Genomic DNA, 56,353 nt, shown 5'->3' with positions numbered 1-56,353 from the left:
CGATGCCGGCGGCGAAGGCCTCGGCGTCATCCTCAGGGTAGTAGCCGATCCGCTCGCCGGCGTCGGGCGAGAACCACGCGCGCGCGTTGCGCGACACGCCCCAGACGATGTGCGCCCCGGGCTCCTCCAGCGCGGCGACCGCCGCGATGAGCCGCGCCAGGTCGGGGAAGGAGAGCCAGGTGGAGAGCGACCGGCGACCCGTGGGGCGCTCGAGGAGGGTGCCGATCCGCGCGCTCACGACGCTCATCCCGTGGCGGTCGGCGTACACGGATCCGAGCGCCTCCATGGCCGCCTTGGTCACGCCGTAGAGGCTGTCCGGGCGGGGCGCGAGATCGGCGACGGGCTCCGTCGGCACCGGGTGGAAGCCGACGGCGTGCGTGGAGCTCGCGAGGAGCACGCGGCGGACGCCCTCCGCGCGCGCGGCCTCGAGCACGGTCCGCGTGCCGTCGACGTTCGCCGTGAGGACGTCGTCCCACGGCCGCTCGCGGCTGATGCCCCCGAGGTGCACCACGAGGTCGGCCCCGCGGACGGCCTCGCGCATCGCGCCGAGGTCGCGCACCGAGGCGGTGACGGCGCGCTCGCCGTCGACCGGGTCGGGATCCACCAGGTCGAGGAGCACGAGCTCGTGGCCCGCCGCCCGCAGCAGGGGCCGGACGCCGCGCCCGGCCATGCCGGCGGCCCCCGTCATCACGATGCGCGTCGGGTTCGTCATGCGTTCTCCCCAGGTTGATGTCCGTGGCGCTCGACGTCGCCCTCGTGTGCATTACGGTAGCAGCGCATTCACACTGAAGTAATGCATTTACACATGCAAATGGAGATTCGATGATGATGACCCCACTCGGGCGGAGGGCGATCGCCCTCGCGTCCGTCGCCGCGCTCGCGGGCACCCTGAGCGCCTGCTCCGCGTCGGACGGCGGCGGATCCACCTCCGCGGACGACCGCTCCCTGGAGGTGTGGACGCGCAGCACGCCGGACGACGCCGCGTCGTACCAGTTCGTGTTCGACGCCTTCACCGCGAAGACGGGCATCAAGATCGACTACAAGCCGATCCCCGAGTTCGACACGCAGCTGCAGGCGCGCGCCCAGCAGCGGAGCCTCCCCGACGTGATGGTCACCGACGCGGGCAACCTCGGCACCTACGAGTCGCAGGGCTTCCTCCGCCCCGTCGACCGCGACGCCGTGGCCGGCGGCGACCAGATCTCCGACGCGAGCTGGCAGAGCACCCGGGGCATCGACGGCGACTACTACGGCATCCCGTGGTCGCGCCAGGCGAACATCACCTTCATCCGCAAGGACTGGCTGGCGAAGGTCGGCATGGCGCCGCCGAAGACCTGGGACGAGCTCACCGCCGTCGCGAAGGCGTTCGCCGAGGACGACCCGGACGGCGACGGCAAGGCCGACACCTACGGCATGGTCGTGCCGGGCAGCGCCGAGAACGGCTACATCGCGCGCTGGGCCGCGTCCTACATCTGGCAGGCGGGCGGCGACATCCTCAAGGCCGGGGGCGACGGCACCTACACCGCCGACTTCGACAACCCGGGCACCGCGACGGCCGTGAAGTGGATCCGCGACCAGTTCTGCACGCCCGGCGTCGTCGTGCCCGGCTCGGTCAACCTCACGACCGCCAACACGCCGTTCTTCGCGCAGGGCACGGCCGGCATCTACCAGACGGGCCCCTACAACCTGAGCTCGTTCGACGCGGCGGTCGGCGCGGAGAACGTCGAGGTCATCCCGACCCCGGCGGGCCCGGGCGGCGGCACGGACTCGTTCGCGGAGGGCGAGGACATCTACTTCGGCGCGTCCTCGAAGAAGCAGGACCTGCAGGAGCAGCTGGCCGAGTTCATGATCACGCCCGAGGCGCAGGAGCTCGCCATGCAGGTGAAGACGAACGCGCAGGGCGTGCTGGCGCAGCCGGTGGTGCGGATCCCCGTGAACACCTCGGTCGACATCGGCCAGGTCAAGGCCGACCCGCGCTGGGACACCGCGAAGGAGGTCTACGAGGACCACGGCCGGTCGTTCCCGTGGGCCATCGACTTCACGCCGTACCGCCAGATCGTCGCGGACGGCCTGAACGGCGTCATCGCGGACTGCTCGAGCGACATCCCCGGGGCGCTCTCCGACATCCAGTCCCAGCTCTCCGACGAGCTCGACGAGCAGGGGGTCCAGGGATGAGCATCGGCGCCCCCGCACCGCTCCTGGTCGATCCCGAGCGCCGCGCGCCGGCGGCCCCGAGCCCCGTGCAGCCGCGCGGCCGGTTCCCCTTCCGCACGCGCTCCCTCATCCCCTGGGCCTTCCTCGTCCCCGGCCTCGTGCTCGGCGCGCTCTTCAAGTTCATCCCGATGCTCGAGGGCTTCCGGATGAGCTTCGTGAAGGTCCAGCCGTTCCTCGGCGACAAGTTCCTCGGGCTCGACAACTACGTCCACGTGCTCCGCGACCGGCGGTTCACCGAGGCGCTCGGGCACACCGTGCTGCTCGGCATCGGGCAGACCGTCGGCGCGCTCATCATCGGCATGGCGCTCGCCCTGCTGCTCGAGGGCACGTCGCGCCGGCTGTGGTTCGTGCGCACGGCCGTGTTCCTGCCCGTCGTCACCGCGGTGGCGGTCATCGGCGAGATCTGGCGGATCCTCTACTTCCCCACCGAGACCGGGTTCCTCAACTCGCTGCTCGGCATGGTGGGCATCCCGCCGCAGGGCTTCATCAGCGACCAGTCGACGGCCCTCGGGTACGTGATGCTCGTCGGCGTCTGGACGGGCGCGCCCTACAACATGGTCATCATCCTCGCGGGCCTCACCGGCATCGACCGCACGCTCTACGAGGCCGCCGCGGTCGACGGCGTGACCCTGCGGCAGCGCTTCCGGTACATCGTGATGCCGGCGCTGCGCCCCGCCGTCAGCGTGGTGCTGACGCTCGCGGCGATCCGCAGCCTCCGCACCTTCACCGAGGTGTACGTGCTCACGGGCGGCGGGCCAGCGGGATCCACCGAGGTCTGGATGACCCGGGTGTTCTCGCTCGGCTTCAAGGCCAACGACCTGGGCGTCGCATCGGCGGCCTCCGTGCTGCTGCTGCTCGCGACGCTCGGCCTCACCCTCGGCGTCCGCGCCCTGTCATCGCGCAAGGAGAAGGCCAGATGAGCATCCTCGACCGCCCCACGGGCGCCGCGCGCCGCGGCAACGACGGCCAGTTCGACAGCGCGCTGGGCTGGAAGCCCGGCCTCCGCCCGTCCAACGTGATCCGCTTCGCGCTCTGCGCCGTCGCGTTCGTGGTGTTCGCCGCGCCGTTCGTGATCATCGTGTCCGGCGCCTTCGACGCCTTCACGTCCTCGACGAGCATCCACCTTTTCCCGCAGCAGCTGTCGCTGGAGTCGTTCCGGGTCGCGTTCGACTCGGGCGTGCTCGGCTACCTCCGCAACTCGCTCGTGATCGCGGGCGGCGGGCTCCTGCTGCAGGTGAGCGTCGCGATCCTCACGTCGTACGCGCTCGCCCGGCACCGGTTCCGCGGCCAGTCGTTCGTGCTGCTGCTGTTCCTGCTCACGATGATGCTGCCGGAGGAGGTCATCGCGATCCCGCTGTCGCAGGTCATCGGGAACGTCGGCGGCACGGGCCTCGACCTCCGCGGCACGCCGTTCGGCGTGATCCTGCCGGTGGCGGTGTGGGGCTTCTCGATCCTCGTCATGACGGAGTTCATGAAGGACATCCCGCTCGAGATCGAGGAGGCCGCGCGCCTCGACGGCTGCGGCGAGCTGCGGATGCTGTGGACCGTGATCCTGCCGCTGTGCAAGCCCGTGCTGGGGGTCGTCACGATCTTCGGGTTCATGATGATCTGGGACCAGTACCTGCTCCCCCTCATCGCCGCGAACGACCCGAGCGACTACACGCTCACGGTCGCGCTCGGCGTCCTCCGCACCGACCCCACGGTCGGCTCGGGCGTCCTGCTCGCCGGGGCGCTGCTCGCGCTCCTGCCGAGCCTCGTCATCTACCTGCTCATGCAGCGCTCGCTCATCCGGGGGATCACCTCGGGCGCGACGAAGGGATAGCACCATGATCATCCACGACCTCGTCGTCACCCCCATCGCCTTCCGCGATCCGCCCCTGCTCAACGCCGACGGCGTGCACGAGCCGCTCGCGCTCCGCACGATCGTCGAGCTCGTCGTCGACGGCGGGATCGTCGGCCTCGGCGAGGGGCAGGGGGGCGCGGTCGTCGCGGCGCGCGTCGCCTCCGTGCGCGACGCCGTCGTCGGCCTCCGCGTGACCGACCTGCACGGCATCGAGCGCGCGGTGGACGCCGCGCTCGGCGGGGACGCCGGGCCGCTCAGCCGGCAGGAGCGCCGCGTCGTGTTCTCGATGATCGACGTCGCCGCGCACGACGCGTGGGGCCGGATCACCGGGCTCCCCGTGAGCGAGCTGCTCGGCGGGCGCGTGCGCGACCGGGTCCCCTACAGCGCGTACCTCTTCTACAAGTGGGCCGCGCACCCGGGCCAGGCGCCCGACGCGTTCGGGGAGGCGCTGGATCCGGCGGGCATCGTCGCGCAGGCCCGCCTCCTCATCGACCGCTACGGCTTCGGCTCCATCAAGCTCAAGGGCGGCGTCTTCCCGCCCGACGAGGAGGTCGCCGCGATCCGCGCGCTCGCCGAGGCGTTCCCGACGCACCCGCTGCGGATCGACCCGAACGGCGCGTGGACGCACGAGACGGCGGTGCGCGTCGCGGCCGAGCTCGACGGCGTGCTCGAGTACCTCGAGGATCCGGTGCTCGGCATCGACGGCATGGCGCGCGTCGCCGCCGAGGTGCCGCAGCCGCTCGCCACGAACATGTGCGTGGTGACCTTCGAGCAGGTCCGCGAGGCGTTCCAGGAGGACGCCGTGCAGATCGTGCTCTCCGACCACCACTACTGGGGCGGCCTCGCGCACACCCGGGAGCTCGCGGCCATCTGCCGCACCTTCGGCGTCGGGCTCTCCATGCACTCCAACTCGCACCTCGGGATCTCGCTCGCGGCCATGACGCACGTCGCCGCCGCCAGCCCCGAGCTCGCGTACGCCTGCGACACGCACTACCCGTGGAACCGCGGCGACGACGTGATCGTGCCCGGCGCGCTCGAGATCGTCGGCGGAGCCGTCGCCGTGCCCACCGCCCCCGGCCTCGGCGTCGAGCTCGACCACGACGCCCTCGACCGCCAGCACCGCGTGTTCGTGGAGTCGGGGCGCACTGCGCGCGACGACTCCGGGTACATGCAGAGCATCCAGCCCGCCTACGACCCCACCCTCCCGAGGTTCTGATGACGACGACCGACACCGCCGCCCACCCCGCCGCCGCCCCCGCACCCGCGACGGCCGGCCTCCTGCCGCCCTTCGAGGGCGTGCTCTTCTTCCCCGTCACGCCGTTCGACGCCGCCGACCGCGTCGACGTCGACGTGCTCGCCGCGCACGTGTCCCAGGGCCTCGACCAGGGCGCGGGCGCCGCGTTCGTCGCCTGCGGCACGGGCGAGTTCCACGCGCTCGACATCGACGAGTACGCCCAGGCCGTGCGCGCCGGCGTCGCCGCCGCGGGCGGCCGCCACCTCGTCATCGCGGGGGTCGGCGGGCCCCTCGGGCACGCGCGCCGCTGCGCGCAGCTGGCCACCGAGCTCGGCGCCGACGGGATCCTCGTGCTGCCGCCCTACCTCGTCGCCGGTCCCCAGGAGGGCCTCGCCGCCTACGTCGAGGCCGTCGCCCGCGCGACCCCGCTGCCGCTCATCGCGTACCACCGCGGCCAGGCGCAGTTCACGGAGTCCACGGTCGAGCGGCTGCTCGCGCTGCCGACGCTGGCCGGGATCAAGGACGGCGCGGGCGACGTGGCCCTGTTCCAGCGCTTCGTGCTCGCCGCCCGCCGCGCCGGGCGCGAGGACGTGCAGTTCTTCAACGGGCTGCTCACGGCCGAGTCGAGCCAGGCCGCGTACCGGGCCATCGGCGTGCCGCTGTACTCCTCGGCCGTGTTCGCGATGGCGCCCCGCATCGCGAGCGCGTTCCACGCGGCGTACCGCGCCGACGACCTCGAGCGACAGAGGTTCCTCCTCGACGAGTTCTTCACGCCGCTCGTGCGCCTGCGCGACGAGACGCCCGGGTTCGCGGTGTCGCTCATCAAGGCGGGGCTCCGGCTGCGCGGCGTGCCCGTGGGATCCGTGCGGGCGCCGCTCGTGGATCCGTCGCCGCGGCAGCTGGCCGAGCTCGAGCGGATCCTCGCCCATGGGGAGGACGTGGTCGCCTGAGCGGTCAGGCCCCGTCGGCCAGCTGGGCCCGCAGCGCGTCGGCCGTCGTCACCGGGAGGCGGCAGACGAAGTCGGCGCACAGGTACGCGGTGGCGGTGGATCCGGCCGTGCGGTCCGCGAGCAGCTCGAAGCCCGCGTCGGCCCAGGCGCGCGCGGCCGACTCCGTGACCACCAGCGACACGTGCGGCGGGCGGATCAGCGCGTGCGCGATCGCGGCGATCGGATCCTCGGCGCTCGCTCCCCCGTCCGGCAGCACCACCACGAGCTGGCGCCCCGCGGCCTCGAGCGCCGCCGCCTGCTCGAGCGCGCCGCCGAACGCGATGGGCCGGGTCGCGCCGCCCGCCGCGACCGTCGCCAGCGCGGCGCGGGCCGCCCGCTCGTAGCGCGGATCCGCCGTCAGCCGCCCGAGCACGCGCGCGGCCGACGACGCGGCGGTGAGGCCCGACGGGTACGCGCCCTCGGAGGGGTCGGACGCGAGGTCGAGGCCGAAGCCGGCGAGCACGGGATCCGCGCCCGTCGGCACCCGGAACCCTGCGGAGCCCGCCTCCGATTCGGCGTCGGCCGCCGCGATCAGCGCGTCCACGACGTCCCGCGCCCGCTCCGCGTACGCGACCTCGCCCGTCGCCAGCCCGAGCGCGAGGAGCCCGTCGGCGAGCATCCCGTGGTCCTCGAGCGTGGCGACCGCGGGCGAGGTCCGGCCGTCGATCGAGGCCCGCACGAGCGACCCGTCGGCGCGCACGTGCTCCGCGAGCAGCATGTCCGCGGCGGCGCAGGCCGCGGCGATCCACGCGGGCCGGTCGAACGCGCGGCCCGCCCGGGCGAGCGCGCCGATGGCGAGCCCGTTCCAGCCGGTGAGCACCTTGCCGTCGACCGCCGGCGGCTCCTCGGCGGCGCGCCCGGCGGCGTCGAGCGCGTAGTAGCCGCCCTCGACGCGGCGTCCGCCGACCGTGCTCTCCGAGTCCTGGGCCGACGCGAACCCGCCCGACGCGCGCCGCAGCGTGGTCGTGAGGAACGCGACGATCCCGCCAGCGACCTCCTCGTCCCCGGCCCGCGCGTACGCGTCGAGGAGCAGCGCGTTGTCGTAGAGCATCCGCTCGTAGTGCGGCTCCGACCAGTCGCGGCGCGTCGAGTAGCGGAAGAAGCCGCCCTCGACCGGGTCGCGCAGGTCGGACCCGGCCATCGCGTCGAGCGTGCGGCGCACGAGCGCGCCGGTCGCCGCCGCGCGCTCGGGCGCGAGCGCGCCCGAGGTCGCGAGCGTGTCGAGCAGCAGCAGCACGGGCGCGACGGGGAACTTGGGCGCGGACCCGAAGCCGCCGTGCTCGGGATCCTCGAACCCGGCGAGCTCGGCGGCGACCCGGTCGAGGGCCGGGGCGTCGGGCAGCGGCGAGGCGACGGATCCGCGCGCGGACGCCTCGCGGATCGCGGCGCTGAGCTGCCCCGCGCCCTGCTCGACCTGGTCGCGCCGGGTGGTCCACGCGTCGGCGACGGCGTCGAGCACCTGCCGGAACGACGGGTACCCGGCGCGCGGCTCGGGCGGCGAGTACGTGCCCGCATGGAAGGTGCGGCCCTCGGGCGTCGTGAAGACGTTGAGCGGCCAGCCGAGCTGGTCCGTGAACGCGCCCGCCGCCGTGATGAGCGCCGCGTCGACCTCCGGGTGCTCCTCGCGGTCGACCTTGATCGCGACGAACCCGGCGTTGAGACGCGAGGCGAGCGCCGGATCCGAGAACGTCTCGCGCGCCATGACGTGGCACCAATGGCAGGTCGAGTAGCCGACCGAGACGAGCACCGGCACGTCGCGGCGGCGGGCCTCCGCGAACGCCTCCTCGCCCCACGGCCGCCAGTCGACCGGGTTGTCCGCGTGGCTCTGGAGGTACGGGCTGACGGCGTCGGCGAGGCGGTTGGGCATGCGTCCACGCTACGCGCGGGGCGGCGAGGGGCCCGGCGTCAGATCCAGTCGCGCTTGCGGAAGATGCCGTACAGCACGCCGCTCACGCCGAGCATGAGCACCAGGGAGAAGGGGTAGCCCCAGTCCCAGTGCAGCTCCGGCATGATGTCGAAGTTCATGCCGTAGACGCTCGAGACGAGCGTGGGCGCGAACAGGATGGCCGCCCAGCCGGAGATCTTGCGGGTCTCCACGCTCTGCCGGTTGCTCGACTCGCTGAGCTCCCGCATCTCCTCGTTCTGGCGCTGGCCGACGAGCGTCGAGTTCACGGTGAGGATGTCGCGCAGCAGCACGCGGAACTCCTCCACGCGCTCGTTCACGACGATGACGTGGTCGGCCACGTCGCGGAGCGCCTGCTGGAGGTCGTCGCTCACCTCGTACTTGCCGGATCCCGCCTGCAGCTGCTGGAGCATGCCGCCGAGCGGGCGCACCGCGCGCTGGAAGTCGATGACCTCGCGGGAGAGCTCGTAGATGCGGCGGGACACGGCCGGGTCCCCGTCGAACACCTGGTCCTCGATCTCGTCGATGTCGTTGGCGAGGCCCGTGACGACGGGCGCGTACCCGTCGACTACGGCGTCGAGGATCGCGTACAGCACCGACTGCGGCCCGTGCGAGAGGAGCTCCGGCCGCTCCTGCATGCGCGTGCGGATGGCGGAGAGGTCGGGCGACTCGGCGTGCCGGACGGTGATGACGAAGTTGCGGCCGAGGAACACGTGCAGCTCGCCGAACTCCACCTCCTCGCGGTCGTCCACGTAGCGGGCGGCGCGCAGCACCGTGAAGAGGGTGGAGCTGTAGCGCTCGGTCTTGGGGCGCTGGTGGGCCTGGACCGCGTCCTCCACCGCGAGCTCGTGGAGGTCGAACTCCTCGGCGAGCGCCTGCAGCTCCTCGACCGTGGGGCGGTAGAGCCCGATCCACGCCATGGCCTCGGGGCGCTCGTCGAGCTCGCGGAAGGTGTCCGCCAGGGTCGCGGGGCTCGCGACGCGGCAGCCGTCGACGTACACGCCGTTGTCGACGAGGCTCGGGCGGCGCGCGCCCGCCGGGTCCGCCGGATCCTCCCGTTCGGCCCGCGCCCGCGCCGCGCCGCCCGCATGCCCGCCGCCGAGGGGCGCGACGCCCCGGGAGACCACGGACTTGAGGCGCGTGCGGATGCGGTGCTGGGACATGACGGACACGGTACCCGCCCCGGATGACGCGTCCGCGCCGCTGGGGAGCGGCCCGCTCAGACCACCCGGTCGGGGTGGCTGCCGACGCGTCCCGCGGCCTCGAGCGCGGTGATCCCGGCCATCTCCTCGTCGGTCAGCGCGAAGTCGAAGACGTCGGCGTTCTCGACCAGCCGCTCGCGGCGCGTGGTCTTCGGGAAGACGACCGTGCCGCGCTGCACGTGCCAGCGCAGCACCACCTGCGCGTCCGTCTTCCCGTGGGCCCGGGCGGCGTCGCGCACGACGGGGGCGTCGGCGACGGCGCCGCGCGCGAGCGGGCTCCACGCCTGCACCGTGATCCCGTGCGCGGCGAGATGGTCCGTGGTCTCGCGCTGCTGGTGCCGCGGGTGCAGCTCGATCTGGTCCACCGCGGGCGCGGGGAGCCCGGCCGCGTCCAGCGCCTCGAGGTGCGGCACGAGGAAGTTGGAGACGCCGATGGAGCGAGTCAGCCCCTCGTCCCGGGCAGCGGCGAGCGCCTCCCAGGTCTCGACGTAGAGGCCGCGCTCGGCCGCCGGCCAGTGGATGAGGATCAGGTCGACCGCGTCGAGGCCCAGCCGCTCGAGGCTCCGGCGCATCGCGTCGCGCGCCCGGTCCCTGCCGTGGTCGTCGTTCCAGACCTTGGTGGTGACGAACAGCTCGTCGCGCGGGATGCCGGAGTCGCGGATCGCCCGCCCGACGCCCTCCTCGTTGCCGTACATGGCCGCGGTGTCGATGTGCCGGTAGCCGACCTCGAGCGCCTCGGCGACGATCCGCTCGGCGTCGGCGTCCGCCACCTTGTAGGTGCCGACGCCGAACTGCGGGATGGGGACCCCGTCGCCCATCGCGACCGACGGGATGGGGGTGCGGAGGGCGCCGCTCACGCCCCGAACCGCTCGACGAGCGTCCGCTTGAGGATCTTCCCGCTCGGCCCGAGCGGGAGCGCCTCGACCACCTCTACCCGGCGCGGGTACTTGTAGGACGCGATCCGCTCCTTCATGTAGGCGACGACCTCCGCCGCATCGACGTCGTGGTCCGCCTTCGCCACGATCGCGGCGACGATCTCCTGCCCGTGCTCCTCGTGCGGCACGCCGAACACGGCGCACTGCGCGACGGCCTCGTGCCGCGCCAGGACCTCCTCGACCTCGCGCGGGTACACGTTGTAGCCGTTGCGCAGGATCATGTCCTTCGTCCGGTCCACCACGCGGATGTAGCCCTCGTCGTCGATGGTGCCGAGGTCGCCGGTGCGGAACCAGCCGTCGACGATCGCGCGCGCGGTGTCCTCGGGGCGGTGCAGGTAGCCGTTCATGAGGTTGTGGCCGCGGATCACGATCTCGCCGAGCACGCCGCGCTCCAGCAGCTCGACGCGGTCCTCGTGCTCGGGGTCGGCGATCTCGATCTGCACGCCCCAGATCGGCTTCCCCACCGTGCCGGGCCGCGCCGGGACGCCCACGTGGTTGAACGACGCGACGGGCGAGGTCTCCGTGAGGCCGTAGCCCTCGTGGATCTCCGCGGCGAACGCCTCGCGGAAGGCCTCGATCACGGCCACCGGGAGCGCCGCGCCGCCCGAGACCGCGTAGCGCAGGGCCGGGCGCGCGGGGTTCCGGGCGGCGGCCGCGAGCAGCGCGAAGTACATGGTCGGCACGCCCATGAAGACCTGGGTGTCGTGCTCGACCATGAGCGCGAGCGCGGTGTCGCCGTCGAAGCGCGGCACCATCACGATCGTGGCGCCGGCCCGGAACGACGCGTTCATGGTGCAGGTCTGGCCGAAGGTGTGGAACAGGGGCAGGCAGCCGAGGATCCGGTCGCCCGCGCGCAGGTCGAACGTGTCGAGGAGGACCACGTCGACCTGCATCACGAGGGCGAGGTGGCTGCCCTCGGCCCCCTTCGGCTGGCCCGTGGTGCCGGAGGTGTAGAGGATCGTCGCGGTGTCGGACGGCCGGCGCGGCACGTAGGTGCGGATGGGCGTCGCGGCCCGCGCGAGCTCCTCCAGCCGGTCGGGCCCGCCCTCGGCGGATGCCGGCACGAGCACGCTGAGCACGGGCACCTCGGCGAGCGCCGCGCCCTTCGCGCCCTGCTCGAGCAGCGGGCCCGCGCAGACCAGCAGCGCGGATCCCGAGTCGCGCAGCACGTACGCGATCTCCTCGGCCTTCAGCAGCGCGTGCACGGGCACGACCACGCCGCCGAGCGCGAGCACCGCGTAGTAGACGCGGGGGAAGTCGGCCACGTTCGGGATGAGCATCGCGACGCGCGTGCCCTCCCCCACGCCCTGCCCGGCGAGCGCACCGGCGTAGGCGCGCGTCTCGTCCCAGAGCTCGCGGTAGGTGGTGGAGACGTCGCCCACCACCACGGCGACGCGGTCGGCGTGCCGCTCGGCGGACTCGGCGAGGATCGCGGCGACCGAGACGGTGGAGAACCCGCCGTGGGGCTGCTCGTGCTCGGGCTGGAGGGGCGTGTCGGAGGTCATGGGCGGATCCCGTCGGTCGTCGTCGACTCGGGAGGCGGTGCCGCCCGCGCGCCGGTGTGGCCGGCGCCTTCTCTCGACGATAGCCACCGGCACCCGCCCCGGGGGTGCCCGACGGCCCGCGGATAGACTGACACCAGCATGGAATTCAGCATCGCGTACCCGCCCGAGCTCCCCGTCAGCCGGATGCGGGACGAGATCGCCGACGCCATCCGCGACAACCAGGTCGTCATCGTCGCGGGTGCCACCGGCTCCGGCAAGACCACGCAGCTGCCGAAGATCTGCCTCGAGCTCGGCCGCGAGAGCATCGGCCACACGCAGCCCCGCCGGCTCGCCGCGCGCACCATCTCGGAGCGCATCGCGGAGGAGCTCGGCGGCGAGGTCGGACAGCTCGTGGGCTACCAGGTGCGCTTCACCGACAAGGTCTCGGCCGACACCCGCATCAAGCTGATGACCGACGGGATCCTGCTCAACGAGCTGCAGCGCGACCGGCTGCTGCGGAAGTACGACACGATCATCATCGACGAGGCCCACGAGCGCAGCCTCAACATCGACTTCCTGCTCGGCTACCTCAAGCAGCTGCTCCCGCGGCGGCCCGACCTCAAGCTCATCATCACGTCGGCCACCATCGACCCGCAGAGCTTCTCGCGGCACTTCGGCGACGCGCCCATCGTGGAGGTCTCCGGGCGGACGTATCCGGTGGAGATCCGGTACCGCCCGCTCGTCGCGGAGGCCGCCGTCGCGGGCGAGGACGACGACCTCGCCGACGCTCCGCTGGAGCGGCCGGCCGACGATCGCGACTTCCTCGAGGGGATCAACGCGGCCCTCGACGAGCTGGCGGGCGAGTCGTCGGGCGACGTGCTCGTGTTCCTCAGCGGCGAGAACGAGATCCGCGACGCCGAGGACGCGATCCGCAGCCGGAACCTCCCGCACACCGAGGTGCTGCCGCTCTACGGCCGGCTCTCCTCCGCGGACCAGCACCGCGTCTTCCAGCCGTCGACGCAGGCGGGCGTGCGCCGCCGGATCGTGCTGGCCACGAACGTCGCCGAGACGAGCCTCACGGTGCCCGGCATCAAGTACGTGATCGACGCCGGCACCGCGCGCATCTCCCGCTACTCGGTGCGCTCGAAGGTGCAACGGCTCCCCATCGAGGCGATCTCGCAGGCCTCCGCCAACCAGCGCTCGGGCCGCTCCGGCCGCACGAGCGACGGCATCGCGATCCGCCTGTACTCCGAGGAGGACTTCCTCCGCCGGCCCGAGTTCACCGAGCCCGAGATCCTCCGCACGAACCTCGCGGCCGTGATCCTGCAGATGGTGTCGCTCGGCCTCGGCGACATCGCGGCGTTCCCGTTCCTGCAGCCGCCGGACTCGCGAGGCATCAAGGACGGCGTGGACCTCCTCACCGAGCTCGGCGCGGTCGTCCGCTCCCCCGACGGCACGCCCGCCCTCACGAAGGTGGGCCGCGACCTGTCGCGCCTGCCCATCGACCCGCGGTTCGCGCGCATGGTCGTCGAGTCCCGCAAGCACGGCGTGAGCCGCGAGGTCATGATCATCGTGGCCGGCCTCACCATCCAGGACGTGCGCGAGCGCCCGCTCGAGAAGCGCCCGCAGGCCGACCAGCAGCACGCGCGCTTCGTGGATCCGGCGAGCGACTTCATCACGCTCCTCAACCTCTGGAACCACCTGGAGGCGAAGGAGGCCGAGCTCTCCTCGAGCGCGTTCCGCCGCATGTGCAAGGCCGAGTTCCTCAACTACGTGCGCGTGCGCGAGTGGAAGGACGTGTTCCGCCAGCTGCGCCAGCTCGCCCGCCCGCTCGACCTCCAGATGAACGAGCCGAAGGCCGACCCCGACGGGATCCACAAGTCCCTGCTCGCGGGCCTCCTCTCCCACATCGGGCTGAAGGACGCGCAGAAGAAGGACTACGTCGGCGCGCGCCAGGCGCGGTTCGTGGTGTTCCCCGGATCCGCGCTCGCCAAGAAGCAGCCCGACGCGATCATGAGCGCCGAGCTCGTGGAGACCAGCCGCCTGTTCGCGCGCACCAACGCGGCCATCGACCCGGCGTGGGCCGAGCCGATCGCGGGCTCGCTCGTGAAGCGCACCCACAGCGAGCCGCACTGGGAGAAGAAGCAGGGCGCGACCGTGGCGTGGGAGCGCGTGACGCTGTACGGCGTCCCGATCGTGCTCAAGCGGCGCGTGCAGTTCTCCCGCATCGACCCGGCGTACGCGCGCGAGCTCTTCATCCGGCACGCGCTCGTCGAGGGCGACTGGGAGTCGCAGCAGGCGTTCGACCGGGCCAACCGGAAGCTCCGCGAGGAGCTCGCCGAGGTCGAGGAGCGCACGCGCCGCCGCGACATCCTCAACGACGACGAGGCCGTCTTCGAGTTCTACGACAAGCGCATCCCGCGCGACGTCGCCTCCACGCGCGCCTTCGAGGGCTGGTGGAAGAAGGAGCGGCAGGAGAACCCGGAGCTCCTCACCATGACCGCCGAGGAGCTCTTGTCCGAGGACGCGGTGGACGTCGACGAGGCCGCGTTCCCGCCCACCTGGCAGCAGGGCGACCAGCGCCTCTCCCTCACCTACCGCTTCGAGCCGGGCGCGCCCGACGACGGCGTCACCGTGCAGGTGCCGCTCGCGCTCCTCGCCCGGCTCAGCCCCGCCGGCTTCGACTGGCAGGTGCCGGGCATGCGGCGCGACCTCGTGACCGCCATGATCAAGGCCCTCCCGAAGGCGCTCCGCAAGAACGTGGTGCCGGCCGCCGACTGGGCCGACCGTCTGCTCGAGGGGCTGCCCGAGCCGGATCCGCAGCACCCCGTGGCCTTCACGACCACCATCGCGGGCCTCATCATGCGGAAGGCCCACGTGCGCGTCGCCGACGACGACTTCGACCTCGACCGGATCCCCGCCCACCTCCGCATGGCGTTCCGGGTGGTCGACGAGCGCGGCCGCGAGGTCGCCGCCGGCCGCGACCTCACCGAGCTGCAGGCGCGGCTCTCCAGCCGCGCGCGGGACAGCGTCGCGCGCGCCACCGCGCGTCCCGTCGAGCGCGTCGCCGGTGCATCCGGATCCGCCACCCGCGGCATGGAGCGCACGGGCCTCACCACGTGGGACCTCGACGAGCTGCCCCGCTTCGTCGACACCGCGCAGGGCGGCACGGGCGACAGCCGGCACGTCATCCGCGCCTACCCCGCGCTCGTCGACGAGGGATCCACCGTCGCGATCCGCCTCATGGCCACCGCCGAGGACCAGGCCCGCGCCATGCCCGGCGGCGTGCGGCGCCTGCTCGTGCTCGCGATCGCGAACCCGTCGGCCTACGTGAAGCAGCACCTCACGAGCCAGGAGAAGCTGATGCTCGCGACGAGCCCGTACGCGAACGTGCAGGCGCTCTTCGACGACTGCCTGCTGGCCGCGATCGACCAGGTGCTCGAGCGCGTGGCCCCCGGCGGCGCGATCTACTCGAAGGAGCTGTTCGAGACGGCGCGCGACCGCGTGTCCGGCGTGGTCATGGACTCGATGTTCGACACCGTGGCGCTCGTCAACCGCGTGCTCACGGGCGCGCGTGACGCCGAGCGGGCGATCAAGCAGGCCACGAGCATGCAGCTCATCGGCGCGCTCACCGACGCGCGCGAGCAGCTCGCCGGTCTCGTGCACCCGGGCTTCGTCTCCGCGACCGGGCTCGCCCGGCTGCAGCGCCTGCCCACCTACCTCTCCGGCCTGACGCACCGCGTGCAGCGCCTGCCCGACCAGCCGGCCCGCGACCGCGCGTGGATGACGGAGGTGCAGAAGGCGACCGACCTCTACCGCGAGGCCGGCGGCGTCATCCCCTCGGCGCCGCACGCGCCCGACTCGCTCGTGCACGCCCGCTGGATGCTCGAGGAGCTGCGCCTCAGCCTCTTCGCCCAGCACCTGCCGACGGCGGAGCCGGTGTCGCTGCAGCGGATCCGCAAGGTGCTCGCGGGCTGACGCGCCGGATCCGCCCTCGGCTCCACGATGCGACGCGCGCCCGCCGGCTCCGCGTTCCTCCCTCCCGCGGCCGGGAAGATGGAGGCGCCCGTCCGCGCGCCGCCCCGCCATCGCCGCCGCGCCCCGACCGCCGCACCCCGAACGGAGAGACCCGCATGACCGCATCGTCCCCGACAGCTCCCCCCACCCCTCCCGCCGACGCCGCCGCCTCGGCACCGGATCCGGTCGCCCGCGTCCGCGCCGCCTACCGGCGCATCGCGGAGGCGGACCGGCCGGAGGTGTGGATCGCACTCCGCCCGGAGGAGGAGGCCGTCGCCATCGCGACCGGCGTCGCGCGGGACCTCGCGGAGAAGGGGGCCGCCGCCCTGCCGCTCGCGGGCCTGGTGGTCGCCGTCAAGGACAACATCGACGCCGCCAGGTTCCCGACGACCGCTGCGCTGCCGGTCAGCGCCTACACGCCGGCGGAGAGCGCCACGGTCGTCGCGCGCCTCGAGGCGGCGGGCGCCGTGGTAATCGGCAAGACGAACCTCGACCAGCTCGCCACCGGGCTCGTGGGGACGCGCAGCCCCTACGGCGAGGTGCGGGGAGCCGCCGATCCCGAGCTCGTGTCCGGTGGATCCAGCTCGGGCTCCGCGGTCGCGGTGGCGCTCGGCATCGTGGACGCGGCGCTCGGGACGGACACCGCCGGATCCGGGCGCGTGCCCGCCGCCTTCAACCGGCTCGTGGGGATCAAGCCCACCCTCGGCCTCCTGCCCGCCCGCGGCGTCGTGCCCGCCGCGCCCTCCTACGACACCGTGACGGTGTTCGCGCGCACCCTCGGCCTGGCCGAGCGCGTGGCCGGGGTGATGGCGGGCGTCGACGACGCGGATCCGGCCAGCCGCCCGTGGCCCACCGACGCCCCGCTGAGCGCGGCCCCGGTCCTCCGCCTCGCCGTCCCCGGCGACGCGGACCTCGCTCCCATGTCGCCCGCGTGGCGGCGGGCCTTCGACCGGACCGTCGCGGTGCTCGCGGACGCCGGCGTGCAGATCGTCGAGGTCGACATCGCGCCGCTGCTCCGGGCCGCCGCCCTCCTCTACGACGGGGCCCTCGTCGCCGAGCGCACCCAGGCCGTCGGGCACCTGCTCGCCGGGTCGCCCGAGGGCGCGGATCCGTCGGTCGCCCGCATCATCGGATCCGGCGCCGCGAAGACCGCCGTCGAGCTCGTCGCCGACCAGCAGGCTCTCCGCCGCCACCGGATCGACGCGCGGCGCATCCTCGCGGACGTCGACGCGCTCCTGCTGCCCACCGCGCCCGGACACCCCTCGCGGGCCGAGGTCGCCGCCGATCCGATCGGCGTGAACTCCTGGGTGGGGACCTACACGAACTTCGTGAACCTCCTCGACCTGGCCGCCGTCGCGGTGCCCGGGCCGGACGCCGACGGCCGGCCCTTCGGCGTGACCCTGGTCGGCCCGGCGTTCTCGGACGCCGCGCTCGTCGACGCCGCGGACCGGCTGCAGCGCGCGGTCGGCACGGCGCCGGGCGAGCCGCGCACGCCGGCGCCGTCGTGGGGCCCCGCCGCCACGCCGATCGCCGTTTTCGGCGCCCACATGGACGGGCAGCCGCTCAACGGGCAGCTCACCGCGCTCGGCGCCCGCCTGCTCGGCGACGCCGTCACCGCGCCCGCCTACCGCCTCCACGCGCTCGACACCGTGCCGCCCAAGCCGGGGCTCGTCGCCACGGGGACGGGCGGCGCGTCCATCACCGGAGAGCTGTGGGCGATCCCGTCGGGCCGGGTCGGCGACTTCGTCACGCAGCTCTCGCGCCCCATGGTGGTGGGCAAGGTGGCGCTCGCGGACGGCTCCGAGGTGCTCGGCTTCCTCTGCGAGCCCGCGGCCATCGCGGGCGCGGAGGACATCACGGACGGCGGATCCTGGCGGGCGCACCTCGGCGCCGGCCGCTGACCGTCGCGCCGGTCGCACAGGTCGGGCCGAAGATCGGGGTGCGGGTGTGCACACTTTGTGAGAATCATTCTCGATAAGCTGTAGTCTGCGTCTCGATCCGCGCCGTCGCGCGGATCCCCACGCAGCTGCACGGAGGATCCCATGACCACGCTCCCCAGGAGGCATCCCGCGATCACCGCGGCGCTGCTCGCCCTCGCGATCACGGCGGGAGCGTCCGGCTGCGCGCCGTCCGCGACCTCCACCGCGGACGCCGCCGCGCCCGGCGGCACGCTCCGCGCGGCCTTCCCCGGCGGTGGCGCGGCCGAGACGCTCGACTACCTGGTCGGCCCGACCGCCCTGGACTACGTGCGCGCGCGGCTGGTGCACGCGCCCTTCTGCGAGATCGACGCGTCGGCGGCCGACGGGGTCTCCTACGGCGCCCTCTCCTCCATCGACGTGAGCCCCGACCTCTCCTCCTACACGCTGCACGTGCGGCCCGACGTGCCGTTCACCGACGGATCCACGCTCACCGCCGCGGACGTCATCTACTCGCTCCGCGCTCCCGGGCTGCTGCACGGGCTGCCGTTCACGCAGATCGTCGCGCGCGACCTCGACGTCGACGCCGCCACGGCCGTCGACGACCTCACCGTCACGCTGCCGACGCGCCACCCGGTCGCCGACGGGCGCCAGCTCATCTGCCAGAGCATGCTCGCCATCAAGGACGGCACCACGGAGTTCACCGCGACGACGCCGTCCTCGGGGCCGTTCACGATCAGCGGATTCGAGCCCGGCCAGAGCACGGTCCTCACCCGGAACCCGACCTTCTACGGCGCCGCCCTCGGCACCGGACCGACGCTCGACTCCATCGAGCTGCTCTCCATCTCCGACCCGACCGCCCGCGAGGACGCGCTGCGCCAGGGCCAGGTCGACTACGCGAGCGGGCTCGCCCCCGCGCAGGCGCAGGAGCTCACGGGAGCGCAGGGGATCACCGTCTCCACGAGCGAGCTGCCGTACGCCTCCTCCCTGCAGTTCCTGATGAACCCGTCCTTCGCCCCCTTCGCCGACGAGCGCGTGCGGGAGGCGTTCAAGCTCGCGATCGACCGCCAGCAGATCGTCGACACCGTCTACTACGGCCACGCGTTCGCGGGCGACGACGTGCCCGGGCTCGGCTTCCCGAGCTACGACACGACGCTGCCCGTGCGCGAGCACGATCCGGACCGGGCGAAGGCGCTGCTCGCGGAGGCCGGCCAGAGCGGCATGGCCGTGACGCTCACGGCGGGCCCCGAGCTGCCCGGCATGGTCGAGACCGCGACGCTCGTCGTGCAGGACCTCCGCGCGATCGGCGTGGACGCGACCCTCTCCGAGCTGCCGGCCGGCCAGCTCTACGCCGACTACGCCGCGTACCAGGAGCTGCCGTTCGCGGCCGGGTACACCCCGCCGGCGCTCTTCGAGCCGAACCACGTGCCGGGAGCGCTGCCGGAGGCGGACGCGCTCGTCGCCGAGGCCCGCAGCGCCGCCACCCCGGAGGCCCGGCTGGCCGCGTCGCACCAGGCGCAGCAGATCATCTGGGCGAAGGGCTACACGATCGCACCGGTGTCCGTGCCCTCGATCAGCGCGCAGTCCGACGGCGTCGGCGGCGTGCGCGAGCTGCAGTTCCCCGACCTGTCGCGGGCGACCGTCACGCCGGCTGCGGGACGGTGAGCTCGGCGGCGCCGCTCGGCCGGTGGATCGCCGGCAGGTGCGGCGCCGCGCTCGTCACCCTCGTGGCGCTCTCGATCGTCGTGTTCGCGAGCGCGTCCGCGCTGCCCGGCGACGCCTCGGGCGCCCTCGCGGGCAGCGGCGCGACCGCGGCGGAGCGCGACGCCCTGCGCACGGGCCTGGGCCTCGACCGCCCCGTGGTGGAGAGGTACCTGTCCTGGGCCGCCGGCGCCCTGCACGGCGACCTCGGGCGATCCCTCGTCTCGGGCCGCGAGATCGCGCCGCTCCTCGTCGGACGCCTCGCCGACACGCTGACGGTCACGGCGCTCGCGGTCGCGGTGATCGCCGTGGTCGCGACCGGCCTCGGCCTCGCGTCGGGCATGCGGGAGGACAGCGCGGCCGACCGGCTGCTGACCTCCCTCACGGTGGTCATGATGGCGACCCCGGACTTCCTCGTCGCGATCGCGCTCCTCGTGCTGTTCACCTCGCTCGTGCCGGTGCTCCCGGCCGTCGCGCTCCTGCCGCTGGGCGACGCCGCGTGGCAGCACCCGGCGGTGCTCGTGCTGCCCGTCGCGACGCTCGCCCTCGCGGGAGCGGGTCCGGCCGCGCGGATGCTGCGCGCGGCCGTCGTCGACGTGATGCGCGCGCCGTTCATCGAGCACGCGCGCTTCAACGGGATCCACGGCCTCCGCCTCGCGCTCGTCCACGTGCTGCCGAACGCGGCGGCTCCTGCCCTGCAGTCGCTCGCGCTGGTGTCCGCCGGGCTGCTCGGCGGCGGGATCGTCGTCGAGACGCTGTTCGGCATCCCGGGCATCGGCCTGGAGCTCACGCGCGCGGTGTCCGCCCGGGACGTGCCGATGGTGCAGGCGGTGGCGCTGACGCTCGGCGGCACCGCCCTCGGGATCCTGCTGGCGGGCGACATCGGCGCGGCCCTCCTCCGCCGACGCCGGGGCGCCGAGTCGGTGCGCGGATGAGCGGCGCGCGGATGAGCGACGCGCCCGCCGGCTCCCGCGCCCGTGCCGGCTTCCGGATCCTCGCCCTGGTCCTCGCCGCGGGCGTCGTCGCCGCCGCCCTGCTCGGACCGCTCCTGCCGCTCGGCTCGCCGGACGAGGTCGCGGGCCGGCCGTTCGCGGGTCCGGACGCCGCGCATCCGCTCGGCACGGAGCTGCTCGGGCGCGACCTGCTCGCACGCGTCGCCGAGGGTGGTCGCGGACTCGTGCTCGAGGCCGTCGCCGCGACCCTGATCGCGAGCGCCGTGGGACTCGGGCTCGGGATCTGGGCGGGACTCCGCCCGTCCCGCCTGGCCGACACGGCGGTGCGCGTCGTCGACGCCGTCGCCGCCCTGCCCGCGCTTCTGGTCCTGCTCGTGCTCGCCGCGGGCGCCCCGGGTCAGCCCGCGGCGATCGTCGCCGCCATCGCCCTCGTGAGCGCCCCCTTCTCCGTGCGCGTCATCCGGCAGCAGACGCGCATCGTCGCGGCGGCCGACCACGTCGTCATCGCCCGCGCGCGCGGCGACGGGCTCGGCAGCCGGCTGCGGCACGACGTCCTCCCCGGGATCCGCTCGGTCGCCCTGGCGGACGCGGGCCTGCGCTTCATCGCCGCGCTCCAGCTCGCCGCGGCGGCCGGGTTCCTGGGCGTCGGCGCCGGCGCGCCCGCGGCCGACTGGGGGCGGATGGTCCGGGAGGACGTGGTCGGCATCCGCGCCAACCCGCTCGCGACCCTGGTGCCCGCTGCGCTCCTCGTGACGGTCTCGCTCGGCGTCACGCTGGCGATCGATGCGTCGAGCCGGCGTCACGCAGGCGGCAGATGAACCCCGCCATCGAGGTCAGCGGCCTCACGATCCGCGGCGCGGCCGACGCGAGCGGCACCGGGACGACGCTCCTGGACGGGATCGACCTCCGCGTCGCGCCCGGCGAGGTCGTCGGGCTGTCCGGGCCGTCCGGCAGCGGCAAGTCGACCCTCCTGCACGCGCTCCTCGGGCACCTCTCCCCCGGGACCCGGCTCACCGCGGGGAGCGTGCGCGTCCACGGCGTGGATCCGCTCACCCCGGCCGGCCGCCGCCTCCTCCGTGGACGGGTCGTGGGGCACGTGCCGCAGGACCCCGCGAGCGCACTCGATCCCGCGCGCACCGCCCTCCACCACATCCGCGCCGCGGCTCGGCGCTCCGGAGGAGGGGCGCGACGCGCGGACCTCGGCCGGCTCGTGCTCCAGGCCGCGCACGACGCGCACCTCGATCCGGCGCTGCTGCGTCGCCGCGGATCCGAGCTCTCCGGCGGCCAGGCGCAGCGCGTGATCCTGGCGGCGCTCCTCGCCGGCCGGCCCGCAGTGGTCCTCCTCGACGAGCCGACGAGCGCCCTGGACGCCGAGACCGCCGGCCTCGTCGCGCAGCACGTCGGCCGCCTCCCGTGGCTCCCGGCCGTCGTCATCGCGAGCCACTCCCCCGAGGTGCTCGCGCGCACCGGCGGACGCGTCCTCACCCTGCGCGACGGCGCGCAGGGACCCGGTCCTGCACCAGCCGCTGCGACGCCTCCGCGCGGCCGCGGTCCGGTGACCGCCGAGGCGCGCGCGGCCGCACGGGGTCTCGCCCGGCCGGTCGCACCCGCCGTGGAGGTCTCGGATCTCCGCATCCGCTTCGGCACGCACGCGGTGGTCGAGACGACCTCCTTCCGCATCCCGGCCGGCGGGATCCTCGCCCTCCGCGGCCGCTCCGGGTCCGGCAAGACGAGCATCGGCCGGGCGATCGCCGGCCTCCTCGTCCCCGAGGCGGGCGCGCTCGACGTGGCGGGCACCCGCTTCCCGTGGGCGGGCGCCGACCGCTCCCGATCCCAGAAGCCGCTCGTGGGCCTGGTGCTCCAGGACGCGCGCGCCGCGCTGCATCCGGGCGAGTCGGTGCGCACGGCCATCGTCCGCGCGGGTCGCGCCGCCGACCGCCAGGGCTCCCCTCCCGCGGATCCCGCCGAGCTGCTCGAGCGCTTCGGGCTGGATCCGCGCCTCCTCGAGCGCCGGCCGCACGAGCTGAGCGGCGGTCAGCGCCAGCGCGTCGCGATCGCCCGGGCGATGGCGGCGGCACCGACCGTGCTGGTGTGCGACGAGATCACGGCCTCCCTCGATGCCACGGCAGAGCGGATGGCGCTCGACGCCCTCGACGAGGCGCGCAGGCGCACGGGCGTCGCGATCCTGCTCATCACGCACAGCGCGACGGCGGCCGACCGCGCCGACACGGTGCTCACCCTCGACGACGGCCGTCTCGCCTGACGGATCCTCCGTCCCCGCCGGGCGCTGCGCCCGTCGCGACCGGCAGCTCGGGCCGGTTCGCCCACGCCGACCAGGATCCCGGGTACAGCGCCGCGTCGATCCCCGCGATCGCGAGCGCCGCGATCTCGTGCGCCGCCGTGACGCCGGAGCCGCAGTAGACGCCCACCGGTGCGCCCGGCCGGATCCCGAGGGCCGCGAACCGCTCGCGCAGCGCGTCCGCCGGCAGGAACGCCCCGTCCGCGCCGAGGTTCTCGGAGGTCGGCGCGCTCACGGCGCCCGGGATGTGGCCCGCGCGCGGATCGACCGGCTCCACCTCGCCGCGGTATCGCTCCCCCGCGCGCGCGTCGAGGAGCGTCCCCGTGCGCGCGAGGTCGGCGGCGGCCTCCGCGTCGAGGGTCGGCGACTCCCCGCGCGTGAGCGTCACGTCGCCGGGCTCCGGCACGGTGGATCCCGTCGCCAGCGGCAGCCCGGCCGCGACCCAGGCGGGCAGGGCGCCGTCGAGGATCCGCACGTCCGCGATCCCCGCGTCGCGCAGCAGCCACCACGCGCGCGCGGCCGCCGTGTTGCCGCCCCCGTCGTGCACCACGACCGTGTCGCCCTGCCGGATCCCCCAGCCGCGCGCCGCGCGCTCGAGGTCGGCGGTCGCGGGCAGCGGATGGCGTCCGTCCTCGGGGGCGCCGTGCCCGGCGAGCTCGGTGTCGAGGTCGGCGTACACGGCGCCCGGGATGTGCCCGGCCTCGTGCAGCGGCCGGCCGGGAGGGCCGCCGAGCGACCAGCGCACGTCGAGCACGCGCACGTCGTCGCGGGTGCGGAGGGCGTGATCGAGCGCGGCGGGGGCGATGAGGATCTCCATCGCCCCATGCTCGCAGCGCCGCGCGGGATCAGACGAGCGGCTTCTCGAAGCAGACCGAGTTCGTCACCGGGATGTACGGCGGGTACACGTCGATGGGCAGCCAGCCCGCGGTCGCGTAGAGCTGGATGGCGTCGGGCTGCCGGTCGCCCGTCTGCAGGATCAGCCGCCGCGCGCCGCGCTCCTGCGCCACGCGCTCCAGCTCGGCCATGAGCACGCGGGAGAGGCCCGTGCCGCGATGCGCCGGATCCACGACCACCTTCTTGAGCTCCAGCTCGTCGCCGAGGTGCCGGATGACGCCGTGCGCGGCGGCCTCCCCGTCGTCGCCGTCGAGGACGAGCAGCACGACGGCCTCCACGTCGGCCGGGTCGAACGCGAACGCCACCGCCGCCTTCGCGGGCCAGTCGGGGTCGTCGTCGTGCCGGCCCTCGTAGCGCACGTCCATCTCGGCCTCCATGGCCCGGCGGATCCGCGCGCCGCGCGGGTCGTCCCAGCCGACGACCTCGGTGCGGTACACCCGCCCGTCGCGCGCGACGTGCCGGCCGCCGGTCTGCTGCTCGGTCATGCTCCCTCTCCCTGTCCGTCCCGGCCGGGACGGCGCGGGCATGACGACGCCCGCACCGGCATCCGGGTGGATGCGCGGGGCGGGCGTCGTCGGTGGTTCGGTGCCGCGGTCTCCCGCGGCGTGCGGTCCTACTTGGCGCCGACGGTGGCCGACGCGTTCGACTCGTACGACGTGTTGGTCGACTCGAAGAAGTTGACGAGCTGCAGCGTGTCGTTCGCAGTGGCCATCCACTTCGCCGGGTTGGAGACCTTGTACTCGGCCTCGAAGCCGAGCTCCTCGAGACGGCGGTCGGCCAGGTACTTCACGTACTGGTTGATGTAGTTCGCGTTGAGCCCGAGGATGCCGTTCGGCAGGAGGTCGCGGTTGTACTGCTCCTCCATCTCGACGGCGTCGAGGATCATCTGCTTGATCTCGGCGGCGAACTCCTCCGTCTGCAGGTCGGGGTTCTCCTCGAGCACCGTGAGGATGAGGTTGATCCCGAACTTCAGGTGCAGCGACTCGTCGCGCACGATCCAGTCCATGAGCGAGCCGAAGTTGCGCAGCAGGTTCCGCTGGCGGAACGACAGCGACACCATGAAGCCCGAGTAGAACCAGATGCCCTCGAGGATCACGTTGTACGCGACGAGGTTCCGGACGAAGTCCTTCTTGCCCTCTGTGGTGGTGATGTCGAGGGTCTGCTCGGTCATGCGCTTGATGAACTTGACCTCGAACTCCTCCTTGCGCGCCATCGACGGGATGTCGACGTGGGAGTTGTACGCGGCCTCGCGGTCGATCGGGAACGTCTCCAGGACGTACTCGAACGACATGCAGTGGTTCGCCTCCTCCCACATCTGCTTCGCCAGGTAGAGGTGGCACTCCGGCGCGTTGATGTAGGGGTAGACGCCGAACGCGAGCGCCTTGTTCACGAGGAGCTCGTTCGGGTTGAAGTAGCTCATGAGGAACGTGATCGCGTGGCGCTCCTCGTCCGTCATCTTCTTGAAGTCCGCGATGTCCTCGCCGAGCTGGATCTCGTTGGGGAACCACGTGTTGGCGACGGCCTGGTCGTACAGGTCCATGGCCCACTGGTAGTTGACGGGCTTGAGGAGGAGGCCCTCCTGGATTCCCGTGCCGAGGATCTTCGACATCTGCTTCTTCTCTCCGAGTGCGTGGTGCGTGGTGGTGCGGGTGGGGCGGCCGGTCGGGCCGGGGGGAGCTCTAGGAGCGGCGCCTGCCTACTGGCAGGAGTCGCACTGGAGCTCGTCCATGGGGTCCATGGGGACGACGTAGTCGCCGAACGTGTCGTCGTTCATCAGCGTGCACCTCCCACTCCGCCGAAGCCGAAGCCCTTGCGGGGCGCGGAAGCGGACTGCGGTGCCGGGACCTCCGCGGTCGCGGTGGATGCGGGAGCGGCCGAGGCGGGGACGGCCGCGGGAGCGCCGCCGCCGAATCCGCCGAAGCCCTTGCGCTTGGTGCCGTCGGCGTCCTGCGACTTGTCGACCTTCACGGTCGACTGCTCGGCCGTGTGACGGGGCTTCATGTGCAGGTAGTACGTGGTCTTGACCCCGCGCTCCCAGCCGGCGAAGTAGATGTCCATCATGTCGCCGAGGTCGCGCGTCTCGAGGTACATGTTGCGGCTGATGGCCTGGTCGATCCACTTCTGCGCGCGGGCCGCGACCTCGAGGAACGCGTACGGCGAGAGCTGGAAGCTCGTGCGGTACGTGGCCTTGACCGCGTCCGGGATGGCGGCGATGTTCTGGATGTCGCCCTGGCTGCGCAGGATGTTCTCGCGCACGCTCTCCCAGATGCCGAGCTCCTGCAGGTCCTTCACGAGGTTCCGGTTGACCTCGAGGAACTTGCCCGAGGAGGTGGAGCGGCTGAAGATCTGCGAGAACTGCGGGTCGAGGCCGGGCGTGGTGCCGGCGACGAGGCCGATGGACGCGGTGGGCGCGATCGCCATGAGCGTCGCGTTGCGCATGCCGCCCTTGACCTTGGCGCGCAGGGCGTCCCAGTCGAGGCGCGTGGTGCGGTTGACCTTGACGGGCACGCCGCGGTCGGCCTCCATGAGCGCGATCGAGTCGAGCGGCACGAGGCCCTCCGACCAGCGCGAGCCCTCGAAGTTCGGGTAGGAGCCGCGCTCCTTCGCGAGATCGGCCGACTCGTCGATGGCCGCGTAGGAGACGTGCTCCATGATCTCGTCGATGAGGTCGTACGACTCCTCGGACTCGTACGAGAAGCCGAGCTTCTCGACGACGTCGGTGAAGCCCATGACGCCGAGGCCCACCGCGCGGTTCTGCTGGTTGGAGAAGTCCGCCTCCTTCACGCTGGAGCGCGTGATGTCGATGAGGTTGTCGAGCTGGCGCACCGCGAGGCGCGCGCTCTGCTCGATCTTCGCGAAGTCGATCTTGCCGTCGGAGAAGTGCTGCGACAGGTTGATGGACGCCAGGTTGCAGACGGAGACGTTGTCCTCGTCCTGCGGCAGCGTGATCTCGGTGCAGAGGTTCGAGAGGTGGATCGTGCCCGTGTTGTTGTTCAGGGCGCGGTTGTTGATCGTGTCCTTCCAGGTCAGCCACGGGTGGCTGGTGGTCTGGAGCGAGATGAGGATCGACTTGAACTGCTCGCGCGCCTTGATGCGCTTGAACATCCGGATGCGCCCGGCCTCGGCCTCGCCGACGTAGAACGCGTAGCGCTCGGAGAACGCCTTGCCGTACAGCTCGTTGAGGTCGGCGACCTCCAGCGGGTCGAAGAGGTACCAGTCGTCGTCGTCCTGCACGCGCTTCATGAACTCGTCGCTGATCCACACGGCCGTGTTGGCGGTGCGGGTGCGGCGGTACGGGTCGCCCGAGTTCTGGCGCAGGTCGAGGAACTCGGGGAAGTCGAGGTGCCAGTTCTCCATGTAGAAGCACAGGGCACCGAACTTCTTGCCGCCGCGGCTGACCGCGCGCAGCACCGAGTCGATGGTGTGCATGAACGGGATCGGGCCCGTGGAGGTGGTGTTGTTCGAGCGGATGGGCGAGCCCTGCGCGCGCAGCTTGGAGACGGAGAGGCCGATGCCGCCCGTGCCCTTGGTGAGCCACATGACGTCGCGCGTGGTCTTCGCGATGTGCTCGATGTCGTCCTGCATCTCCATGACGAAGCAGTTCGCGAGCTGCGGGTAGATGGTGCCCGCATTGACCAGGGTGGAGCCGGCCGCGAGGTACTCGAGCTTCGACATCTTCTCGTAGAAGGCGATGGCGGTCGAGGTGGGGTCCTGCTCGTTGAGCGTGAGGCCCATCGCGATGCGCATCCAGAAGTACTGGGGCACCTCGAGGGCGTCGCCGTTGCGGCCCTTGATGCCGTAGCGGTTGTTCAGCGTGACGACGCCGATGTACTTGAGCAGCTCGTCGTGCGCGGGCTCGAGGGCCTGGGCGAGGCGCTCCAGGTCGAACAGCTGCACGAGGCGCGAGTCGAGGAGCATCTCGTCGACGCCGCGCTGGATGTTGCGGGCGAAGTGCTCCGCATGGAGGCGCTTGAGCTCCTCGGGCGACGAGTAGTCGCCGAGGACGCGCTTGTAGATGGTCTTGAGGAGCAGGCGCGCAGCGACGGTGTCGAACGCCGGGTCGTCCTTCACGTTCTGGAGCGCGACCTGGATGACGGCCTCATCCAGCTGCTGCGTGGTGATCCCGTCGAAGAGGGTGATCTCCAGCTCGGACGCGATCTGCGTGACCCAGCCGATGTTCTCGTCGAGGCCCTGCGTGGCGTCCTCGATGGCCAGGTTGATGCGGTTCGCGTCGTACGGCTCCCGCGTGCCGTCGCGCTTCACTACGGTGATGGACACTCTGCTCCTCGTCGTCTTCGTCGCCCGCGCTGATCGGCTGCGGACTGTCCTTCTGTCGGAGGCGACGCGATGTGGGACGTACCCGCCGCGCCTGTGCCTCACAGCCCTGGTCCTCACCAGGGGAAATGCTCGTCGAGCCCTCGTCCGTCCTGCTCCGCAGAGCTAGGACGGTGGGGGTTGCCCGCCGTCCCATCACTATATATGCGGGCGTCCGGACACCGGCAACCCCACATGTAGTGGGCGTGTCGTCCACAGGTGTGGACAACTCCGCGGACTTGTCCACAGGTTCTACAGGCTACGGAGGGCCGCCGACATCGCTGTCCGGTGGCGCCCGGCGCTGCGGCAGGGGGCCCCGCGGCCGGTAGGATCTGACCCTCGTGAGCACGTACGGAAGCCTCCTCAAGACCCGCGGCGTGGGCCGGATCATCGCCGCCCAGCTCGTGGCGCGCTTCCCGGGCGGCATGCTCTCGCTCGCGTTCCTCATGCACGTCGAGCGGATCCACGCGTCGTACGGCGCGGCCGGCCTCGTGCTCGCCGCGACGAGCATCGGCCAGGCGGTCGCCGGCCCCCTCACGAGCCGGTGGATGGGCGTCTGGGGCATGCGCCCGGTGCTCATCCTCACCTCGGCCGTGTGCACGGTCGCGGTGGTCGCGGTGGCGCTCGGCGACGCGAGCACGTCCGTCCCCGCGTTCATGGGACTCGGCCTGGTCGCCGGCCTCGCCAACCCGCCCGTGCAGCCGGCCGTCCGCACCATCTACCCGAAGATGGTCAACTCCAAGCAGCTCACGCCCCTGTTCTCCCTCGACGCGTCGGCGCAGGAGATCATCTGGGTGCTCGGCCCGGTCATCGCGACGTTCCTCGCGATCCAGGTGGACACGAGCGCCGGGATCCTCGTGGCGGCCGCGTTCCTCGTGGGCGGCGGCGCCTGGTTCATCTCCTCCCCCGAGCTCGGCCGGGTCCGGATCCCGCGCAGCAAGCGCCGGTTCGGCGTGGTCCTCGGGCGTCCGCCGGTGCTCCTCAGCACGGTCGTCGGCTTCCTGCTCATCGCGGCGTGCGCGGCGATCGAGGCGGGCGTCGTCGCCGTGTTCGGGCACGGCGGGCCCGAGGCGGGCTTCGTCCTCGCGATCTTCGCGGTCGGCTCGCTCATCGGCGGTCTCTCGCTCGGGCACATCCCCATCAGCCCGTGGGCGATGGCCAGGCGGATGGCGATCATCCTCGCGGGCACCGCCGTCGCGGCCGTGTCGATGAACGTCGTCTGGCTGTCGGTGTTCCTCTTCCTCGCGGGCGTCGGCATCGCGCCGGCCCTCGCCGTGCTCTTCGCGGTCGTCTCCTCGTCGGTGCGCTTCAGCGACACCGCAGAGGCCTACGGCTGGGTCGGCACGGGGCAGCTCATCGGCGCCGCGCTCGGCTCGGCCGCGGCCGGCTTCGTCATCGACGGGCAGGGCGCGCAGGGCGCCTTCGTGGTGGCGGCGGCGCTGCTCGCGGCAGGCACGGTCATCGCCGTCGTCTTCCACCGCCACAGCCCGGACCTCCGCGGCCGCGACGCGGGCCCCATCCCGGACACGGAGCCCGTCCCGGTCATGACCTGACGGCCGATCCGGCCACGTGGGCGATGCCCGGCCGGATCCGCGCCCCAGAGTCTCCGCCCCCGCGGAAAAACGACCCCTCGCGCTGGATAGTGTGAGGGCATGACCTCTCCGCAGACCCCTCAGACCACGCGCCGCCTGCGCGCCGGGATCGCCGGGCTGGGCCTCGTGCTCGGCCTCGCGCTCGCCGGCTGCAGCTCGCCGGCCGCCGACGACGCCGCGACCCCCACGCCCTCCGCCTCCGCGAGCGCCTCCGCCGACGCCGCGAGCCCCACGCCCGAGTCGAGCGCGGACGCCGGCTCCGGCGACGCCGCCGCGTCCGGATCCCGGGAGGCCATCGCCGCGAAGACCCGCGACATCGCGTGCGGCCTCAAGGACAAGTCCACGCTCGAGGAGTCCGACGTGCAGGCGTTCCGCGACCTCGGCACCGAGATCTCCGCCTCCACCGAGAGCGGCGCCGCGGCGGCCGGCCAGCAGATCACGGCCCTCGCCGACCAGCTCGCGCCCGGCGTCGGCCAGCCGATCAGCGACGAGCTGAAGACGCAGATGTCGACCGCCTGCGACCAGCTGCAGTAGCGCATCCGCACGGACGACGGCCCCGGTCAGCATCGCTGACCGGGGCCGTCGCACATCCGGCGGGACTACCAGCGCGGATGCACCGCGGCGCGGAAGTACCGGTCGTACACGTCCGCCACCTGGCGCTCGAAGACCTCGCCGAGCGCGGGGGCGTCGCCGGCGCGCGCGTTGGCCCGGGCCTGCTCCGCGTTGCGGGCCCCGGGGATCACCGTGGAGACGCCCTCGCGCTGCACGATCCAGGCGAGCGCCACCTGCGCCGGCGTGAGGTCGGGCGCGGCCTCGTGCGCAGCGGCCGCGAACTCCCGGGCCGCGGCCACGCCGTCGTCGTAGTCGACGCCCGAGAACGTCTCCCCCACGTCGAAGGCGGCGCCCTGTCGGTTGAAGTTGCGGTGGTCGGTCTCGGCGAAGGTGGTGTCCGCGGTGTAGCGGCCGCTGAGGAGCCCGGACGCCAGCGGCACGCGCGCGATGACCCCGACGCCCGCCTCGACGGCGGCCGGCAGCACGCGGTCGAGCGGCTTGAGGCGGAACGCGTTGAGGATGATCTGCACGCTCGCGACGCCGGGGCGCGCGATGGCGAGGAGGGCCTCGTCGGTCGTCTCGACGCTCACGCCGTAGGACGCGATCGCGCCATCGGCGACGAGCTCGTCGAGGGCGTCGTGCACGCGGTCGCTCGAGAACACGGGCGTGGGCGGGCAGTGCAGCTGGACGAGGTCGAGCGTGTCGACGCCGAGGTTCCGGCGCGAGCGGTCGGTCCACTCGCGGAAGCGGTCGAGGGTGAAGTTCGCGGGGTCCTGCGCGTCGCGGCGGCCCATCTTGGTCGCGACCGTGACGCCGGCGTCCGGGTGCGCGCGGAGCCAGGATCCGATGATCGTCTCGCTGCGGCCGTCGCCGTAGACGTCGGCCGTGTCGAAGAAGGTGATGCCCGCGTCGGCCGCCGCGTCGAGCACGGCGAGCGCGTCGTCCTCGGCGACGTCACCCCAGTCCCCGCCGAGCTGCCAGGTCCCGAGTCCGATGACCGAGACGTTCCGATGGGTCCTGCCGAGGCTTCTCTGCTCCATGCGTCGAGCCTACGCGCGGCGGCGGTCGCCCCCGCTGTCGCCCATCGTCTCGTCGGCTGGCCGACGGCGCAGGGCGTGCACGGCGAGCGCGGCGATCACGGCCATCGGCCCGCCCGCGACGATGCCGGGCGCCAGGGTCACGAGCAGGGGCACGAGCTCGAGGAGCCAGCGCTCCCCCAGCGGGTCGCCGAAGCTGGAGTACGGCATCGAGGTCGTGATCCCGGCGGCGAGCGCGCGCAGGCCGAGGCCCGCGGCGGGGAAGGCGACGGCGAGGATCCAGAGCACCGGGGCGAGCCAGGCGGCGAGGGCGGGTACGTCGGTCGGCTGGTCGCGCGGCCCGGCCGGCGACGTCGTCTCGGGCGCGGGTTCCCCGACCGGGCTCGGCGCGGCCGGCCCGTCGGCGCCGACGCGCGTCTCGGGATCCGTATGTGGACGCGGTCCCGGTGCCGGTGCCGCGGACCGCTGGAACGCCGGGTCGAACCGGGGATCCACGTCGGCCGGCCCACCGTCCCCGTCCGACCTTCGCGTCATGCCGTTCAGGGTACGCCCGGGCAGGGCCCAGGATGCATGGCGGACGCTCGTGCCCGTCATGGGGTGCTCATAGGGTCGCCGGGTGTGATCTCCTCATGGCCCCCAACGGGCCAGCCGAGACACGAAGGACCCGTCATGAACGAGACACCCCAGGAGCCGACCGGACGTCCGGACGAGGCCCCCATCGACGCCACCCGCCCCGCCGACGACGCGACCCCGGCCGCCGCGCCTGCCGCGGCCGACGGCTCGCCCGCGACCGGCCAGCCCGCCTGGCCGGCACCCGCCGGTCCCGCGACCGACGGCCCCGCCGCACCCGCCGCGCCCCGCGCGCCCGCCACCGCCGCATCGTGGACCGCCCCGACCGACGCGCACGCCACCGCGGGCCCCGCGGTCGGCGCCGGCGCCCCCACCGCGCAGCAGCCCACCGCACAGCACCCCACCGCCGCCTACGCCACCGCGATGCCCGCGGGCGGCCACCCCGCCGGATCGCCGTGGCCCGCCCCCGCGACCGACGCCTTCGGACGCCCCCTCGCCGTCGACGCGGCCGGCAACCCCGTCCCGCCGAAGCGCATGCGCCGCGGCCTCCGCACGGGCCTCATCGCCGGCGCGTCCGCCCTCGCGCTCCTCCTCTCCTTCGGCAGCGGCACCGCGGTGGGCTTCATGGCCGACCTCGGCCGCTCGAGCGCGCAGGCCGGGAGCACGCAGATCCAGGACCCGGGCTCGTTCACACCCGGCCAGGGCTTCGGCCGCGGCACGACCAGGGTGCCCGGGCAGGGATCCGGCGACGGCTCAGGCTCGGGATCCGGATCCGGCGCGCAGTCCGGCACCGGGAGGGGCACGTCCGTCACCTCGCCCGAGGCGACCACCGCGCAGATGTCCGGCGTCGTCACCATCGACTCCGCGCTCACCTACGAGAACGCCGCCGGCGCGGGCACGGGCATCATCCTGTCGTCCGACGGCACGATCCTCACGAACAACCACGTCGTCAGCGGCGCGACCAGCATCCGCGTCACGGTCGAGTCGACCGGCAAGGCCTACGTCGCGAAGGTCGTCGGCACCGACGCCACGAACGACGTCGCGGTCCTGAAGCTCGAGGGCGCGTCCGGCCTCACGCCGGCGAAGCTCGACACCGACGGCGCCCAAGTGGGCGAGGCCGTCACGGGGGTCGGCAACGCGGGCGGCACCGGCACGCTCACCGCGGCGACCGGCCAGGTCACCGCGCTCGGGCAGACCATCACCACGCAGTCCGAGGGCACGGCCGCGGGCGAGACGCTCACCGACCTGATCCAGACGGACGCGGCGATCGTCTCCGGCGACTCCGGTGGGCCGCTCGTGGACGCGCAGGGCGAGGTCGTCGGCATCGACACCGCCGCCTCCTCCGGCTCCGCGCAGATCGCCGGCTTCGCCATCCCGATCGAGAAGGCCATGGGCATCGCGAAGCAGATCGAGAGCGGCACGGAGTCCGGCACGGTGCGGATCGGCTACCCGGCGTTCCTCGGCGTGCTGCTCGCGAACGGCGCGGGCACCGTCGCGGGGGCGCCCGTGCAGGGCGTCGTCGACGGATCCGGTGCCGCGAAGGCGGGCATCGGCCAGGGCGACGTCGTCACCTCGGTCGACGGGAAGGCCGTCGCCTCGGCGTCCGAGCTCAGCGCCGCGATCTCCGCGCACAAGCCCGGCGAGTCGGTGGAGCTCGGCTGGACCACCGCGGCCGGCGCCGCGAAGACCGGCACCGTGACCCTCACCGAGGGCCCCGTGAGCTGATCGACCGCTCCCCCACGACGACGGCCGGCCCTGCATCGCGCAGGGCCGGCCGTCGTCGTCGTGGTCGGGTCAGCTGCGGGTCACGTCCAGCACGACGACCGCCCACGAGAGCGCCGGCAGCGTGAGCGTGAGGCGCCCGCCCTCGGCGCTCACGCCCTCGAGCGGCACGAGGCCGACCTGCTCGCCCGACTCGAGCGTGTTGCTCGAGTGCCGGTCGCCGCCCTCGGGGACGCGCAGTACCTCGGCCCGGAGGATCCGCCCGGCGTCGAGGCCGCGCAGCGCGACCTCGGTCGACGCATCCTCCTCGAGCCCGCGGTTGGCGAGGAAGAGCGAGACGGTGCCGGCCTCGTCATCCCAGGTGGCGCTCACGTCGACCACGTCGGCCGTGCCGAACCGGTCGTTGTCGTAGCGGTCGCTGTCGACCTCGACCCGGAGGATCCGGCCGGTCGCGAGCTGCGCCATCCGGGCGAACGGCCAGAAGATCGACTGCCGCCAGGCGGGCCCGCCCTCCTCGCTGCGGATCGGCGCGATCACGTTCACGAGCTGCGCCTGGTTCGCGATCTTCACCCGGTCGCCGTGCCGCAGCAGCGAGTTGAGGAGCGTGCCCACGACCACCGCGTCGGTGACGCTGTACTCGTCCTCGATGACCCGCGGATGCTCGCGCCAGCCCGCCTCCTCGATGCGGTGCGGCTGGTCCTCGCCGTCGAGCCCGCGCTGGTACCAGACGTTCCACTCGTCGAACGAGAGGTCGATCCGCTTCCTGTTCTTGAGGCGCGCGCCGGTCGCATCGGCCGTCGCGACGACGGACTCGATGAAGAAGTCCATGTCCACGCTGCTCGCGAGGAAGCTCCGCACGTCGCCCTCGTGCTCCTGGTAGTAGGCGTGCAGCGAGACGTAGTCGACGACGTCGTACGTGTGGCCGAGCACGGTCTGCTCCCACTGGCCGAACGTCGGCATGCCCGAGTTGGAGCTGCCGCACGCGACCAGCTCGATGGTCGGATCCACGAGCCGCATGGCCTTGCCCGCCTCCTGCGCGAGGCGGCCGTACTCGTCCGCGGTCTTGTGGCCGATCTGCCACGGTCCGTCCATCTCGTTGCCGAGGCACCAGAGCTTGATGTCGAAGGGCTCCTCGGCCCCGTTCCTCCGCCGCATGTCGGAGTGCTTCGACCCGCCGGGGTGGTTCGCGTACTCCACGAGCGAGCGCGCCGCGTCGACGCCGCGCGTGCCCAGGTTGATGGCCTCCATCACCTCGACGCCGGCCGCCTTCGACCAGCCGACGAACTCGTGCAGGCCGAAGGCGTTGGCCTCCACCGTGTGCCACGCGCCGTCGAGGCGGCGGGGCCGGTCCGCGACCGGACCCACGCCGTCCTCCCAGTCGTACCCGGAGACGAAGTTGCCGCCGGGATAGCGCACGACGGTGGCGCCGAGCTCCTTCGTGAGGTCGAGCACGTCCTGCCGGTAGCCCTCGGGCGTGGCGGTCGGATGGCCCGGCTCGTAGATGCCGGTGTAGACGCAGCGGCCCATGTGCTCGACGAACGAGCCGAAGAGCCGGCGGGGCACGTCGCCGACGGTGAAGTCGCGGTCGATGGTGATGCGGGCGCGGGTCATGGGCGTCCTCCTGGGCGCGCGGCCCGGGCGCGTGCGTCCCGGGCGAGGTGGGTGGATCGGTCGGTCGGGGTCGCGGGCGCTGCGCGGGTCACTGCCCGCCGAACCCGGTGGTCGAGATGCCCTTGATGATCTGGCGCTGGAAGAAGAGGAACACCAGGATCAGCGGCAGCGCGGCGAGCACGGCCGAGGCCATGTTCTGGGCGTACTGGATCCCGTAGGCGTTCTTCACCGTCTGCAGGCCGACCGGCAGGGTCATGAGCGTGGAGTCGTTCGTGGCGATGAAGGGCCAGAGGAAGTTGTTCCACGCGCCGATGAAGACGAAGATCGCGACCGCCGAGAGGATGGGGCGCGACAGCGGCATCACGATCTGCAGGAACACGCGCACGCGTCCGGCGCCGTCGACGCGCGCGGCGTCCTCCAGCTCGATCGGGATCTGGTCGAAGAACGCCTTCAGGATGAAGACCATGGCCGGCTGCACGATCTGCGGCAGGATCACGGCCCAGAGGGTGTCCACCAGGTTGAACGACAGCATCTGGTAGAACAGCGGGACGATGAGGATCTGCGGCGGGATGATGATCGACGCCACGATCGCGCCCATCAGCAGCTTGCGGCCGCGGAAGTCGATGCGGCTGAGCGCGTAGCCGGCGAGCGCCGAGAACACGACCGCCACGGCCGTGATCACCGTGCTGGTGAGCAGGCTGTTCCAGGTCCACAGCGGGATCGTCCCGCCGTTCAGCACCGCCGCGTAGGCGTCGAGCGTGAATCCGCCGGCGGGGAGGATCGTCACGGGGAACGCCGCGGCGTCGGTCTCCGACTTGAACGACGTGAGCACCGCCCACAGGAACGGCAGCAGCCACGCGGCGGCGAGCACGATGAGGATCAGGAGCGCGGCGATCCGCGAGGGCTGGAACCTCGGCGTGCCCGTGCGGCCCTGCCGGGCGGCGACGCGGGTCGCGGGCCTCCGGGCGAGCGTGCCGGAGGAGAAGGCGGGACGGGTCGCGGTGGTCATGACTTCCTCCGGGTGGCGGTGAACTGGATGACCGAGATGACCACGATCAGGGCGAAGAAGATGTACGAGATGGCGGCCGAGTAGCCGAAGCGGAAGCCGGTGAACCCGGTCTCGAAGACGTACTGGACGATGGGCCGGGTCGCGCCGCCCGGGCCGCCCTGCGTCATCTGGTAGATCTGGTCGAAGACCTTGAGCGACGCGAGCACCTGCAGGATGGCGAGGAGCGCGGTGGTCGGGGCGAGCTGCGGGATCGTGATGGAGAACAGCTGCCGCCACTTCCCCGCGCCGTCGAGCGCGGCCGCCTCGTACTGCTGGTCGGGGATGTTCTGCAGCGCCGCCAGGTAGATGAGGAAGTTGAACCCGACGGTCCACCACACGGTGGTGACGACGACGCTCGTCATGGCGACGTTCGGGTCCTGCAACCACGCGGGCTGCGGGAGGCCGAACGCGCCGGCGATCGCGTTGACGACGCCGAGCTGCGGGTTGTACATCCAGAGCCAGAACAGCGACACGACCGTGGAGGCGAGCAGGAACGGGAGGAAGAACGCGAGCCGCCAGAGCCACTGGCCCGGGAGCCCGAGGTTCACGAGGAGCGCGAGCACGAGGCCGACGACGAGGAGCGGGATGGTGCTCGCGATCGTGAACACCACGGTGTTGCCGAGCGAGCGCCACATCTGGGAGTCGCCGAATGCCTCGGCGTAGTTCGCGAAGCCGATGAGCTCGCTGTTGGCGCCCGTGAGGCTCTGCCCGGTGAGGCTCTGGTAGAAGCCGTAGAGCACCGGCCAGACCAGGAACACCAGGAAGGTGATGAGGAACGGGGCGATGAAGAGCATGCCCTGGGTCTGCTCCTTGGCCCGGGTCTTCGGGCTGCCCACGGCGGGCCGCGGGGACGGGGATCCGGCCGCGGGGGCGACCGGGGTGGGTGGTGCTGCTGTCGTCACGAGTGGACTCCTTCGTCGTTTCGCTGGGAAGAGGGGTGCGACGCCGCGCACGGGCGGCGACCGCGAGGCCGGTCGGGCCCTACAGGGGGTTGGGCTTGGCGAGCAGCGCGTCGATCTGCCGGATGAAGGCGTCGAGGCCCTCGCCCGCCTCCTGGCGCCCGAGGAACACGTTCTGCACGTTCTCGGCGAAGTACGTCTGGAAGTCGGAGCCGGATCCGGTGAAGTACGCCACCGGGTCGTAGTTGATCTGCTCGGCGGCGTTCGCGTAGTGCGCCTGCGGCAGGAGCTCGGCGTACTCGGGGCTGTCGACGACCGGCTTGTACGCCGGGATGTGCCCGGCGCCCGCCCACTGGAGCGAGTTCTTCAGGAGGTCCGTGACGAAGGCGTACGTCCTCTCGCGCTTGACCGGATCCGGCGAGCTCTGGTGCGGGAGCACGAACGCGTGCGAGTCGGCGAAGGTCGCGGGCGTGCCGAACAGGTTCGGGATGGGCATCGCGTCGAACGGCACCTTCGCCTTCTGGAACGTGGGGAGCTCCCACACTCCCGTGACGATGGCGCCGCTCTTGGCGCCGGCGAACTCGGCGATCGCGGTGCCGGCGTCGCCGCTCGGCGTGGCGATCGTGCCGTCGAGCAGGGTCTGGATGTACTCGAGCGACGCGACGGCCTTGTCGCGGTCGTAGACGACCTGGCCGCCCGTGGGCAGCTCCATGTCGCCGCCCATCTGCTTGTAGAACGTGTAGAAGAACCGCCACATCTGCGCGCCGTCGCCGAGGTAGCCGTAGCTCAGGGCGTGCTCGCCGGTGACGGCCTGCATCGCCCGCATGACCTCGAGGAACCGGTCGGGCGACGTGATCTCCTCGAGCCGGCCGTCCCCGCCCAGGACGCCCGCCTGGGCCGCGATGTCCGTGTTGTACATGAGGATGAACGGGTGGCTGTCGAGGGCGATGGAGTACAGCTTCCCGTCCACGACGCCCTTGTCCCACACCCGCGGCTCGAAGTCGGCCTGGCTGACGCCGAGCTCGGCGAGCTTGTCGGTGTCCCACGGGTCGAGCAGGCCGCCGGGCGCGAACCCGGGCACGCGGGCCGCGTGCATGATGGCCACGTCGGGGGCTCGGCCTCCCACCGACGCCATGGCGAGCTTCGTGTAGTACGGCTGGCCCCAGGCGAGGACGGTGGCCGTGACGTCGAACCCGCCGCCGGAGTCGTTCGCCTCCTTCACCATCTCCGTCATGCGGATGCCGTCGCCGCCGGACAGCAGGTGCCAGTACTTCAGGTCGACGATGCCGCCGGCCGACGCCACCTGGGGTGCGCAGCCGGCGAGGCCCCCGACCAGGAACGCGCCGCCCAGGGCCGCCGCTCCGCCCAGGAGGACCTGACGCCTCGACCATGCCGAGGGACGTCCCCCGGCCTTTCCCGTAACAGGATCCATTGACCACTCCTTTGTGATGGAGCGATCATTACATCGTTGTAATGCGCAGCGCAACGTTTCTCCTCGGCGATCCGCCGCACGTTCGCGGAGCGGCGGGCCGGGTCAGGCGGACGGGCGCGTGCTGCCGCGGACCACGATGCGGTGTGGGATCACGATCTGCACGGGCGGGCCGTCGCGCTCCTCGATCCGGCGCACGAGCTGGCCGACCGCCGCCTCCGCGTAGGCGCGGATGTCGAAGTGCACGCTGGTGAGGGTGGGGATCGAGAAGCGGGACTGGTCGACGTCGTCGAAGCCCGCCACCTGGATGTCCTCGGGGACGCGGATGCCGTGGTCGGCGAGCGCGCGCAGGGCGCCGAACGCGAGTCCGTCGGTGAAGCAGAACAGGGCGTCGGGGACGGGGTTGCCGTCGGTGAGCCAGGCGTCGACGGCCTCCGCTCCGGACGCGCTGTTCCAGCCCGTGCGGTCGATCTCGACGGGCGCCTCGCCCGCCTGCTCCATCGCGCGCAGGTAGCCGATGCGGCGGAGGTCGCCGGCGGCGGACTCCTCGCGCGTCGCGGTGCCGACGGCGGCGATGCGGCGGGCTCCCGTCCCGAGGAGGAAGCGGGTCATGTCGTAGGCCGCCTGGACGCTGTCGACGAGCACCCGGTCGACGATCTCCTGCTCCACCTCGCCGATCACCACGACGGGCGGCAGCGACTCGGCGCGCGCGATGGCGCTCCGCGAGAGCAGCACGGGGTTGAGGATCAGGCCGTCGACGAGGTGCTCGCGCGCGCGCGACATGAGGTCGCGCTCGCGGTCGGGCCGCGAGCCCGTCTCCTCCATCTGGATGCTGTAGCCGGCCTCGTGCGCGACCTCCACGAGGTGGTGCGCGAGCTCCGCGGAGTACGCGGTGCCGAGATCCGGCAGGGCGACCGCGATGACGCCCGTGCGCCCGTTGCGGAGGCCGCGCGCGGAGAGGTTCGGCACGTAGTCGAGCTCGGCGACCGCCCGCTCGACGCGCTCGCGGGTCGCGGGGCTCACGGCGACCCGGCCGGTGATGACGTTCGACACGGTCTTCGGGGAGACGGCGGCACGCGCGGCGACGTCCTTCACTGTCGCGCGCATGGCCCTCCCCTCGTCCGACCGGCGGCGTCTGCGGCAGGCGGTTTCCTGCGAATCTAATGCACACGCATTCCCCCGCCCGCGGAGGCGACGTCCGGGAGCGCCCGGCATACTGCACGGATGATCTCCACCGCGCACGCCACGACCCTCCTGGAGCTCGGCCTCGAGTGGAGCCCCGAGCCCGGCGACCGGTTCCGGATCCGCGGCCAGGGCTTCGAGTCCGACGTCTTCACCATCAGCGAGCTCACGATCGAGGCGCACGAGCACGCGACCGGCACCGTGCTCGGCTTCAACGGCACGACCGAGTGGGCGCTCGACTCCGTGGCGCTCGAGGACAGCCTGTGGCTTCCGCGCGAGGACCAGCTCCGGACGCTGCTCGGCGGGGCGTTCCGATCGCTCCGGCGCGAGATCGGCGGCGCGGAGGACGGCGCGCACGTGGTGCTCGTCGTCATCGACGGCGAGGAGGTCGAGCACCGGGACCTCGAGGCGGAGGAGGCCTACGCGAAGGCGCTCATCGCCGTGATGGAGGCCGCGGCCCCGACCCCGCGCGACGCCTGAGGCGGATCGGCCGGCGTGCTCAGGCCCGCGCGCGCCGGCGGACGACGACGGCCGAGATCGCGCGCCAGCCGAGCATCAGCAGCCCCAGGATGATCGCGGTCGTGATGACGAACGGCACCACGACGCCCTCGCCGCTGAGCGCGCGGAGCACCATGCCCACGACGACCGTGACGCCCCAGACCAGGAGGCCGGTGGGCACGACGGGCGAGGGGCGTCGCCAGGCCCGGGCGACGATCCAGCCGACGAGCCCGCCCGCGAGGAACGGCCACGCGGTGCCGAGCACGCCCGACGGCGCGAGGTCCTCGCCGTGGCTCGCGCGGCCGATGAGGACGAAGACGACGATGAGCGCGGCGTCGAGGACGACGGCGCGGACGATCTCGGGACGGGCGGCGCGGCGGCGGGAGGTGCGGGGAGTCACCCGGCGATCCTAGGCGTCGCGCGCTGGGCGGTCGGCGTGCGCGTCGCCGGCCGTCGCGCCGGGCAGCAGGAGGAACCCGTCGGCGACGAGCGCCCGGATCCGCGGCAGCAGCTCGGCGCGCAGGTCGCCCGCGTCCACCGCGGTGAGCTGCGCGACGGCGTCGACGATGGCGCCCACCGCGAGCTCCCCGTCGCACGCGCCGACGAGCGCCGCGAGCGCCGTGTCGAGCGGCACCTCGCGGCCGAAGCCCGCGCCCTGGCGGAGCGTCATGACCGTGGGATCCTCGGCGCCCGGCCAGTAGTGCCGCTCCTCCGTGACGTCGCCCGCCACCACGAGCGCGAGGCCGGCGAGCGCCCGGTCGTCGACGCCGGCGAGGGCGTCGTGCGCAGCGAGGGAGGCCAGGAGGTGGTCGCCGAGGCCGGTCGGGTTGTGGCCGAGGCCGCCGTGCAGGCGCTCGATGCGACGGAGCGTCGGCTTCCCCGTCGCCGGGCGGCGGAGGGTGAGGTAGCCGAAGCCGACCGCGTCCACGCCGCGCGCGGCGAAGTCGTCGAGCCAGGCCCCCACGAGGGCCTCGGACTCCGGGGTGCCGGCGCGCGTCCCGCCGTCGCGGATCCACGTCTCGGCGTACAGCGCCGCGTCCTGCACCTCGCGCTCGACGACCCATGCGTCGAGCCCGGATCCGGTGCGCGCCGCCGCCCGGTCGAGCCAGCCCGCGACCCGGTCGAGGCCGGGCTCCCCGGCGCGGTGCTCCCAGTTGCCGAGCAGCTGCGCGACGCCGCCGGGCGTCAGGTGGCCGGCGAGGTCGGACACGACGCCCTCCACGAGCGCGTCCCCGACGAGGCCCGCGTCGCGGTACTCGTAGGCCGGCACGCCCTCGGCGCGCGGCGTGATGACGAAGGGCGGGTTGGAGACGATGTGGTCGAACCGCTCCCCCGCCACCGGCTCGAACAGGCTGCCGAGCCGCAGCTCGATGGTCGTGACCCCGTTGAGGGCCGCGTTCAGCGCCGCGAACGCGAGGGCGCGCGTTGAGATGTCGGTCGCCACGACGCGGTCGGCGTGGCGGGAGGCGTGCAGCGCCTGGATCCCGCACCCGGTCCCGAGGTCGAGCGCCCTCGCGACGGGCGTAGAGATCATGAGGCCGCTGAGGGTGGCGGACGCGCCGCCGACGCCGAGCACGTGGTCCTCGTCGAGCGCCCCACCGGTGGCCAGCTCCCCCAGGTCGGACGCGATCCACCACTCGCCGACGCCGTGCGCGTCGATGAAGCCGTAGGGGCGGAGGTCGACGGACGGTCGCACCCGGTCCCCGTCGACCTCGACGAGGCCGAGGCGCACGGCGCCGTCGAGTCCCAGCGCCGGCAGGGCGGCACGGAGGTCGCTCGCGTCGACGGCGTCGCCGAGCACGAACAGGGCCGCGAGCACGGCAGCTGCCGGGAGGCCTTCGGCGGTGCGGGCGGCCTCGACAGCGCGACGGGCCGGGATCCGGTTCCCCCGGTGCAGGGCCTGCCCGGCGGCGTCGCCCCAGACGTCGAGCGCCGACGCGAGCGTGAACGGGGCCGCCTCGAGGTCCGCCCGCAGCGCCCGCACCTCGGGGGTCGCGACGGTCACGGGCGGGATCGCGGGGCGGGGCATTGGTCGATCTTAACCGGCGAAGCGCCGGCCGCCGGGCGGGTGCCCGACGACCGGCGCCGTGGATGGGGGACGCGGCTCAGCGGCTGGTGACCGTGAGCTGCGGGGAGGACGGGGCCGGGCCGCCGGCCGCCTGCAGGCCGACGTGCACGGTCTGACCCGCGGACAGCGCGCCCGCCCAGTCGGCGCCCGTGCACGTGACCGTGCCGGACGCCACGGTGCAGCGCATGCCCCAGCTGTTGCCGACGGAGGTCGTCCCCGGGCTCGCCCAGGACACGGTCCACCCGGCCACCGCGGACTTCGCGGTGACGTCGACGTCGGCCACGTAGCCGGACGACCAGGATCCGCCGGGCTGCCACGTGGCCGTCACGGCACCCGAGGTGGCGGGCGCCGGCTGCGGCTGCGGCTGCGGCTGCGGTGCAGGCGTGGTCCCGGAGGACCCGGACCCCTTCGACGCGCCGGAGCCCGAGGAGGACCCGGATCCCGACGACGAGCCCGAACCGGAGCCCGAACCGGACGTCGGGTGCAGGAGCGGCGCCATGGCGTCGAGCTTCGCCTGCTCGGGCGTGACCCAGTCGCTCTTCACCAGCCCGCCGGTGTCACCGCTGTCCGGGTTGAACGACCAGAACGACGAGCTGATCCCGGTGGTCTGGAGGTAGGACACCAGGGTCGACAGCCACTGCTTGTCGCTGGTGGTCTCGAGCTTCGTGCCGAACTCGCCGAGCAGCACGGGCGCGATGTTCTTCTTCGCGAGGTAGCCCCAGTGGGTGTCCCACACGGCCGTGAGGTTGTTCGGGTAGTCGGGCGAGCTGAACCACGACTGCGCGTAGATGCTCGACGGATAGTCGTGCGGGGAGTAGACGACGCGGTTCGGCACGCTCAGCTCGACCGGCTTGTCGCCAGCGGCACCGAGGGCACCAGCCCACCACGTGCCGGATCCGTCGGGCTGCTTGTCCGTGCCCTCGACGATGACGAGCAGCTTCGGGTTGACGGACAGCACCGCGTCGCCACCGCGCTCGGCGGCGAGCCGCCAGTCGGTGCCCATGTCCCCCGCGCCCCACGTCGCCTGGCCGTGCGGCTCGTTGTGCAGGTCGACGCCGATGACCGTGGGGTCGTCCTTGTAGCGGTCCGCGAGCATCTTCCAGTCGGAGATCCACTGCGACTCGGAGAGGTCGTTCGAGTACCACAGCTCCGACTGGCCGTCCGTCGTGGGGCGATGCTGGTCGAGGAACACGTTCAGGCCGTTGGCCTTCGCGGAGGCGATGGCCCGGTCCATGAGCTGCAGCGGGGTGATGCCCTTCAGATCCGGATTGGCGGTGGTCCCCCAGTCGGCGACGCTCGACGCCCGGAGGCAGCTGTTCGCGAACGGCATGCGCACCGTCGTGAAGCCCATGTCGTGGAGGTGCTTCATGCCGCTGTCGAGGGTGATCTTGTCGAGCCCGTGGAGCACGCAGCCCGACGACTCGAGCCCGAACCAGGCGGCGCCGCGGATCGTGTACGTGGAACCGGACGAGTCGACGATCTTGCCGCCGTCCGTGTGGAGCCAGCCGGATGCGGTGGTCGCGGCGGCGCTCGACGCCGCGACCGTCCGTGCCGAGGCGGAGCCCGCATCGGCGGCGGAGGCGGTCGACGCTCCCGCCGCCGCGAGCGCGACCGGGAGGAGCAATCCGAGCAGTGCTGTGGTGAGGCCTCTTCGTGTCTTCATGCGGGAAGGCTAGGACGGCCGCGTCCACCGTGCGCAGATCCCTCACACCCCGTGAGGGTGCGTCGGCGAAAGCCGCCCGGACACGCAAAAACCCCGCCGGAGCGGGGTTCTTGTGGACCTAAGGAGATTCGAACTCCTGACCTCCTCGATGCGAACGAGGCGCGCTACCAACTGCGCCATAGGCCCTGACAACTCCACGAGACTACCACGCCGCGAGGAGCCCTCCGAACCGCGTCAGCCGACCGCCCGGCGACGTCGCAGCACCTCGTCGAGGTCGCCCATGCCGGGCTCCGCGTCGTCGACGATGCCCATCCGGGAGAAGCGGCTGACGGGAGCGGTGAGCGCGGCGGGCGCGGCCGGGGCGGCGGATGCGGCAGGCGCCGCCTCCTCCTCGGCGGACAGGCGCGCGACCTCGGGCTCGAGGTGCGCGCGACGCAGCGTCTCCTCGGACGCGGCGGCGGCGCGGCGCATCTCCTCGACGGGCGACAGCGGCGTGCGGGGCGCGCTGCCGGCGCCAGGACGCGGACCGGGCGCCTGCGAGCGGGACAGGTACAGCGGCTTCGGCACGGGCACGGGGGTCCAGGACTCCCCCTCCTCGCGCTCCGCGACGGGCTCGGCCTGCTGCGCGGTCGCCTCGTGGAAGTCGGTGAAGCCGGTGCGCGGCATCGGCCGGGCCTCCGGCGCCTGGAGGCGGCGGGCGGCGGCGACCTGCGACATGCGCTGCAGTACCGCGAGGGACCCCATGGCGGCGACGGACGAGATCACGAGCAGCGTCCAGGCGCCGGCAGCGGAGACCTGGCCGATCCCGGCGATCACGCCGACGAGGGCGAGCGCGAGCACGGCGGTGGCGGCGAGCCGGCTGCGGCGGAGGCGCGTGGCGGCGGAGGGCGACGTTGCGGACACGGGGGCCACTTTCGGTAGGGCGCGCTGGGCGGCGGCGTCTCGCGCACGCGCGGCGGCTTCGGCTTCTTCTGCGGCCCGGCGGAGGGCGCGCTGCTGCTCGACGACGCTGCGGGCACTGGTCTCGGCGCGCACCGCGTCGGGGACCTCGGCCGTCTCGGCCAGGATCCGCAGGGTCTGCTGCAGGCGCACGGCGTTGCGCTCGGTCGCCATGTACTGGCGCCGGTGCAGCCACGTGGGCAGCAGGTAGGCGAGCCAGAGCACCGCGGAGAGCGCGATGATGATGCCGCCGGATTGCATGTCCCGAGGCTAGGAGGTCGCGCGGGCGCCGTGCGGGAAGCGCGCCGCGTGTCCACGCCCGGACCGGCGCATCCGCAGCTGGGCGGACTCCCGGGCGTCAGATCCGGCGCTGCACGGCCAGCGGCACCGCGGCGGCCTGGAGGTCCGCGTCGGGGACGCGCGACCACTCGGGATCCACGCCGCCCTCCTTCCAGCGCGCGAGCACGCTGGTGGACAGCTCCTCCACGACGAGGCCGAAGCAGAAGTGGTCGCGCCAGTCGCCGTTGATGTGGATGTAGCGGCGACGCAGGCCCTCGTAGCGGAAGCCGAGCTTCTGCACCACGCGGAGGCTGGGCGCGTTCTCCGGGCGGATGCAGATCTCCATCCGGTGCAGACCCAGCGTCGTGAAGCAGTAGTCGGTCGCGAGCGCGACGGCCGTCGGGGTCACGTTGCGGCCGGCGAACTCCTGGCCCACCCAGTAGCCGATGGTCGCGCTCGACAGCGACCCGTAGGCGATGGACGACACGTTGAGCTGGCCGGCGAACTCGTCGTCGTAGTCGATGACGAGCGGCACGCCGAGCCCGGCGCGCGCGTTGGCCTGCAGCGACCGGATGCTCGCGCGGGTGTCGAACGCCATGGGAGCGTAGGGGCTCGTGGCCTCCCACTTGCGGAGCCAGGAGCGGTTGTCGAGCAGGGAGCGCTCGAGGGCCCGCGAGTCGCGGAGCCGGATGGGCCGGACGGAGATGCGCCCGTCCCGCATGGTCGGAACGGTCTGCGGCACGTCCATGAGCCTAGGCCTCAGCGCGCGCGCCGGTGCGCCCGGCCGGCGCGCCGGCGATCAGCGCTCGAGCGTCTTGACGAACTCGGGCAGCCACGCGCGCAGCCCCTCGCCGAGGTCCTCGTGGTCGACGCCGAGCTGGACGATGGCCTTCAGGTAGTCGAGCCGGTCGCCCGTGTCGTAGCGACGGCCGCGGAAGACGACGCCGTAGACGCCGCCCGTCCACTCGGGCGCGGCGGCCATCTTCTCGAGCGCGTCGGTGAGCTGGATCTCGCCGCCCTTGCCGGGCTCCGTCTTGTGCAGCACGTCGAAGACCTCGGGGCGCAGCACGTAGCGGCCGATGATCGCCAGGTTGGAGGGCGCGGTGCCGGCGGCGGGCTTCTCGACCATGCCGGTGATGCGCACCACGTCGTCGTCGTCCGTCTCCTCGACCGTGGCGACGCCGTAGAGGTGCGTCTGCGAGGGATCCACCTCGAGCAGCGCGACGACGGAGCAGCCGCGCTGGAGCTGGACCTCGATCATGCGGGAGAGGAGCACGTCGCGCTTGTCGATGATGTCGTCGCCGAGGAGCACGGCGAAGGGCTCGCGGCCCACGTGCATCTCGGCGCGGAGCACGGCGTGGCCGAGGCCCTTGGGGTCGCCCTGGCGGACGTAGTGCATGTCGGCGAGGTCGGTGGACTCGTTGACCTTGCGGAGCTTCGCGTCGTCGCCCTTGAGCTGGAGGGTGGCCTCGAGCTCGGCGTTGCGGTCGAAGTGGTTCTCGAGGGCGGTCTTGTTGCGGCCCGTGATCATGAGGACGTCGTGCAGTCCCGCGCCCACGGCCTCCTCCACCACGTACTGGATGGCCGGGCGGTCGACGACCGGCAGCATCTCCTTCGGCATCGCCTTCGTCGCGGGAAGGAAGCGCGTTCCGAGTCCCGCGGCGGGGATGACGGCCTTCGTGATGTGGGTGACCATGCGATCGAGCGTACCGGGCGAACTTACCTAGACTCGACCCATGCCGAGCGATGTCGGGAACGAGAAGAGGGCCCTGCGCGCCCAGCTGCGGGAGCGTCGTCGCCAGATGACCGCGACGGAGCGCGACGAGGCGGCGCACGGGCTGACCAGCCGGTTGACGGAGCTCGTGGCGAACCACGACGCGGACCGGGTGGCCTGCTACCTCTCCACGGTCGACGAGCCCACGACGCGGCCGTTCCTCCAGTGGCTGCACGCGAACGACAAGCGGGTGCTCCTGCCGGTGTCGCGCAACGACGGCCTGCTCGACTGGGTCGTGAGCGACGGCGCCGAGACCGAGGGCCTGTTCGGCCTGCCGGAGCCGGTGGGCGAGCTGCTCGGGCCGATCGCGATCAACGACGTCGACCTCATCGTCGTGCCCGCTGCCGCGGTCGACCAGGGCGGCATGCGCATGGGCTGGGGCCGCGGGTACTTCGACAAGACCCTCGGATCCATGGAGGCCTGCCCCCCGGTCTACGCTGTGGTGTTCGACGCCGAGTTCGTCGACGAGCTCCCGCGGGAGAAGCACGACATGCCGGTCGACGGCATCGTGACCCCGACCCTCATCCACTCCTTCTAGGGACACATGCCCACGTACTCCTACCGCTGCACGGTGTGCGGCAACGCCTTCGACATCGTCCAGGCGTTCACCGACGACTCCCTCACCGAGTGCCCCGTGTGCGGCGGCAAGCTCCGCAAGCTGTTCGCCGCGGTCGGCGTGAGCTTCACCGGCAGCGGCTTCTACCGCAACGACTCGCGCACCGAGGACGCGGCCAAGCGGTCGCGGTCGTCGTCCGGGTCGGCGTCGTCGGCGAAGTCGAGCGATGCGTCGTCCTCGTCCTCGTCCGACTCGTCCTCGTCTTCGTCCTCGTCCTCCGGATCCTCGGACTCATCCGGCTCGTCCGGATCCGGGACGACCGGCCAGGGCTCCGGTACCGTGACCCCCAGCACCCCCTCCGGTCCCGCGTCCTCGGGCTCCGGTCCGTCCTCGCCGTCCACCTGATCGGACGGCCCGCACGTCAGGAGCACCCGTGAAGGGCTTCAAGGAGTTCATCCTCCGCGGCAACGTCATCGACCTCGCGGTCGCCGTCGTCATCGGCGCCGCGTTCACCGCGATCGTGACGGCGATCGTCACGTCCGTGTTCAACCCGCTGGTCGGCGCGCTGTTCAACGCCTCGACGCTGAGCGAGGCGTTCAAGGTGGACATCCCCACCGCGACCGGCAAGCCCGCGACGCTGCTGTTCGGCGCCGTGCTGGCGGCGCTGATCAACTTCCTCATCGTCGCCGCGGTCGTCTACTTCGCGCTCGTGCTGCCGGTGAACCACCTCAAGAAGGTGGCGTTCGCGAAGCAGAAGGCGGAGGAGGAGGCGACGCCGAAGGACGTGCCGCCGACCGAGACCGAGCTGCTCATCGAGATCCGCGACCTGCTCGCCGGGCGGCCGTCGCCCGAGGGCGCGCACACGATCCCGTCGTCCACCGGCCAGCACGTGGCCGAGCCCGGGAAGCCCGCCTAGCGCTCCGCCCGCACCACCCGACCGCCTCCGGCGTCGCCGCTCAACCCCAGTGGGGCGGGCGGTCGAGCCGGAGGCGGTCGTCGTTGGCGTCGGAGGCGGCGGGCGCGTCACCCCAGCCCTGCGGGGCGTCCTCGGCGGCGCGCACCGCGGGAGCGCGCGCAGCGGCCTGCGGCGTGGGGTCGGATCCGGGCACGGGCTGCGTCGACGCGCGACGCGAGCGGCGGACGGGGCGGCGCTCCCCCGCGGCGTCCGGCGAGTCGGCTCCGGACGCGTCGCGGTCGGGCATCAGTCCGCCCGGTGCGCGCCGGCCTGGACCTGCACGGGAGCGGTCACCGGATGCGCATCCGAGATCGCGCCGAGGGCGGTGGCGATGCGGCGGGCGACGGCGTCCGGATCCGCGAACAGCTCGAAGGAGTGCACGCGCAGGTAGTGCCAGCCGAGGCGCTTGAGCATCTCGGGCCGGAGGCGCAGCGACTCGCGGAGGCTCGTCTGGTTGACGACGGGATCCGTCTCGATCGCGATCGCCCGGCCGCCGTAGGAGGCCACGAGGCCGAGCTTGTCGCGGTGCCCGAGGGCGGGCGCGAGGCCGAGGCCCTCGAGGCGGCGGGCGAGGTCGACGAGCATGGCGTCGCCGTCGTCCGGGATCGGGTCCTCGCGGAAGCGCGCCTCCGCCTCGGAGAGGATCTGGGCGAGCGCGACGATGCCGTGCTTCATCCGGTCCTGGTCGATGTCCGAGGGCTGGAAGCAGGAGACGACCACCATCGAGCGGCGGGCGCGCGTCATGGCGACGGCGAGCAGGCGCTCCCCGCCGGGCGCCGCGAGGGCGCCGAAGTTCGACAGCACGCGTCCGTGCGGGGTGCGGCCGTAGCCGACGGAGAAGATCACGCGGTCGCGGCTCTGCGCGACGCACTGCTCGAGCGTCGCGACCATGAACGGCTCCGCGCGGTCGCCGATGAAGAACTCGGTGACGTCGCTGCGCTTGGCGGCCGCGTGGAGCACGGCCTGCTGCACGCGCACGGCGTGACGGGCGCTCGCGGTGATGACCATGAGCGACTCGCGCGGGCGGTGGCTCGCGTGGTCGAGCACGAGCTCCACGACGCGGATCACCTCGGCGTCGACGCTCTCGACGGCGCCCGTGTCCTCGTCGGGCATGCCGTGGCCGTCGGCGACGAAGTCGAGCGACAGGCTGCCGTGGCCGAGGAACGTGCCGGCCCACGGGAGGGACTGGATCCGGCCGCCGTAGAAGCGGCGGTTGACGAGCTCGGCCAGGTCCTCGCCGCCCGCGCGGTAGCTGCGCGTGAGGGAGAGGGTGGGCAGCAGCTCGCCGAGGCGCGCGAGCGCGGAATCGGCGTGGCGCTCCTCGAGCGTCGAGTCGTCGTCCGCGAGCTGCGGCGTGGAGCGCTCGGGCTGCGGGACCACCGCGATGGTGAACGGCGACGGCGTCTGCGTGACGGGATCCCCGAACACGACGGTCTGCTTGCCGCGACGGATGCCGCCGAGGGCCTCCGCGAGCGTCATGGCGCCGGCGTCGACGAGGAACACGGCGTCGAACGGCATCTCGTCGGTGATCGCGGGCACCTCGTAGGGCGACGCGAGCCAGACCGGCGCGATGGTGCGGGAGAGGTGGGGCGCGGAGTGGTGGAGGGCCGCGGCGTCGACGGGGGCGGATCCGCCGAGCAGCTGGCGCAGGTGGTGCGCCTCCTCGGGCCAGTCGACGACGCCGATCTTCCACGTCTCCGCGAGCTGCCACGCGAGCAGGCCCGCGCTGGCGGTGGCGTGCGCCTCGTCGACGAGACGGAAGTCGGACTCGAGGCGGTCGAGCACGCTCGTGTTCGCGTTGAGGAGCGCCTTGTCGCCCGCGAGCATCTGCTCGAGGACGGACTGCCACCAGGCGAGCTCGAGCTCGGCGGCGACGGCCTCCTGCGGCACGTGCCGGTCCGAGAGGTCGCGGAGCAGCGGATCGAGGTCGAGGCGACGGAGCTCGGCGAGGAGCGAGGTGCGCTCCTGCAGGTTCTGGAGCACCTCGCTGTCCTCGGCGAGCTGCGCGACCTTCTCGCGCAGCTCGCCGATGGGCAGCTGGCCGAGCGGGGTGGGACGCGTGAGCATGCTCAGCGGCGCGTCGAGCACCTTGAGGTCGGCGGCGACCTCCTGGTAGCGCACGTGCACGTCGGAGATGCCGCGCGGGACCTCGGGGGTGGAGCCCACCGCGACGTAGCGCTGCCACAGGATCCGCTGCTTCTGGATGGCCGTGAGGCTCGCGTGCATGTCGGAGATGTGCACGCCGGGGCGGACGTACTCGCGCGCGAGCTTGCGGAGGCGACGGCGCGTGATGCTCGTCATCTCGGGAGCGTCGCGGCGGGATCCGGTGGCCGCGATGATCTCGCTGAGCGACCGGTCGAACACGACGGGCTGGAACTTGTCGAGCGTCTCGCGCACGTCGAGGAGGAGGCGCAGGTAGACGCCGAGCTCGTCGATGGACGTGTAGGCGCGCATGCGCGTCTGGCCGATGAGCTCGTCGGCGCGCTCGAGGAGGCGCGGCAGGCCGTCGGCGGAGAGCGACTTCGCGAGGTCGTGCGCGTGCGTCGCGGCGGCGCTCGTCGAGAAGGTGGCGCCGTACCAGGGCGAGTCGCCCGGGCCGTAGCGGAACTCGCCGAGGCTCGCGGCCTTGACGAGGGAGGCGGCGGCGCTCGCGCGGTCGTGCGCGATGGCCGTGACGGCGTCGCGGGTGAGGCGCGCGGTCGTGGCCGGCGGATCCGGCAGGAGGGCCAGGCGGGACAGCTCGCCGAGCGCGTCGAGCACGGAGACGCCGAGGTCCTTGTCGGGGCGTCCGAGCGCGAAGCGGTAGTCGAGCAGCACGTGGCGGAGGCGCACGAGCGCGTCGTCGACCTCGGCGGTCTGCGCGGGTGCGGCCTTCTCGTTGCGGACGATGGACTGCACCACGTCGCGCTTGAGCGACTTCGGCGCCACCGCGAGGCCCGGAAGGCCGACGTCGGCGAGGCGCTGGCCGATGCCCTTGAGCGAGGAGGCGCGGGGGCTCACGACGAGCACGCGCTTGTTCTGCGCGACCAGGCAGCCGATGGAGTTGACGATGGTCTGCGTGCCGCCGGTGCCGGGGAGCGTCGTCACCACGAGCGAGTTGCCCGCGTTGATCTGCGCGATGACGTACTCCTGCTCGGGATCCGCGTCGAGCAGCAGCGTGTCGGTGACGGGCGGGCGCTGGTCCTGCGGGATCGGGTCGACGGGCGCGTAGGACTCGCCCACGCCCCACTTGGCGGTGGGGTTGCCGGCGATCGCGTCGATGACGAGGTGCTCGAGGTGCTCGGCATCCTCGGCGAGCGCGCGGCCCACCTCCGCGAAGGACGAGACGACGAGGCGCGGCTGCACGGCGAACGCGGGCAGGTGCGAGGTGAGTCCGCGGAGGCGGTCGATCACGGGCTGCGGCTTGAAGGCGCCGTTCTGCACGGCGAGCGCGACGAACGACTCGGCGTCGAGCGTGATCTGGAACTGCTCCTCGAGCGCGCGGGCGAGCGCCGGGTTGAGGAACGGCTGGCCCTTGAGGCGCACCTCGTAGTCGCTGCCGTGGCGGCGGATCGCGAGCGGGCGCAGGAGCACCGGCGCGCGGAACTGCTCGTCGGCGAAGCGCCACTCGGCGAGGCCGATGGCCAGGTGGATCGACTCGATCCCCCGGGCCGAGACCAGCTCGATGCCCTTCTGCGTGATGCGGTTGGCGGCCTTGCGGGCGCTGCGGAGCGCGAGGTCGTCGCGGATGAGGGACGACAGCAGCGTCGTCTTGCCCGTGATGAACTGCGCGAGGCCGCCCGGGTGCGTGGTGCTCAGCTCGATGCGCGAGCCGGGCGCGTCCACGAAGTGCAGGAGAGGAGAGGTGCCGCCGATGCCTGCCAGCTGCTCGCGCCACTCGCGCCAGCGGGGCTCGGCCACGTTGCCGCTCCCGAGCTGCACGTCGCCGACGCGGAGGTCGTGGGGGCTGGTGCTGTTGTGGGAAGCATTCACGTGGGGGTCCTCAAGAGGCTCGGCGGCGAACCCGGAGAGCAGGTCGTCGTCGTCGTCGGATCGTTCATTGGCACGCCACACCCGGCAACAGTACGACGCGGCGGGTGGGGAAACCGGCAGGCGGGGCGGCGCGGGGACGATCCGGGAGCCATGTCGGCTACTGGTTCGCGGGCGCCGCCCGGCCCGTCGCCCGGCCGCTCGCGAGACCCCGCGAGCCTCGGCCGGCCGGGCTCCCCTCCGCTACCATGGGCCGGTCAGCCTCTGTAGCTCAATGGAAGAGCAGTTCCGTCCTAAGGAAAGGGTTGGGGGTTCGAGTCCCTCCAGGGGCACCCTCGCGATTCGCGATATCGGCCCGCTATCATCACGGCCATGAGCGATCCGTCCATAGGCGAGGAGCTGCGGCGACTCCGCCACGAGGCCGCGCTCTCGCAGCGCGAGCTCGCCGCGATCACGGGCGTGCCACAGCCGAACATCGCAGCGTACGAGAGCGGGCGCCGACAGCCGTCGGCCGACACGCTGAGTCGCCTGGGCGCGGCCCTCCGGATCCCGTCGATGGAGAGGCTCCGCGCTTCACGCACGCCGATCCTCGAGGCCGCCGCGCGCCGACGCGTCAGCGACGTCCGCGTGTTCGGGTCCGTCGCGCGCGGGGACGCCACCCCGGGATCCGATGTGGACCTCCTCGTGCATCCGGCGCCGGACGCGTCGCTCTTCGATCTCGCGGGCTTCATGGCCGAGATCGCCGAGCTGCTGGGGATCGCCGTGGACGTGGTCTCCGACCGGGGCACAGGACCGACGATGGACCGCATCCGAGCCGAGGCCGTGGCCCTCTGATGATCGGCGACGAACGAGTGCCGGCGCTCCTCGCGGACATCGCGCGATTCGCGGCATCCGCCCGACGGGTGACGGTGCGCGGACACGCACGCTTCGTCGACCCCGATGACGACGAGCAGCGCCGCATCGCCCGCTCGCTCGTCGTAGATCTCTCGACCGCGGCCGACCGTCTCCCGACGGCCTTCCGCGACTCCCGCCCCGACATCGACTGGAGCGGGATCCGCGCGGTGCGGAACTTCGTCGCTCACGACTACGACGGCACCGACATGGAGGTGCTGTGGCGCGTGATCGCGGTGGAGTTCCCACGCATCGCGGAGGCGCTGGCCCCGTGACGGGTCCCTAGCGCCCGATCCCCACGCCCGCGTGGACGCCGATGGCGTCCGACATCGAGCCGGGCACCGGTCCCGCCGTGGAGAACCCCGGTGGCCAGGCGTCGGCGGCCGCTACTTTCAGCGCATGATCAGGTCAGCAGTCCCGTGCACGCTGTGACGAGGCGCCGACCGACCGGGGACGCGCCGGTCTCGCGCGGGCGCCGCCGCCTCGCCGCAGCCGCGCTGGGCATCGTCATCGCCTTCGCCCTCAGCGCCTGCGGGGCGGTGATCGACACCACGATGACGGTGGACGCCGGCGGGTCCGGCTCCCGGCAGATGACCGTCACGCTGAGCCAGCAGGACCTCGCGAAGGCGTCGGGCGGCTCGGCCGCCATCGACGCGTCCGTCCGCCGGCACCTCCCGTCCCCGCTGGCGTACTCGGGCATCACCGGCACGGACTCGGGCGGCATCACCGCGACCTTCACCCTCCCGTTCTCCTCCCCCGAGGACTACGCGGGCAAGGTCGGCACGCTGCTCTCGACGCGCACGGGCTCCTCCGCGCCCCGGTTCGCGGTCACCGACTCCGCGCTCGTGCGGGGCATCGACCTCCAGGAGTCGTTCACGAGCAGCGACCTGCTGGGCTGGATGTTCTCCGGCCTGATCGCGGACGGCGTCGTGGACGGCAGCCAGGGCGTCGGATCCCTGCGCGGGGAGGGCAGCGCGGCCGTCGTGTTCGCGGGAGAGCGGCACACGGACGTCGGCGATCCGCTCTCCTACTCGCACGAGGAGAACCACGGGTTCGACGGCGTCTCGATGGCGACCGACGCATCCGACCAGGGCGCCATCACACGGACGATCACATACCGCCTCGACGCCGGCCGCGATCCGGCGGACGAGCAGCGCATCGAGGCGTTCCTCCGAGACGCCACCCCGACAGGAGGCGAGGTCGCCGCGCCCGAGCCGGGCACGTGGACGATGGCCTTCTCCGGCGACGCGGCGGCGATCCAGTCGGACACGACCACCGCGCTCGGCGGAGGCGCCACGAGCTTCGCGGTCGACATCTCTCCGAGCCCGGACGACCCGTCGAAGGAGGTCATGCAGCTCACCGACACGGCGTCGTGCGCGGCGGTGTGCGCCCCCGACGCCATCGGCCACGGCGGGGTGCCCGATCACGTCACCGCAGGCGCTGGCTACGCCCCGGAGTCGATGGATGTGGGGTCGGCCACCGCCAGCCCGGTGAGCTTCGTGCTCAGCCCGCCCATCACGTCGCTCGCGTCGCACCTCTCCATCGGCTCCGGCGGGGACGTGACCGGCACGACCACCATCGTCGTCCCGAGGTCCAGCGCCGACGCCGTCGGGGACGGCTTCCTGCAGCGCTACCGGCCGGATCCGGACGTCGGCACGATCGCCTCCGACGCGGGACCGGACAGCACGACCTACACCGTGACCATCGCGGGCGCGAGCGTCGAGGACTTCGCGGACCGGTACGCGAGGTGGGCCCCGGGAGCCTCCGTCGGGATGCGGATCGTGGACGACGGTTTCCTCGTCCGGCGCTCGGAGTACGCGATCGACCCCGGCTTCGACGCCCTCGCGTCCGGGCACCGCGTCCTCGACGGCACCGACGTGACGCTGGACCTCCCGCTCGGCTCGTGGGTCGACGGGGCGCAGGGCGGCTCGGCCGGCGACGGCGCCCGGATCACCGTCGTCCGGACGAGCAGCATGACCCCGGCGGGCGTCGTGGCCGCGAGCGTCCTGGCACTCGCGCTCGCCGTCGGGCTCGTGCTCCTCATCCGGCGCCGACAGGCGGTGGCGGTGCGCGTCGGCACGGCGCGGACGCGTCTGGACACTTTGCTGGCCGCGCGACGCCGGACCCGGCTCGACGAGCGGCTCGCGGGCGATCCGCCCCTCGACGCCCGCGCGGCGGAGCGCGGCTCGCTGCTCGCGTCGCCGGCCCCGCCTGCGAAATCCGGCGGACGCACGGGTGCGCTCGACGTGGATCCACCGCCCGAGGGCGCCATCCGGACGCCCCACCACGGCGCCCTGGCCGTCGAGCCGCCGCCCGCCGCCGCGGGCACGCGACCGACCCTGCTCGGCGACCGACCCGCCGCATCCACGAACACGACCACGACCACCGCACGCACCACCGACCGCACCGACCCCTGGGGAGCCTGACCGCATGTTCGAACCGCAGATGGATGACGCCGCCGCGACGAAGCCGATCGTCGAGGACGGCGGCGGAGGGGCCGAGCCCGTCGCGGCCGCGACCGCCTACCCCTTCCGCCTCCTCCCCGACGAGACCGTGCTCGCCACCTACCCCGTGGCGCGCCGCACCCGCCCGCTCGGCCGCCTGGTGAGCTACCTCTTCGTCACCGACTCCCGCGTCATCTACTCGGCCGAGGCCAAGACGGTCTCGTCCTCGTCCACCTACTCGCGCGAGTACAAGATCGACAAGGTCGACGGCATCGAGGTGAGCCGCGACACCGGCTACGACGCGCTCGGCGTGGCGGCGCTCGCCGGCACCGCGATCAACCTCCTCGTCAGCCTCATCGCCTGGCTGGTGCTCGTGGGCGCCGACTCCTCCAGCCTCGACGGCCTCGCGTGGCTGTTCGGCGTGGGCACCTTCTTCGCCCTCGTCCTCGGGGTGATCGGGTTCTTCGTGCTCCGCAGCAGGGCGGCGGTCCTCAGCGTGATCACCGGCAGCCAGCGGCAGGAGATCACCACCCGGCACGACGTGGCGAAGATCCTCTTCGTGCTCGTCCTCTTCGTCGCGCTGGGGCCGATCGCGGTGCTCGGCGCCGCGCTCTGGGTACTGGCGCGCGAGCTCGGCATCGTCAGCGCGTCGAACGCGGGCCTCTACATCCGCCCCGACGACCTCGAGCGCATCTCGTTCGAGGCCGGCGCCCTGATCCTCGACGCCCAGGCACGCGGCAAGCTCGCGGGTACGTGGGACTGAGCCGCCGCACGATCGCG

The 56,353-nt window shown here is 73.0% G+C and carries 46 protein-coding genes and 2 tRNA genes (1 of these 48 running past the window's edge); 23 read left to right on the top strand and 25 right to left on the bottom strand.

Annotated elements, in window-relative coordinates:
* Window positions 1-712 carry the 5' portion of an NAD(P)-dependent oxidoreductase gene (locus ITJ44_RS14170; RefSeq protein WP_194636186.1) on the bottom strand. The gene continues 83 nt to the left of window position 1, outside the view, so 712 of the gene's 795 nt are visible here — the first part of the coding sequence; the start codon lies at window positions 710-712; the stop codon falls past the left edge of the window.
* A gap of 116 nt (window positions 713-828) precedes the next feature.
* Here ITJ44_RS14170 and ITJ44_RS14165 point away from each other — a divergent pair, with 116 nt between their 5' ends.
* Genes ITJ44_RS14165 through ITJ44_RS14145 form a run of 5 tightly spaced genes read left to right on the top strand, consistent with a single transcriptional unit; the run spans window position 829 to window position 6,238 of the window.
* Window positions 829-2,172, top strand: a complete 1,344-nt coding sequence (locus ITJ44_RS14165; RefSeq protein WP_228495131.1) for an ABC transporter substrate-binding protein — start codon at window positions 829-831, stop codon at window positions 2,170-2,172.
* On the top strand, window positions 2,169-3,131 hold the full coding sequence (locus ITJ44_RS14160) for a carbohydrate ABC transporter permease (protein ID WP_194636184.1): 963 nt from the start codon (window positions 2,169-2,171) through the stop codon (window positions 3,129-3,131). Before ITJ44_RS14165 ends, ITJ44_RS14160 begins: the two co-directional genes overlap by 4 nt.
* Window positions 3,128-4,033: a carbohydrate ABC transporter permease gene (locus ITJ44_RS14155; protein ID WP_194636183.1), complete on the top strand. Its 906-nt coding sequence runs from the start codon at window positions 3,128-3,130 to the stop codon at window positions 4,031-4,033. Before ITJ44_RS14160 ends, ITJ44_RS14155 begins: the two co-directional genes overlap by 4 nt.
* Window positions 4,034-4,037: 4 nt before the next feature.
* Complete coding sequence (locus ITJ44_RS14150) at window positions 4,038-5,270, top strand: enolase C-terminal domain-like protein (protein ID WP_194636182.1); 1,233 nt, start codon at window positions 4,038-4,040, stop codon at window positions 5,268-5,270.
* Entirely contained in the window at window positions 5,270-6,238 is a 969-nt protein-coding gene (locus tag ITJ44_RS14145; protein ID WP_228495130.1) for a 5-dehydro-4-deoxyglucarate dehydratase, read from the top strand. The genes ITJ44_RS14150 and ITJ44_RS14145 overlap by 1 nt, the downstream gene beginning before the upstream one ends.
* Before the next feature lie 4 nt (window positions 6,239-6,242).
* Here the strand turns inward: ITJ44_RS14145 and ITJ44_RS14140 are convergent, their stop codons facing one another.
* The 4 genes from ITJ44_RS14140 to ITJ44_RS14125 are packed head-to-tail and all read right to left on the bottom strand — an operon-like array spanning window position 6,243 to window position 11,822.
* A complete protein-coding gene (locus ITJ44_RS14140) occupies window positions 6,243-8,144 on the bottom strand; it encodes a thioredoxin domain-containing protein (RefSeq protein ID WP_194636181.1) in 1,902 nt (633 codons plus the stop codon).
* Window positions 8,145-8,182: 38 nt separating this feature from the next.
* A complete protein-coding gene (locus tag ITJ44_RS14135) occupies window positions 8,183-9,352 on the bottom strand; it encodes a magnesium and cobalt transport protein CorA (protein WP_194636180.1) in 1,170 nt (389 codons plus the stop codon).
* A gap of 47 nt (window positions 9,353-9,399) precedes the next feature.
* Window positions 9,400-10,239 (bottom strand): aldo/keto reductase, encoded by an 840-nt coding sequence (locus ITJ44_RS14130; protein ID WP_194636179.1) that lies wholly within the window; start codon window positions 10,237-10,239, stop codon window positions 9,400-9,402.
* Complete coding sequence (locus tag ITJ44_RS14125) at window positions 10,236-11,822, bottom strand: long-chain fatty acid--CoA ligase (protein ID WP_194636178.1); 1,587 nt, start codon at window positions 11,820-11,822, stop codon at window positions 10,236-10,238. The genes ITJ44_RS14130 and ITJ44_RS14125 overlap by 4 nt, the downstream gene beginning before the upstream one ends.
* Window positions 11,823-11,960: 138 nt before the next feature.
* On the opposite strand from ITJ44_RS14125, the gene hrpA reads away from it, so the two are divergent.
* The 6 genes from hrpA (at window position 11,961) to ITJ44_RS14095 (ending at window position 22,651) form a co-directional block, all read left to right on the top strand.
* Window positions 11,961-15,779 carry an ATP-dependent RNA helicase HrpA gene (hrpA, locus tag ITJ44_RS14120; RefSeq protein ID WP_194636177.1) on the top strand — a complete coding sequence of 1,273 codons (3,819 nt, stop codon included), beginning with the start codon at window positions 11,961-11,963 and terminating at the stop codon, window positions 15,777-15,779.
* 155 nt (window positions 15,780-15,934) lie between these two features.
* On the top strand, window positions 15,935-17,719 hold the full coding sequence (gene atzF, locus ITJ44_RS14115) for an allophanate hydrolase (RefSeq protein ID WP_194636176.1): 1,785 nt from the start codon (window positions 15,935-15,937) through the stop codon (window positions 17,717-17,719).
* 141 nt (window positions 17,720-17,860) lie between these two features.
* On the top strand, window positions 17,861-19,399 hold the full coding sequence (locus ITJ44_RS14110) for an ABC transporter substrate-binding protein (protein WP_194636175.1): 1,539 nt from the start codon (window positions 17,861-17,863) through the stop codon (window positions 19,397-19,399).
* On the top strand, window positions 19,396-20,370 hold the full coding sequence (locus tag ITJ44_RS14105; RefSeq protein ID WP_194636174.1) for an ABC transporter permease: 975 nt from the start codon (window positions 19,396-19,398) through the stop codon (window positions 20,368-20,370). The genes ITJ44_RS14110 and ITJ44_RS14105 overlap by 4 nt, the downstream gene beginning before the upstream one ends.
* An 11-nt stretch (window positions 20,371-20,381) precedes the next feature.
* Complete coding sequence (locus ITJ44_RS14100) at window positions 20,382-21,206, top strand: ABC transporter permease subunit (protein ID WP_194636173.1); 825 nt, start codon at window positions 20,382-20,384, stop codon at window positions 21,204-21,206.
* Window positions 21,203-22,651: an ABC transporter ATP-binding protein gene (locus ITJ44_RS14095; protein WP_194636172.1), complete on the top strand. Its 1,449-nt coding sequence runs from the start codon at window positions 21,203-21,205 to the stop codon at window positions 22,649-22,651. Before ITJ44_RS14100 ends, ITJ44_RS14095 begins: the two co-directional genes overlap by 4 nt.
* On the opposite strand, the gene ITJ44_RS14090 is transcribed toward ITJ44_RS14095, so the two are convergent.
* The 4 genes from ITJ44_RS14090 to ITJ44_RS14075 all read right to left on the bottom strand — a co-directional run bounded on the left by ITJ44_RS14090 (window position 22,623) and on the right by ITJ44_RS14075 (window position 27,859).
* Window positions 22,623-23,504 carry a sulfurtransferase gene (locus ITJ44_RS14090; RefSeq protein WP_194636171.1) on the bottom strand — a complete coding sequence of 294 codons (882 nt, stop codon included), beginning with the start codon at window positions 23,502-23,504 and terminating at the stop codon, window positions 22,623-22,625. The two genes, ITJ44_RS14095 and ITJ44_RS14090, sit on opposite strands and share 29 nt — an antisense overlap.
* 28 nt (window positions 23,505-23,532) lie before the next feature.
* Window positions 23,533-24,066 (bottom strand): GNAT family N-acetyltransferase, encoded by a 534-nt coding sequence (locus ITJ44_RS14085; protein WP_194636170.1) that lies wholly within the window; start codon window positions 24,064-24,066, stop codon window positions 23,533-23,535.
* Between the two features lie 128 nt (window positions 24,067-24,194).
* Window positions 24,195-25,190, bottom strand: coding sequence for a ribonucleotide-diphosphate reductase subunit beta (locus ITJ44_RS14080; RefSeq protein ID WP_012039117.1), 996 nt, complete (start codon window positions 25,188-25,190; stop codon window positions 24,195-24,197).
* A gap of 164 nt (window positions 25,191-25,354) precedes the next feature.
* On the bottom strand, window positions 25,355-27,859 hold the full coding sequence (locus ITJ44_RS14075; RefSeq protein ID WP_194636169.1) for a ribonucleoside-diphosphate reductase subunit alpha: 2,505 nt from the start codon (window positions 27,857-27,859) through the stop codon (window positions 25,355-25,357).
* A 377-nt stretch (window positions 27,860-28,236) separates the two neighbouring features.
* Between ITJ44_RS14075 and ITJ44_RS14070 the strand changes: the two genes are divergently transcribed.
* Both ITJ44_RS14070 and ITJ44_RS14065 read left to right on the top strand, forming a co-directional pair.
* Complete coding sequence (locus ITJ44_RS14070) at window positions 28,237-29,448, top strand: MFS transporter (protein WP_194636168.1); 1,212 nt, start codon at window positions 28,237-28,239, stop codon at window positions 29,446-29,448.
* A gap of 99 nt (window positions 29,449-29,547) precedes the next feature.
* Window positions 29,548-30,021, top strand: coding sequence for a hypothetical protein (locus ITJ44_RS14065; protein ID WP_194636167.1), 474 nt, complete (start codon window positions 29,548-29,550; stop codon window positions 30,019-30,021).
* 65 nt (window positions 30,022-30,086) lie between these two features.
* On the opposite strand, the gene ITJ44_RS14060 is transcribed toward ITJ44_RS14065, so the two are convergent.
* Window positions 30,087-31,079 (bottom strand): aldo/keto reductase, encoded by a 993-nt coding sequence (locus ITJ44_RS14060; RefSeq protein WP_194636166.1) that lies wholly within the window; start codon window positions 31,077-31,079, stop codon window positions 30,087-30,089.
* A 9-nt stretch (window positions 31,080-31,088) separates the two neighbouring features.
* Window positions 31,089-31,610 (bottom strand): hypothetical protein, encoded by a 522-nt coding sequence (locus ITJ44_RS14055; protein ID WP_228495128.1) that lies wholly within the window; start codon window positions 31,608-31,610, stop codon window positions 31,089-31,091.
* A gap of 135 nt (window positions 31,611-31,745) precedes the next feature.
* On the opposite strand from ITJ44_RS14055, the gene ITJ44_RS14050 reads away from it, so the two are divergent.
* Window positions 31,746-33,371 carry a S1C family serine protease gene (locus ITJ44_RS14050; RefSeq protein WP_228495127.1) on the top strand — a complete coding sequence of 542 codons (1,626 nt, stop codon included), beginning with the start codon at window positions 31,746-31,748 and terminating at the stop codon, window positions 33,369-33,371.
* Between the two features lie 69 nt (window positions 33,372-33,440).
* On the opposite strand, the gene ITJ44_RS14045 is transcribed toward ITJ44_RS14050, so the two are convergent.
* From ITJ44_RS14045 to ITJ44_RS14025, 5 genes are all read right to left on the bottom strand, one after another.
* Window positions 33,441-34,979, bottom strand: coding sequence for an alpha-N-arabinofuranosidase (locus ITJ44_RS14045; RefSeq protein WP_194636164.1), 1,539 nt, complete (start codon window positions 34,977-34,979; stop codon window positions 33,441-33,443).
* An 88-nt stretch (window positions 34,980-35,067) separates the two neighbouring features.
* Window positions 35,068-35,988, bottom strand: a complete 921-nt coding sequence (locus tag ITJ44_RS14040; protein ID WP_194636163.1) for a carbohydrate ABC transporter permease — start codon at window positions 35,986-35,988, stop codon at window positions 35,068-35,070.
* A complete protein-coding gene (locus tag ITJ44_RS14035; RefSeq protein WP_194636162.1) occupies window positions 35,985-36,929 on the bottom strand; it encodes a carbohydrate ABC transporter permease in 945 nt (314 codons plus the stop codon). The genes ITJ44_RS14040 and ITJ44_RS14035 overlap by 4 nt, the downstream gene beginning before the upstream one ends.
* Before the next feature lie 79 nt (window positions 36,930-37,008).
* A complete protein-coding gene (locus ITJ44_RS14030; protein WP_194636161.1) occupies window positions 37,009-38,358 on the bottom strand; it encodes an extracellular solute-binding protein in 1,350 nt (449 codons plus the stop codon).
* A 102-nt stretch (window positions 38,359-38,460) separates the two neighbouring features.
* On the bottom strand, window positions 38,461-39,462 hold the full coding sequence (locus tag ITJ44_RS14025) for a LacI family DNA-binding transcriptional regulator (RefSeq protein ID WP_194636160.1): 1,002 nt from the start codon (window positions 39,460-39,462) through the stop codon (window positions 38,461-38,463).
* A 117-nt stretch (window positions 39,463-39,579) separates the two neighbouring features.
* On the opposite strand from ITJ44_RS14025, the gene ITJ44_RS14020 reads away from it, so the two are divergent.
* The gene (locus tag ITJ44_RS14020; protein ID WP_194636159.1) at window positions 39,580-40,017 is read left to right on the top strand and encodes a pilus assembly protein CpaE; all 438 of its coding nucleotides are present in this window, start codon (window positions 39,580-39,582) and stop codon (window positions 40,015-40,017) included.
* Window positions 40,018-40,036: 19 nt separating this feature from the next.
* Here the strand turns inward: ITJ44_RS14020 and ITJ44_RS14015 are convergent, their stop codons facing one another.
* From ITJ44_RS14015 to galU, 7 genes are all read right to left on the bottom strand, one after another.
* Window positions 40,037-40,435, bottom strand: coding sequence for a DUF3054 domain-containing protein (locus tag ITJ44_RS14015; protein ID WP_194636158.1), 399 nt, complete (start codon window positions 40,433-40,435; stop codon window positions 40,037-40,039).
* Window positions 40,436-40,444: 9 nt separating this feature from the next.
* Window positions 40,445-42,064 (bottom strand): methyltransferase, encoded by a 1,620-nt coding sequence (locus ITJ44_RS14010; protein ID WP_194636157.1) that lies wholly within the window; start codon window positions 42,062-42,064, stop codon window positions 40,445-40,447.
* 76 nt (window positions 42,065-42,140) lie between these two features.
* Complete coding sequence (locus tag ITJ44_RS14005; protein WP_194636156.1) at window positions 42,141-43,766, bottom strand: cellulase family glycosylhydrolase; 1,626 nt, start codon at window positions 43,764-43,766, stop codon at window positions 42,141-42,143.
* Between the two features lie 113 nt (window positions 43,767-43,879).
* Window positions 43,880-43,952: transfer RNA gene (locus ITJ44_RS14000), tRNA-Ala, on the bottom strand.
* A 48-nt stretch (window positions 43,953-44,000) separates the two neighbouring features.
* Window positions 44,001-44,966 carry a hypothetical protein gene (locus tag ITJ44_RS13995; protein WP_194636155.1) on the bottom strand — a complete coding sequence of 322 codons (966 nt, stop codon included), beginning with the start codon at window positions 44,964-44,966 and terminating at the stop codon, window positions 44,001-44,003.
* A gap of 97 nt (window positions 44,967-45,063) precedes the next feature.
* Window positions 45,064-45,732 carry a GNAT family N-acetyltransferase gene (locus ITJ44_RS13990; protein WP_194636154.1) on the bottom strand — a complete coding sequence of 223 codons (669 nt, stop codon included), beginning with the start codon at window positions 45,730-45,732 and terminating at the stop codon, window positions 45,064-45,066.
* Between the two features lie 51 nt (window positions 45,733-45,783).
* Window positions 45,784-46,680 (bottom strand): UTP--glucose-1-phosphate uridylyltransferase GalU, encoded by an 897-nt coding sequence (gene galU / locus ITJ44_RS13985; RefSeq protein WP_194636153.1) that lies wholly within the window; start codon window positions 46,678-46,680, stop codon window positions 45,784-45,786.
* Between the two features lie 40 nt (window positions 46,681-46,720).
* On the opposite strand from galU, the gene ITJ44_RS13980 reads away from it, so the two are divergent.
* The 3 genes from ITJ44_RS13980 to mscL are packed head-to-tail and all read left to right on the top strand — an operon-like array spanning window position 46,721 to window position 48,230.
* Window positions 46,721-47,296, top strand: coding sequence for a 5-formyltetrahydrofolate cyclo-ligase (locus ITJ44_RS13980; RefSeq protein ID WP_194636152.1), 576 nt, complete (start codon window positions 46,721-46,723; stop codon window positions 47,294-47,296).
* Window positions 47,297-47,302: 6 nt separating this feature from the next.
* Window positions 47,303-47,719, top strand: coding sequence for an FmdB family zinc ribbon protein (locus tag ITJ44_RS13975; protein ID WP_194636151.1), 417 nt, complete (start codon window positions 47,303-47,305; stop codon window positions 47,717-47,719).
* 28 nt (window positions 47,720-47,747) lie between these two features.
* On the top strand, window positions 47,748-48,230 hold the full coding sequence (mscL, locus tag ITJ44_RS13970; protein WP_194636150.1) for a large conductance mechanosensitive channel protein MscL: 483 nt from the start codon (window positions 47,748-47,750) through the stop codon (window positions 48,228-48,230).
* A 40-nt stretch (window positions 48,231-48,270) separates the two neighbouring features.
* On the opposite strand, the gene ITJ44_RS13965 is transcribed toward mscL, so the two are convergent.
* Both ITJ44_RS13965 and ITJ44_RS13960 read right to left on the bottom strand, forming a co-directional pair.
* Window positions 48,271-48,516 (bottom strand): hypothetical protein, encoded by a 246-nt coding sequence (locus tag ITJ44_RS13965; RefSeq protein ID WP_194636149.1) that lies wholly within the window; start codon window positions 48,514-48,516, stop codon window positions 48,271-48,273.
* Window positions 48,516-52,241 (bottom strand): DUF4011 domain-containing protein, encoded by a 3,726-nt coding sequence (locus tag ITJ44_RS13960; RefSeq protein ID WP_194636148.1) that lies wholly within the window; start codon window positions 52,239-52,241, stop codon window positions 48,516-48,518. Before ITJ44_RS13960 ends, ITJ44_RS13965 begins: the two co-directional genes overlap by 1 nt.
* Window positions 52,242-52,498: 257 nt before the next feature.
* Between ITJ44_RS13960 and ITJ44_RS13955 the strand changes: the two genes are divergently transcribed.
* The 5 genes from ITJ44_RS13955 (at window position 52,499) to ITJ44_RS13935 (ending at window position 56,336) form a co-directional block, all read left to right on the top strand.
* A tRNA-Arg gene (locus ITJ44_RS13955) sits at window positions 52,499-52,570 on the top strand.
* 40 nt (window positions 52,571-52,610) lie between these two features.
* Window positions 52,611-53,072, top strand: coding sequence for an XRE family transcriptional regulator (locus ITJ44_RS13950; RefSeq protein WP_194636147.1), 462 nt, complete (start codon window positions 52,611-52,613; stop codon window positions 53,070-53,072).
* A gap of 74 nt (window positions 53,073-53,146) precedes the next feature.
* On the top strand, window positions 53,147-53,404 hold the full coding sequence (locus tag ITJ44_RS13945) for a DUF86 domain-containing protein (RefSeq protein ID WP_241534387.1): 258 nt from the start codon (window positions 53,147-53,149) through the stop codon (window positions 53,402-53,404).
* A 153-nt stretch (window positions 53,405-53,557) separates the two neighbouring features.
* Complete coding sequence (locus ITJ44_RS13940; protein ID WP_194636145.1) at window positions 53,558-55,555, top strand: hypothetical protein; 1,998 nt, start codon at window positions 53,558-53,560, stop codon at window positions 55,553-55,555.
* Between the two features lie 4 nt (window positions 55,556-55,559).
* Window positions 55,560-56,336, top strand: coding sequence for a hypothetical protein (locus ITJ44_RS13935; protein WP_194636144.1), 777 nt, complete (start codon window positions 55,560-55,562; stop codon window positions 56,334-56,336).
* Window positions 56,337-56,353 lie beyond the last annotated feature (17 nt).

Source organism: Clavibacter sp. VKM Ac-2873 (assembly GCF_015351075.1).
Lineage (GTDB): Bacteria > Actinomycetota > Actinomycetes > Actinomycetales > Microbacteriaceae > Clavibacter.
The sequence above is the reverse complement of the archived record's forward strand: the minus strand, read 5'-3'. Positions and strand labels throughout refer to the sequence as shown.

What these genes read in the sequence shown, in the direction of transcription:
- ITJ44_RS14085 (WP_194636170.1), bottom strand. Translation starts at nt 24,066, where the DNA reads ATGACCGAGCAGCAGACCGGCGGCCGGCACGTCGCGCGCGACGGGCGG.
- ITJ44_RS14100 (WP_194636173.1), top strand. Translation starts at nt 20,382, where the DNA reads ATGAGCGACGCGCCCGCCGGCTCCCGCGCCCGTGCCGGCTTCCGGATC.
- ITJ44_RS14140 (WP_194636181.1), bottom strand. Translation starts at nt 8,144, where the DNA reads ATGCCCAACCGCCTCGCCGACGCCGTCAGCCCGTACCTCCAGAGCCAC.
- hrpA (WP_194636177.1), top strand. Translation starts at nt 11,961, where the DNA reads ATGGAATTCAGCATCGCGTACCCGCCCGAGCTCCCCGTCAGCCGGATG.
- ITJ44_RS14050 (WP_228495127.1), top strand. Translation starts at nt 31,746, where the DNA reads ATGAACGAGACACCCCAGGAGCCGACCGGACGTCCGGACGAGGCCCCC.
- ITJ44_RS14160 (WP_194636184.1), top strand. Translation starts at nt 2,169, where the DNA reads ATGAGCATCGGCGCCCCCGCACCGCTCCTGGTCGATCCCGAGCGCCGC.
- ITJ44_RS14110 (WP_194636175.1), top strand. Translation starts at nt 17,861, where the DNA reads ATGACCACGCTCCCCAGGAGGCATCCCGCGATCACCGCGGCGCTGCTC.
- ITJ44_RS14025 (WP_194636160.1), bottom strand. Translation starts at nt 39,462, where the DNA reads ATGCGCGCGACAGTGAAGGACGTCGCCGCGCGTGCCGCCGTCTCCCCG.
- ITJ44_RS14125 (WP_194636178.1), bottom strand. Translation starts at nt 11,822, where the DNA reads ATGACCTCCGACACGCCCCTCCAGCCCGAGCACGAGCAGCCCCACGGC.
- ITJ44_RS14145 (WP_228495130.1), top strand. Translation starts at nt 5,270, where the DNA reads ATGACGACGACCGACACCGCCGCCCACCCCGCCGCCGCCCCCGCACCC.
- ITJ44_RS14055 (WP_228495128.1), bottom strand. Translation starts at nt 31,610, where the DNA reads ATGACGCGAAGGTCGGACGGGGACGGTGGGCCGGCCGACGTGGATCCC.
- ITJ44_RS14005 (WP_194636156.1), bottom strand. Translation starts at nt 43,766, where the DNA reads ATGAAGACACGAAGAGGCCTCACCACAGCACTGCTCGGATTGCTCCTC.
- ITJ44_RS14040 (WP_194636163.1), bottom strand. Translation starts at nt 35,988, where the DNA reads ATGACCACCGCGACCCGTCCCGCCTTCTCCTCCGGCACGCTCGCCCGG.
- ITJ44_RS13935 (WP_194636144.1), top strand. Translation starts at nt 55,560, where the DNA reads ATGTTCGAACCGCAGATGGATGACGCCGCCGCGACGAAGCCGATCGTC.
- ITJ44_RS14010 (WP_194636157.1), bottom strand. Translation starts at nt 42,064, where the DNA reads ATGCCCCGCCCCGCGATCCCGCCCGTGACCGTCGCGACCCCCGAGGTG.
- ITJ44_RS14065 (WP_194636167.1), top strand. Translation starts at nt 29,548, where the DNA reads ATGACCTCTCCGCAGACCCCTCAGACCACGCGCCGCCTGCGCGCCGGG.
- ITJ44_RS14060 (WP_194636166.1), bottom strand. Translation starts at nt 31,079, where the DNA reads ATGGAGCAGAGAAGCCTCGGCAGGACCCATCGGAACGTCTCGGTCATC.
- ITJ44_RS14095 (WP_194636172.1), top strand. Translation starts at nt 21,203, where the DNA reads ATGAACCCCGCCATCGAGGTCAGCGGCCTCACGATCCGCGGCGCGGCC.
- ITJ44_RS13980 (WP_194636152.1), top strand. Translation starts at nt 46,721, where the DNA reads ATGCCGAGCGATGTCGGGAACGAGAAGAGGGCCCTGCGCGCCCAGCTG.
- ITJ44_RS13950 (WP_194636147.1), top strand. Translation starts at nt 52,611, where the DNA reads ATGAGCGATCCGTCCATAGGCGAGGAGCTGCGGCGACTCCGCCACGAG.
- ITJ44_RS14045 (WP_194636164.1), bottom strand. Translation starts at nt 34,979, where the DNA reads ATGACCCGCGCCCGCATCACCATCGACCGCGACTTCACCGTCGGCGAC.
- ITJ44_RS13965 (WP_194636149.1), bottom strand. Translation starts at nt 48,516, where the DNA reads ATGCCCGACCGCGACGCGTCCGGAGCCGACTCGCCGGACGCCGCGGGG.
- ITJ44_RS14030 (WP_194636161.1), bottom strand. Translation starts at nt 38,358, where the DNA reads ATGGATCCTGTTACGGGAAAGGCCGGGGGACGTCCCTCGGCATGGTCG.
- atzF (WP_194636176.1), top strand. Translation starts at nt 15,935, where the DNA reads ATGACCGCATCGTCCCCGACAGCTCCCCCCACCCCTCCCGCCGACGCC.
- ITJ44_RS14080 (WP_012039117.1), bottom strand. Translation starts at nt 25,190, where the DNA reads ATGTCGAAGATCCTCGGCACGGGAATCCAGGAGGGCCTCCTCCTCAAG.
- ITJ44_RS13995 (WP_194636155.1), bottom strand. Translation starts at nt 44,966, where the DNA reads ATGCAATCCGGCGGCATCATCATCGCGCTCTCCGCGGTGCTCTGGCTC.
- ITJ44_RS14155 (WP_194636183.1), top strand. Translation starts at nt 3,128, where the DNA reads ATGAGCATCCTCGACCGCCCCACGGGCGCCGCGCGCCGCGGCAACGAC.
- ITJ44_RS14150 (WP_194636182.1), top strand. Translation starts at nt 4,038, where the DNA reads ATGATCATCCACGACCTCGTCGTCACCCCCATCGCCTTCCGCGATCCG.
- ITJ44_RS13990 (WP_194636154.1), bottom strand. Translation starts at nt 45,732, where the DNA reads ATGGACGTGCCGCAGACCGTTCCGACCATGCGGGACGGGCGCATCTCC.
- ITJ44_RS13975 (WP_194636151.1), top strand. Translation starts at nt 47,303, where the DNA reads ATGCCCACGTACTCCTACCGCTGCACGGTGTGCGGCAACGCCTTCGAC.
- galU (WP_194636153.1), bottom strand. Translation starts at nt 46,680, where the DNA reads ATGGTCACCCACATCACGAAGGCCGTCATCCCCGCCGCGGGACTCGGA.
- ITJ44_RS14165 (WP_228495131.1), top strand. Translation starts at nt 829, where the DNA reads ATGACCCCACTCGGGCGGAGGGCGATCGCCCTCGCGTCCGTCGCCGCG.
- ITJ44_RS14090 (WP_194636171.1), bottom strand. Translation starts at nt 23,504, where the DNA reads ATGGAGATCCTCATCGCCCCCGCCGCGCTCGATCACGCCCTCCGCACC.
- ITJ44_RS14020 (WP_194636159.1), top strand. Translation starts at nt 39,580, where the DNA reads ATGATCTCCACCGCGCACGCCACGACCCTCCTGGAGCTCGGCCTCGAG.